The sequence below is a fragment of the Stenotrophomonas sp. RG-453 genome (assembly GCF_033843685.1).
GTDB classification, from domain to species: Bacteria; Pseudomonadota; Gammaproteobacteria; order Xanthomonadales; family Xanthomonadaceae; genus Stenotrophomonas; species Stenotrophomonas bentonitica_A.
This window is the reverse complement of sequence record NZ_JAMYED010000002.1, coordinates 172,656-228,346: the sequence shown is the minus strand read 5'-3', so window position 1 is coordinate 228,346 and position 55,691 is coordinate 172,656. Positions and strand designations below refer to the sequence as shown.

Genomic DNA, 55,691 nt, shown 5'->3' with positions numbered 1-55,691 from the left:
AACTGCTGGTCGAGCGGGCCGGCGTTGCGCAGTGTGTACATCTGCACGGCGATGGGCTTGTGCGGGCTGGCGGCTTCGTATGCCAGGACGGGCAGGGCAGCGAACAGCAGCAGGGCGAGGGTGGCAGTTCTGCGGGCAGGCGTGTTCATCATGAGATGCTCCCGGGGTTCAACCGATGGCGGTCCAGGCACGGGTCCTGGCCGAGGTGATGACGCGGTCGACGATCAGCGCCGAGCGCACGCCGTCTTCGAAGGTGGGCAGGCCCTGCGGCTGTTCGCCTTCAATGGCGAGATAGGTATCGGCGACGAACGCCTCGAAGCACTGGGCGTAGCCCTGCGCGTGCCCCGCTGGCAGCACGGACAGCCGGCGTTGCTCGGCACTGCCGGCGCTGGGGCCGCGCACGAAGGTTTCCTCGCGCTGGTCGGGCTGGCCGATCCAAAGCCGCTCGGCGTCTTCCTGATTGAAGGCCACGCTGGCCCTGGCACCATCGATCTCGAACCAGAGGCGGTTGTGGCGTCCGGCCGATACCTGGCTGACCGTCAACGATGCCAGCGTACCGGCGCTGGTGCGGAACATCGCCGCCGCCACGTCCTCGCTGGTGACCGCCTGCATCGCGCCACCGGCTGCCGCGGTGGTGAAGCTCTGCCCGGTGTCGGTGCTGCGTTCGGCGATCACCGTGTCGAATGCCGCGCTGACCTCGGTGAAGCGCTCGCCGCTGACCCATTCCACCAGGTCGCACCAGTGCGAGCCGATGTCGGCGAACACGCGCGACGCGCCGCCCAGCGCCGGGTCCACGCGCCAGTTGTTGCTGGCCGGGTCCAGCAGCCAGTCCTGCAGGTAGCTGCCGTGAATCAGGTGCAGGGGCCCCAGTTCGCCATGGGCGATGCGTGCGCGCGCCTCGCGGACCACCGGGTGGTAGCGATAGACGAAGGGCACCGTGGCGACCAGCGCGTTGGCCGCAGCCAACGCCGCCAGCGCCCGGGCGTCTTCCAGCGTCGTGGCCAGCGGCTTCTCGCAGACCACGTGCTTGCCGGCTTCCAGTGCGGCCTGTGCCATGGGTCGGTGCAGATGGTTGGGCGTGCAGACGTGCACCACCTGCACCTGTGGATCGGCGACCACGTCCTCGATGTCCCGATAGGCACGCGGGACACCCCACGCCTGCGCCACGTCGCGTGCGCGCTGCGGAGACGATGCGGCCACGCCACGGATGTCGGCACCCGCCAGCAGCGCCGCGCGCCGGTGCACGGCACCGATCATTCCCGTGCCGACGATGGCGATTCCAGGTTTTGGCATCAGGTGGGTCCTCAGGGCGTGGAAGGTGCGGCCGCGACCACTGGCCGGTCGCGGAACAGCAACAGGAAGGCGATCAGCACGACCAGCGCGACGCCTGCCGGGAACAGCCAGATCTGTTGCCAATCTGGACCGGCTGCAGTGGTGAAGTGCTCCACCACCGCGCCGGACAGGAACGTACCGATCAGCATGCCCACGCCATACGTGGCCAGCGTGATGAATCCCTGCGCGCTGCTGCGCGCGGCCGGGCCGGCATGCGCATCGGTGTAGATCTGGCCGGTGACGAAGAAGAAGTCGTAGCAGATGCCGTGCAGCACGATGCCGATCACCAGCAGCGAGAAGCCACCAACCGCATCACCAAAGGCGAACATGACGTAACGCACGACCCATGCGGCCATGCCCACCGCCAGCATCGTCTTCACCCCCAGCCGCACGAACAGGAACGGCATGGCCAGCATCAGCAGGACTTCGGAGACCTGTCCCAGCGACTGCAGGCCCGCCGCGCCGCGCACGCCCAGGTCGTTGAGATACGGGTTGGTGAAGTTGTAGTAGAACGCCAGCGGGATGCAGATGGCGATCGATGCCAGGAAGAACACGAGGTAGGAGCGTGACTTCAGCAGGCGCAGCGAATCCAGCCCCAGGATCTGTCCCAGCCCGGCGTCGCGCTGCTGTGCCAGCGCGGGGTGTGCGGCAGGGTGAACGCATACAGGCCCAGCGCCAGCGACGCCATCGCCGCCATCCGGAACGTCAGCTCGAGCCGATGCGCCTGTTCCCAGCCCAGCCAGCCGATCAGCACGCCCGCCACGATCCAGCCGACGCTGCCGGCCACCCGCACGAGCGGAAACTGCTTTTCCGGCGACTGCATGTGCCGCATCGCCACACTGTTGGCCAGCGCCAGCGTTGGCATGAACAGCAGCATGTACCCCATGACATAGAAGGAGAAGGTGCTGAAGTCCGTCGCCGTGGACGCCAGCCACATCAGCGCCGCGCCAGCGAGGTGGAGTACCGCGAGGATGCGCTGCGCCGCGAAGTACCGATCCGCGATCAGGCCGACCAGGAAGGGCGCGACGATGGCGCCGATCGATTGGCTGAGAAACGCCGTCGCGACCTGGCTCGCGCTGGCCTGCAACGGCCCCTGCACCAGGTAGGTCCCCAGGGTGACGAACCATGCCCCCCAGATGAAGAACTGCAGAAACATCATCGCGCCCAAGCGCGACATGGTGTGCGTCATGGCTTGCCCTCCCGGGGCGGTATCGGCTCAGATTCCCAGCATGCGGCGCAGTGATGCGGCGTCTGTGCCGCTGTCGGCAAAGTCATCGAAGGCGCGTTCGGTCACGCGGATGATGTGGTCGCGGATGAAGGCGGCTCCTTCCCGTGCACCGTCTTCCGGGTGCTTCAGGCAGCACTCCCATTCCAGCACCGCCCAGCCGGGAAAGTCGTACTGCGCGAATTTCGAGAAGATCGCCTTGAAGTCGATCTGGCCATCGCCGAGTGATCGGAACCGCCCCGGACGATCGATCCAGTCCTGGTAGCCGCCATACACGCCACTGCTGGCACTGGGGTGATATTCCGCGTCCTTGACGTGGAAGATGCCGATGCGATCGTGGTAACGGTCGATGAAGCCGAGGTAGTCCATCTGCTGCAGCAGCAGGTGGCTGGGGTCGTACAGGATCTTTGCGCGGGGGTGCTGGTCGACCACGTCGAGGAAGCGCTCGAAGGTCGCGCCGTCATGCAGATCCTCGCCCGGGTGGATTTCGAAGCATAGATCCACGCCGCAGGCGTCGAATGCATCCAGGATGGGGCGCCAGCGGCGGCCGAGTTCGGCGAAGGCTTCCTCCACCAGACCGGGTGGGCGCTGCGGCCAGGGATAGAAGTAAGGCCAGGCCAGTGCGCCGGAGAACGTTGCATGCGCGGTCAGCCCCAGTCGCTGGCTGGCCTTGGCGGCCAGCAGCAGCTGCTCTACCGCCCAAGCCTGGCGGGCGACAGGGTCGCCGCGTGTGTCCGGCGGCGCGAATCCGTCGAACAGGCTGTCATAGGCGGGATGGACGGCGACCAGCTGCCCCTGCAGGTGGGTGGACAGCTCGGTGATCTGCAGGCCATGCCCGTCCAGCATGCCGATGACATCGTCGCAGTACGCTTGGCTGCGCGCAGCTTCGGCCAGATCGAACAGCCCGGGCGCGCTGGTCGGCACTTGTACGCCAGAATAGCCCAGCCCCGCGGCCCATCCGGCCAGCGTGTCCAGCCGATCGAAGGGAGGTGTGTCGCCGATGAACTGCGCCAGGAACAGCGCTGGACCCTTGAGCGTTTTCAAGAGGATTCGCCCTCGATGCAATCGATTGCATTATCCTAGCAGGGGCATTCGAAAGTCCTGTTGTGCACTGCACAGCGGAAGGAAGAGGTAGCGCCATGGCCACCATCTACGACATTGCAAAGCACGTCGGCGTCTCGGCCGGCACGGTGTCGCGGGCGCTGTCCCGGCCGGACAAAGTGCTGCCGGCTACACGCGCGCGCATCGAGCAGGCCGCTGCAGCGCTGGGCTACGTGCCCAACACGGTGGCCCGTACACTCAAGACCCAGCGCAGCGGCAAGATCCTGGTCACCGTGCCGGATATCGCCAACCCGTTCTTTGCCCAGATCCTGCAGGGCGCGGAGGACGCGGCGCAGGCGGTTGGCTACGCTGTCCTGCTGGGCGATACCCAGAACCTGCCCGAGCGCGAAGAGCGCTACGCGCAGATGCTCCGGCGCAACGAGGCCGACGGCCTGATCGTGCTGGGGCACCGCCTGCCGCCGACGGCGCGCGAGATCGTCCAGCAGCGGGGCGCTGCCGCGCCGGTGGTCAACGGATGCGAATTCGACCCCGCGCTGGGCATTCCCAGCGTCCACATCGACAACGCGGCTGCCGCGCGCGCGGTGATGGAGCACCTGTACGGGCTGGGGCACGAGCGGATCGCCGTGGTGGGCGGGCCGCCGGACAATCCCCTGCATCAGCAACGGCTGGAGGGGGTCCGGGCCGCCGGCAAGGCGCGTGGCCGCCTGCGTCAGTTGAGCGTGGTGCCGGGCGACTTCACCGTCGAATCCGGACATGCGGCCGGGATGTCGCTGTTGGCGCGCGCGCCCGTGCCGACGGCGGTGTTCTGTTTCAGCGACCAGATGGCGCTGGGCGTATTGGCGGCCTGCCGGGATCTGGGCATCCGGGTACCGGGTGATCTGTCCGTCGTCGGCTTCGACGATCTGGCATCGTCGCGTTACCTCACGCCTCCGCTGACGACCATCCGGCAACCGATGCGGGAGATCGGTGCCCGTGCAGTCAACCTGCTGCTTGCGATCATCGAACGTGTCGATGTGCCGCTTCAGCAGACGCTGGATTTCAGTTTGATGGTGCGGGGCTCGACGGCACCACCCACACCACATCCACTACCATGGGCCACCCGTCTGGATGCCCCCGCATGTCCATTGTGATTCCCACGCTGCCCAAGCCACCCACCGCCCGCATCGCGGCCTGGCTGCTGATGCTGCTGGGCATGTGGCTGACCTTGAAGCTGGGCCTGGTGGTGACCCTGCTGTCGGGCCTGCTGGTGTTCCACCTGACCCACCTGCTGGCCTCCACCGTCGAGGGCAGGCTGCCGCCCGGACGTGCGCGCGCCTATTCGGTGATCGTGCTGTCGGCGCTGATCATCGGCGCGCTGACCCTGGCCGCGATCGGCATCGCCTCGTTCTTCCGCAATGAAACCGGTGGCCCCGATGCGCTGCTGATGCGCCTGATGGACATCCTCAACACCTCCCGCCACCAGGTGCCGGACCTGTTGCAGCCGTACATCCCGGAAGATCTGCAGGCCTTGCGCACGGCCATGAACGACTGGGCCGCCACCCACCGCCAGCAGCTCGGCATCGCCGGCACCTCGGCCGTGCAGATCAGCGTGCGGATCCTGATCGGCATGGTGCTGGGTGCGATGATCGCGCTGTACGACGAGCTGCCGCTGCCGAAGCTGGGGCCGCTGGCGCGCGAGCTGATCGGCCGCACCAGCCGCATGGCCACGGCCTTCCGGCAGGTGGTGTTCGCGCAGGTGAAGATCTCCCTGCTCAACACGCTGTTCACCGCCATCTTCCTGCTCGGGGTGCTGCCGCTGTTCGGGGTGCATGTGCCGCTGTCCAAGACACTGGTGCTGATCACCTTCCTGGCCGGCCTGCTGCCGGTGGTGGGCAACATCATCTCCAACACGGTCATCACCATCGTCGCGCGGTCGGTCTCGTTCTACGTGGCCGTGGTCGCGCTGCTGTACCTGGTGGTCATCCACAAGCTGGAGTACTTCCTCAACGCACGCATCGTCGGTGGCGAGATCCAGGCACGCGCGTGGGAACTGCTGCTGGCGATGCTGGTGATGGAAGCGGCGTTCGGTCTGCCAGGGCTGGTCGCCGCGCCGGTGTTCTATGCCTACATCAAGCGCGAACTGCTGGACCAGCGCTGGATCTGAGGGCCGGGCCGCGCTAGAGCTTCAGGTTCAACGAGACATACGCCGAGCGCCCGGGGGCCGGTGAGAACATCGGCTGGTCGTCGCCGCCCCAGAAGAAGTTGTCATACCACGCATACGCGTAGTCGCGGCCGGTCAGGTTCTTCACCTGCACGTCCACGCTGACCCGCTCGGAAAGCCGATACGACGCACTGGCATCGAGCACCGCGAAGGCGCCGAACCTGCCCTGCGTGTTGCGCTCTTCAATGTAGTAGTCGCCCTGCATCCGGCCCTGCAGGCCGAAGGTCCAGCGCTCGTTGCCGCGGTAGTCCACGCCGATGTTGCTGATGTAGCGCGGCGTGGCGATCACCTCGTTGCCGGCCAGGGCGGTGCCATCGGTGGTGAACGCGCGCACCACCTTGGCCTGCTGGATCGCATGCGAGCCCCACAGCGTCCAGTGGTCGCCCAGGCGAGAGGTGAACTGCAGGTCGACCCCTTCGCGACGGGTCTGGCCCAGGCCGACCGAGGTGCCGGTGGCCGGCATGTTCGCTACTTCGTCCGTCGCGTCCTGGCGCCACACCGCGATGCGCGCGTCGGTGCCGACGGCCGGGGTGAACTTGATGCCCAGCTCCTTGCCGGTGTTGATCGAGGGCCGGAAGGTCTCCTGGCCGGCGGTGAGGTAAGCCGGTGCGGTGGAACCGGTCAGCACCTGGAAGGTCCTGCCCCAGTTGGCATAGATGTTGAGGACCGGGGTGATTGCGTAGACCACGCTCAGCTTGGGCTGGCCGATGGTGCCGTAGCGCTGCAGCGGCGCGGTGATGCCACCGGGCAGGTGGGTGCTGCCGGAGAAGCGGTCCACACGGTAGGCCGGCACGATCTTCAGCGCGGAGGTGGGCTGATACACGGCCTGCGCGTAGGCACCGAGGTTGTCCAGGGTGTAGCGGTCGTCGTTCTGGATCCGCGCCGGGGTGGAGAAGTCGGTCGGAATGGCGTGGCTGTAGCGCAGCCGGCGGTACGTATTGTCCTGATGCTCGGCGTTGAATCCACCCTCGACCGTCAGCGCAGGCGTGGCGGCCCAGGTCAGCGTGCTGAGCAGGCCGGTCTGTTTCTCATCCCACTGACGACGCTGGCGCGGCGCGTTGCCGGGCACGTACGCGGTGAAGGTCACCTGCCGGTCGTCCTCGTAACGGTTGTAGTACAGCTTGTTGCTGACATGCACGGCATCGCTGAGCTGCAGATCCAGATGGGTGCTGAGATGGCGCATGTCGCGGTCGTCGACGTCGTTGGCATTCTTGAGCGCGGATCCGCGACGATCGGCTGCCAACTCTGCGGCGGTCATGAAGCCGGGCTCGTCGGCTTCGTGGTGGTACACGCGCGCGATCAGACCGAGATTGAACAGGTCATCGTCGCCGCTGAAGAACCACTTGCCGCCCAGCGAGTATTTCTTCGATCGGTCATGATCGCGGTAGCCGTCGGACGCCTGCGACGCCAGAAAATAGTTCTGCGCGACACCGTTGGCGTCGCGACCGATCGCCACCTGCGCTTCGCGGGTGTTGTAGCTGCCATAGGTGAGCCGCGCATCGGTATACGTGCCGCCCTGGCGGGTGCCGAGGTTGATGTTGCCCCCGATGTTGTGCAGGCCATAGCGCGGGTCGTTGGTACCGCGCACGACTTCGATGTAGTCGATGTCCAGCGGGAACACCATGTCGATGAAGCGCTGGTTGCCACTGTTGACGTTGCTGGGAATGCCATCGATCAGGATCTTGATCCCGTTGAGGTAGCCCTCGCCATTGAATGCACGGAAGGTCGCCTTGCCGGACTCTGCGCCCTGGCGGGTTTCGGTCAGCTGCATGCCCGGCATCTGGCCGAGCAGTTCCCAGCTGTTGGACACGTTCTTCTCATGGACCTGGTCGCCGCCCATCACATCCACCGAGGTCAGCACCCGGTGGGCGGCCAGGGGACGGTTCGCGCCTTCCCGCACGTGCACGCTGCCGAGGGTGATCGCAGCATCGGCGGATTGGGCGCGCGCTTCGCCGGCGCACAGGGCCGCCAGTACGGCGGACACCATTGCCTTGGTTCTCATCTCTTCGTGCCTCAGGAGCAGGTAGGACAGGGCGTGGACCAGCAGACACCGGACGTCTGCTGCTCTGACCTGCTAAAGAAATAATATAACATTGCAATCAAGCGTCGTTCCATCCCGTAGGCCGCTCGCGCGCCTGTGGCTTGAAGCCCCTTCCGATCGGGTCTATAACGCGCACGAAGGGCGCCGGCCGGGCCGCCCATGGTGATCGGTGTCCCCATGATCCAGCCCAATGCCCGTTCAACGCCGCGCGCCGCAATGGCCAGCGAGCCGTCCGCGTCGCAACAGATCGATGCCCGCATCCAGTCGCTGGAGGATTGGCGCGGCGAGGCGCTGTCCCGGATCCGCGCCTTGGTCCACCAGGTCGATCCGGACGTGGTGGAGACATGGAAGTGGCGGGGTGTACCCGTGTGGGAGCACCACGGCATCCTGTGTACCGGGGAGACCTACAAGGCGGCCGTGAAGTTGACCTTCGCCAAGGGCGCGTCGCTTCCCGATCCCAACGGGCTGTTCAATGCGAGTCTGGAAGGCAACACCCGCCGCGCCATCGATCTGCACGAAGGCGATACGATCAACGCCACCGCGTTCAAGGCGTTGATCCGCGCGGCGATGGCGCTGAACCGGGCGGCCAGAACCGCTGCTCCGGCGCCACGCCGGAACGCCCCCCGGCGCTCAGCCTGAATCGTCACGACCTCCTGCACTGGAACCGGCGGGCCGAATCGGGAACGATGGGGGGCTGACTCCCCCATCGATATTCCAGGATGTGCCTGTGCTGAGTGTGATCGGCTGTTTGCTTGCGTTGTATCTGGTGTGGCGCCTGATCTGGCCGTTGCGGCTGCCGCGCCCGGTCCGGATCGCGCTGGGCCTGTTGGTGGTGGCGCTGGCGCTGCACCACCGGATCGTGGCGCAGTTTGCCGGGACCATGGCGTCGCCGGAAATTCCCACGGCGATGATCGCCGTGCTCGCCACCGGCTTCACCACGCTGCTGCTGAGCGCGGTATTCGTGCTGCTGCTGGACGCGCTGCTGCTGATCGCGTGGCTGGTGCGTGCGCGGCGCGTGCTGCCGACGCTGCGTGCGACATGGCTGCGTCCGACGGCCGGCGCATTGGCGCTGCTGCTGTCTGCCTACGGCATCTGGCAGGGCATGGCCGTGCCCAAGCCGCGTCAGATCGAGGTTGCCATCGACGGCCTGCCGGCTGCGTTCGACGGTTATCGCGTGCTGCAGCTCACCGATATCCACGCCAGCCGCCTGCTCACGGGTGCCTGGGTGGAGAAGGTGGTCGCCGAAAGCAATGCGCTCCATCCGGATCTGGTGGTGATCACCGGCGATCTGATCGACGGCAGCGTTAGCGCCCGTGCCAACGACTTCGCGCCCCTGGCCAGGCTGCACGCGCCGGATGGCGTCATCGCGATCACTGGCAACCACGAGTATTACGCGCAGTACGCCGAGTGGATGCAGGCCTTCCGCGGGCAGGGCATGCAGGTGCTGGAGAACACCCATACCCGGGTGCAGCGCGACGGGGCGACGTTGACCATCGCCGGCGTGACCGATCCCGTGGCGGCACGCTATGGCCTGCCCATGCCGGACCTCGGCGCTGCCCTGGCCGGGGCGGACCCGCAGGCACCGGTGATCCTGCTTGACCACCGTCCGGTCGAAGCCCGCGCCAACGCCGGGCACGGCGTGGCCCTGCAGCTGTCCGGGCACACGCATGGCGGGCATATTCTGGGTATGGACCAGCTGGTCAAGCGTGCCAACGGTGGCTATGTCTCCGGGCGCTACCAGGTGGACGCGATGACGCTGTACGTCAGCAACGGTGCCGGGCTGTGGCCGGGCTTCGCCGCGCGGATCGGCGTGCCCTCGGAGATCACCCTGATCACGCTGCGGGCGCGCTGATGGCGTCCGGATGTGCGATGCCCGGGGTGGTGTTGCCGGACACCGAAGCCTGGACCGTCCGCGACCCGGTGGGCCGGGACTACCCGATCTGGGTGTCCCTGCCGGCCGGGTATGCGCGGGACACGCACCTGCGCTACCCGGTGCTGTATGTCACCGACGCGCTGTACAGCTTCCCGCTCGCGCGCAGCGTGCGCAACATGGTCGGGCAGGGCGGTGCGCACCTGGCGCCCTTCATCCTGGTCGGGCTGCCGCCGCAGCAGGGGCTGAGCTCGCAGCAGAGCCGCTCGCGTGACTACACCCCGACCCAACCCAGCCGCAGCCCGGGCGACGATTACACCGATGGCATCACCTACGGCGGCGCTGCGCACTACCGCGATTTCCTGGCCGACCATGTGCTGCCACAGGTCGAGGCGCGCTACCGCACCGACGCGGCGCAGCGTGCGTTTGCCGGCCATTCCTACGGTGGGCTGTTCGGTGCGTACGTGCTGCTGACCCGCCCGGCGATGTTCCAGCGCTACATCCTTTCCAGCCCATCGCTCTGGTTCGACCAGCACGTGATCAACCGGGTCGAGGCGGACTACGCCGATGCCCATGCCGATCTGAACGCGCGCGTGCTGCTGTCTATCGGCGCACACGAAACCCCGGCGTCGGACGCACCGTTTGCTGCGCGCAACGACATGGTCGCGCATACGCGAGCGTTTGCCGAGTGTCTGCGCGGGCGCGGTTATCCAGGCCTCTGGCTCGAGACACGCGTGGTTGCCGATGAGGATCACCTGACGGTCTACCCGGCGATGCTCACCCGCGCGCTGCTGGCCCTGTTCCCCAGCCGGAGCACCGCCCTGGCCGTGTGAAATTTTCGCCAGCGGGCGTGCACGCCTCGGTCACCGCGCAGCGCGGAGGCTGGGCGCACATGCCACGCCCACCCGGAGACCCCATGACCACACTGACCCTGCCCGAACTGGCCAAGAAGATGGCCGGCATCGATTTCGCCATGCTGCAGACCCACACCGCCAGCGGCGAGATCGCCGGCCGGCCGATGAGCAACAACGGTGACGTGGACTACGACGGCGACAGTTACTTCTTCGCCTTCGACAGTGCCGACATGGTGGGCGAGATCGAACGCGACCCGAAGGTCGCGCTGTCCTTCACCGGCAGCAAGTCACTGCTGGGCAAGCCGCCGCTGTTCGTGGCCGTGGAAGGCCATGCCACCCTGAGCCGCGACCGCGCGACCCTGCAGGCACATTGGGTCCCGGACCTGGAACGCTGGTTCGAACAGGGCGTGGATACCCCGGGCATCGTGCTGATCCAGGTCAAGGCGACCCGTATCCACTACTGGTCCGGCGAAGACGACGGTGAGATCCGGCCGTAAGCGATGCCGGCCGCCCCCGTCAGGATCGGATGCGCAGGCTGGTCCATTCCCGGCAGGTACGCGGCGTTGACCGGCGAGGGCGAGAGCATGCTGGCGCGCTATGCAACGCGTTTTTCGGCGGTGGAGATCAACTCCTCGTTCTACCGGCCACACCAGCAGCGGACCTATGAACGCTGGGCGGCGAGCGTGCCGGCTGGCTTTCGTTTTTCGGTGAAGCTGCCCAAGGCGGTGTCGCATGACGCAGCGCTGCGCGGTTGCGGCCCGGCGCTGGATCGGTTCCTCGAAGAGACCGCCGGCCTGGGCCGCAGGCTGGGCGGATTGCTGCTGCAGCTGCCGCCCAGCCATGCATTCGATGCACGGGTGGCGGCGGGTTTCTTCGGCCTGCTGCGCCGTCGCACGGATACGCCGGTGGTCTGCGAACCGCGGCATGCTAGCTGGTTCACGCCACAGGCCGAGGCGTTGCTGGGGCGGCACTCGGTAGCGCGCGTCGCGGCCGACCCTGCGCGGGTTACGGGGGCGGCCCACCCCGGGGGTGACGCCGCGTGGCGCTATTGGCGTTGGCATGGCGCACCGCGGATGTATTACAGCGAGTACGACGAGGCGGCGCTCCAGTCCCTGGCGCGTGATGTCGCGGCGCATGCCGGCAGCACGCGCTGGGTGATCTTCGACAATACCGCCCATGGGTTCGCCATCGCCAACGCGGCACGGCTGCAGGACATCCTTGGCGGCGCATCCCACCCGGGGGCCGCCGATGCCTGAAGGTCCTTCCATCGTCATCCTGCGCGAGGCGGCGGCGAAGTTCCGTGGGAAGACCGTGCGCCTGGCGACCGGCAACAGCTCGCTCGACCTGACCCGCATGGAAGGCCGTCGCGTGGTCACCCTGCGCAGCTGGGGCAAGCATTTCCTGATCGAGTTCCGAGGCTTCAGCCTGCGCGTGCACATGCTGATGTTCGGCAGCTATCGCATCGATGAGCGCAAGCCTTCCCCGCCGCGGGTATCGCTGCAGTTCGACAACGGCGAGCTCAACATCTATGCCTCGTCGGTGAAGTACATCGAAGGCGCGCTGGAGGACACCTACGACTGGCGCGGCGACGTGATGGACCCCTCGTGGGATCCCAGGCTGGCGCGCAGGAAACTGAAGGAACACCCGGACACCTTGATCTGCGACGCGCTGCTGGACCAGGACATCTTTGCCGGCGTGGGCAACATCATCAAGAACGAGGTGCTGTTCCGCACGCGCGTGCATCCTGAATCCACGGTCGGCGCGCTGCCGTCGCGCAAGCTGGGCGAGGTCATCAAACAGGCGCGGCAGTACAGCTTCGATTTCCTGGACTGGAAGCGGCAGTTCGTCCTGCGCCAGCACTGGTTGGTGCATACCAAGCGCACCTGCCCCCACTGCGGTGGCCCACTCAGCAAGACCTACCCGGGGACGACCCGGCGGCGGACGTTCTTCTGCCCGGTCTGCCAGCTGCGCTACGGTACGGCGCCGGTCGTACGCAAGGCCGTCCGCAAGGCCGCAGGCAAGGCAGTCCGCAAGGTCGCAAAGGGCACCCCTGGAAAGGCCCCAAGGCGTTCAGCCAGGGCCACGCGCATGGCGTAGGATGGGCTGTCACACGCACGTACGCGCGTCCTGCGCGATCGACGTCCGATCGCCCTCGCTCCTTCCTCCGAGTCCTTCATGCCGCCCCGGGATGAAGACTCCCGTGTCCCACGGAGCGCTCATGCCGGGCTATACCACCCGCATCCTCACCATTCCGGTCGGCGGTCACGACTTCCGTATCCGTGCGCTCACCGATCTGCAGCAGTTCTCCGATCCTACCGGCCGCGCCGCGCGTGCCGGCATCCACTCCTCGCTGTGGAGCCTGTTCGGCCAGATCTGGCCGGCCGGCCGCGCGCTGGCCGATACCATGAGCCACTTCGACGTGGCCGGTAAGCGCATCCTGGAACTGGGCTGCGGGCTGGGCCTGTCCAGCCTGGTGCTGGCACATCGGGGCGCGGATGTCGTCGCGACGGATCACCATCCGTTGGCCGAATCCTTCCTGGCCTACAACGCAGGGCTCAACAACCTGCCGGCGGTGACCTACCGCGACCTGCCCTGGGAAGTTCCGGATGGCTCGCTGGGCCGCTTCGACCTGATCATCGGCAGCGACATCCTTTACGAACGCGGCCACGCCCACCAGATCGCCGCGATGATGCTGCGGCATGCCAAGCCCGATGCCGAACTGCTAATCACCGATCCCGGGCGCGGCAACGTCGGCGCGTTTTCGCGCGGCATGGCCCTGCAGGGCTTCGATGTGACCGAAGAACTGGGCCTGTTCGAGGATGAGGGCGATGCGCCAGGCCATGGGCGGCTGCTGAGTTATCGGCGCGGCGCCGTCCGCCCGGCGGCCCTCGCCTGAGCGCGGGCCGGGCGCGTTGCGGCGACGGCGTTCCTCCGTGACACGACGTGCAGATCCGCTGGCGTAGGCTGTCGCCGTCCAGATGCGGCCCAGGCGGCCGGGAGAGCCCCGATGCGATGTCGTCCCCTGTCCAGCCGCGATGGCCTGCCTGTCAGCAGGGCGCACGCTTGAGTACGGCCAGCGCCGCGCCGGATGCGCGACCACAGACCCGCTCGATGATCATCGCCGGGCTGTCCACCGTGGTGGAGTGGTACGACTTCACGCTCTATCTGTATCTGGCCACGGTGTTGTCGAGGGTGTTCTTCGGCGGCGGCGAGAACGCGCTGCTGGCCACGCTGGCCGGGTTCGCGGTGTCGTATCTGATGCGCCCCCTGGGCGCGCTGGTGTTCGGCCATCTCGGCGATCGCTTCGGCCGGCGCTACATGCTGTTGGCCTCGATGCTGCTGATGACGCTGGCCATGCTTGCTACCGCGCTGCTGCCCACCTTCGAGAGCATCGGCGCCACCGCCGGTGTGCTGTTGTTGCTGTTGCGCTGCCTGATGGCTTTTTCGGTCGGCGGCGAATACACCGGCGTGGTGGCGTACCTGCTGGAAACCGCGCCCGTGCGGCGGCGCGGCCTGGTCACCTCGCTGGCGTCGGCCGCGAGCGAGGTGGGGGCCCTGTTGGCAGTGGCGCTGTCGGCGCTGACGGTGGCGCTGCTGAGCACGGCCCAGCTGGATGGCTGGGGCTGGCGCATTCCCTTCTTTGTCGGCGCGGCGCTGGCCGGCGCGATCCTGCTGGCGCGCTCGACCATGCATGAGTCGCCCGAGTTCGAGCGGCAGCAGGCCGAAGGCACCGTGCCGGAGTCGCCGATCCGCGACACCTGGCGGCACCACAAGGCCGCGATCGCCCGCACCTTCGCGATCTCCGCACTGGGCTCGATCACCTATTACGTCGGCATTACCTATGTGCCCGCATTCCTCGGTTCGGTTGGGCAGGTGAGTGAATCCGAAGCGCTGTGGCTCTCCACGATCGCGGCGGTGGCGGTGATCGTGGTGACGCCGCTGGCCGGCGCGTTGTCGGACCAGGTCGGTCGTCGGCCGGTGTTGATCGCGCTGGCCGCCCTGTCGGCGTTGCTGCCGTTGACGATGTTCTCGGTGATGGCCGGTGGCAGCACGCTGGCGATCGGGCTGGCCGCGGTGGTGTTGGCGTGCCTGGCCGGTGGCGTGAGTGCGGTGGCGGCACCGGCGACGGCCGAGCAGTTTCCCGGCGAGGGGCGGCTCAGCGGGCTGGCATTGGGCGTCACCATGGCGACGGCCTTCTTTGGTGGCGCCACGCCGTTGCTGGCCGAAGTGCTGGTGCGCCACACCGGCTGGTCATCGGCCCCCGGCGCGATGATCGCCGGGGTCGCCGTGCTGGTGCTGCCGGTGATGTGGACGCTGCGCGAGACGCGGCCCCGGTAGCGCCGGCCGCTGGCCGGCTGCACACAGGGTGCCGAGAAGGTAGTGCCGGCCGCTGGCCGGCTCCACGCAATGTCGGGTCTTGGAGGAGCCGGCCAGCGGCCGGCACTACCTGGACACGGTGCGCCGCCACCAAAAAAACGGGCCGCCCGAAGGCGACCCGTTCGTTCAACACAGCGATGTCGTCAGGCCTCAGTATTTCCAGCGCAGGCTCAACGCGACGAAACGCGGCTCGCCGTAGTTGTTGTAATCCAGGTTGGCCCAGTAGGTCTTGTCCAGCGCGTTGCGCACGCTCAGGGTCGCGGTCCAGCTGTCGCTGAGGCGGTAGTTGGCGTTGAACTGCACCAGCGCGTACGCCGGCTGGTTCACCGTCACCGTGCCGCCGAGCGGATAAGGAACGTTGTAGCCCTGCACCTTGCTCTGCCACTGCACGCCCGCACCCACGCTCAGGCGTTCGAGCGCGCCGCGCAGCCGCACCTGGGTGTTGAGCTGCAGCAGGTCCTCGGCCGGGTTGGCGTACAGCAGATCAGTGGCGGCACGGGTCACCTTGACGTGGGTGAAGCCGGCATTGACCGTCCAGCCCGGCAGGATTTCGCCGTTGACGTCCAGTTCCCAGCCGCGTGCCTTGGTGCCGTTGATGCCGATGTAGGCCGAGCTGCCATCGCTGAGCGAGCGCTCCGGCACGCTCGTGTCCAGCACCGCGTAGTTGTCCTGCTTGGCCTCGAACACAGCCGCATTGGCGGTCAGGCGACCGTCGAACCACTGCGACTTGATGCCCGCTTCCAGGTTCGAGCCCTCCACCGGCGCCAGCAGGTTTTCGTTGCGGTCCTTGAAGTTCTGCGGGTTGAAGATCTCGGTGTAGCTGGCATACGCCGCGACCTGCGGGGTGATGTCGTAGACCAGCCCCACATAGGGCGTGACTTCGTCCGTCACCTTGTAGGCGCCGCTGGTGCCGGTGTAGGCCCCGGTCGTGCCGTAGGCGCGGGTCAGGGTCTCCCAGCGGCTCAGCCGCGCGCCGGCGATCAGTGCCAGCGGGTCGGCCAGGCGCAGGCGGGTGGCCACGTAGAAACCGCTCTGCGTGGTCTTGGCGACCCGGCGTGCACCGGTACGCGAATAGGTCACTTCGGAGATGTCGCCATCCCAGGTGCGGATGTCCGGGATGTAGTAGCAGCGCTCGGTGCCGCACCGCGCCCAGTCGGTCGGGTAGCGCAGGGCGATGGTGTTGGTGGTGCCTTCCAGGTCCGCCCACTGGCCGCCCACGGTCAGGTCGTGTTCGCGGCCGAACAGCGAGAACGTGCCGCTCAGGTAGGCATCGACGTTGCGCCGGGTGTCTTCCGAATCACCGGCGGCAGTGCGCAGGAAGATGCCCGCGCCGGTGGCCGGATCGGGGTAGCCGCTGCCGTAGACGCGCACGTTCTGCACGTTGCCCCGGGTGTAGGCGGTGTTGATCTTCAGCAGCCAGTTCTCGCCGAAACGCTGCTCCAGGTTGGCGAACGCCGTGCTCGTCTCGCGCTGCCAGTAGCTCCACTTCGGGGCGACGTTGGTCGAGCGCGGCAGGTGCGCGAAGTCGCCCTGGCTGTTGAAGAACGGCACGGTGCCCCAGGTCGAGCCGACCGGGTTGTTGTCCTGGGTCTGGTAGCCCACGGTCACGGTGGTGCTGTCGGTCAGGTCACCTTCCAGCACGGCCATGCCGGCCATCTTGTTCTCGTGGTAGCGGTCGTAATACAGATCGCGGTCGGTGTAGGCGGCGACCACTCGGCTGCGGAAACGGCCATCGGCGGTCAGCGGCGCGGTCACGTCGGCCTCCATGCGCTGGTAGTCCCAGCTGCCGGCGCTCACTGCGAAGGAGGCATCGAATTCCTTGCCCGGGCGCTTGCGCAGCAGGTTGACCGTCGCCGATGGCACGCCGGCGCCGCTCAGCAGGCCGTTGGCACCGCGGATCACTTCGACGCGATCGTAGAAGGCGGTGTCGTACTCCTGGTTGGTCGAACCGCTGTAGGTGGGGATGCCATCGACCTGGAAATCAGTGATGGGAAAGCCGCGGGCGTAATAGAGCGGACGCTGGGTGTCGTAGAAGGAGACACTCACGCCGGTGACGTTGCGCATCACGTCGTTGATGCTGAACAGCGATTCGTCCTGCAGGCGCTGGAGCCCGATCGAGGTCGCTGACTGCGGGGTTTCCTGCAGGCTGATCGGCAGGCGGGTGGTGCTGGATGGCATCGCGCGCGCACCGACCACGCTGACCTTGTCCAGGGTCTTCGCATCGGCAGTGCTGCTGGCGTCTGCCAGCGCATCGGCGAAGGCCTGCGGGGCGGTCAGCGAAAGGGCGGAGAGCAGGGCCAGGGCCAGCGGGGCACGGCGGGAGCGGAGCGGGTGGGCGCGGAGCGACATGGGGGTCTCTGGACGGTAGTAGGGAAGGAAGGCAACAGGCAGGCAACGCCGGCGCGCAGGCGCCAGGCACGGTAGGTCCATCCTGGGAAAGCAGGCTGTCGGGCAGCTGCGGGGAGACGGCAGTCCGTTGAGACCGTCCCGTTTCCGTAGCGACACCCCTGCGATGCGCAAATGTAAATCGTTCTCAGTCGCTTTACAATTCTTGAACAATCGGCCGCGTCGGCGTAGAGCGGTCGCGCGGCGGCGCTGGCCCCCAAAAACGCAACCGGCCACCGCGAGGGTGGCCGGAGGGAAACCGTGGCGGAGGCCCGAAGGCCTCGCCGGTGCAGGCTTACAGCGCCTGCAGTTCTTCGTTGGCGTTGCGCTTGGCCTCGGCCGGCTTGGCGGCCGGCGGCGGGGTCAGCATCACCGCCGGGCTGGTCTCGACCGGCACCTCCAGGTACGGCAGCTTCAAGGTTTCGCTGGTCAGGCGGCGGATCTCATTGGTCAGCGCCGGGCTGTCATTGAGCTTGCGGCCATACGACGGCACGATTTCCTTCAGGCGCGCTTCCCAGCCCGCCGCCATCTGCTCGGGGAAGGCTTTCTTGAGCAGGTCCAGCATGATCGGCGGCGAGGTCGAGGCACCCGGCGAGGCGCCGAGCAGGGCGGCCAGGGTGTGGTCCTGGTCGGTCACGATCTCGGTGCCGAACTGCAGGATCGAGCCCTTTTCCGGGTCCTTCTTGATGATCTGCACGCGCTGGCCGGCGGTGACCAGCGTCCAGTCCTCGCGCTTGGCGTTGGGGTAGTACTTGACCAGCTCGGCCTGGCGGTCGTCATCGTTCAGGCGTGCCTGACCCATCAGGTACTTCACCAGGTCCAGGTTCTCCAGGCCCACGCCCATCATCCCGGCCACGTTGTTGTGGTTCACCGAGGAATACAGGTCGAACCACGAGCCGTGCTTGAGGAACTTGGTGCTGTACAGCGCGAACGGCCCGAACAGCACGACCGGCTTGCCATCCAGCTTGCGTGCGTCCAGATGCGGGACCGACATCGGCGGCGAGCCGGTTTCGGCCATGCCGTAGGCCTTGACCGAATGGCGGCCGGCCACCTGCGGCGACTGGAAGGCCAGGAACTGGCCACCGACCGGGAAGCCGGCGTAGTTCTTCGATTCCGGGATGCCCGACAGCTGCAGCAGCTTGAGCGCGGCGCCACCGGCACCGATGAACACGAAGCGCGACTTGACGGTGGATTCGTTGTCGGACTTCAGGTCCTTGACGGTCACGTTCCAGCTCTTGTCGTCGTTCTGGCGCAGGGCACGCACTTCATGGTTGAGGTGCAGGCTGAAGTTCGGGCTGCGCTGCAGGCCAGCGGTCAGCTGGCGGGTGATCACGCCGAAGTTGACGTCGGTACCCAGCGGCATCCAGGTCGCGGCGACCTTCTGCTTCGGGTCGCGGCCTTCCATCAGCAGCGGGGCCCACTGCTTGATCTGCGCGGCGTCCTCGGAATACTGCATGCCGTAGAACAGCGGGTTCTTGACCAGTGCCTGCTGGCGCTTGTGCAGGTAGGCGATGTTCTCATCGCCCCAGACGAAGCTCATGTGCGGGGTCGGGTTGATGAAATCGCTGGGCTGGCTCAGGCGCCCTTCGCGCACCTGGTGGGACCAGAACTGGCGTGAGATCTCGAACTGCTCGGCGATGCCGACCGCGCGCTTGGTCTCGATGCTGCCGTCGGGTAGTTCCGGGGTGTAGTTCAGTTCGGCGAATGCGGAGTGGCCGGTGCCGGCGTTGTTCCAACCGTCCGAACTTTCCAGGGCAACCCCGTCCAGGCGCTCATAGACCTGGATGTTCCAGTCCGGTTGCAGCTCCTGCAGGAACGTGGCGAGCGTGATGCTCATGATGCCGCCGCCGACCAGGACGACGTCGACCGGCTTGTCGTTGCCGGCGGCCGGGACCGAGCGCTGATGCAGCGGCCAGTACAGGAACAGGGCCGCTGCCAACAGCAACAGCACGAGCAGGCCGAGGACGACCTTCGCTAGTTTTTTCATGGGGATCTCAGGTAGGGAGACATGGGAAGGATGCCGCCGCTGCCGGGAACGCCCGTGAAGACGGGCGTCACAGCGGTACCTTGATCGCAATTTTAGCCCGTTCCGGTACGGATTTGGTGCAACGCAGCATCCGGTGGCTGTGCCGGACCGGCTCAGTCGCTGGCGAGAGTGAAGTACTCCAGGAGGAAATAGCTGGCTTGATAGGCCAGTGCTATCAGAGCCAATACCAGATGCGCACGCCGCTGGCGCAGGGCGAAGCCCAGCCCGGCGATCCCCAGCATCACCACGGTATGCACCCAGTAAGTGTCCCCCAGCATCTGCCAGCGGCTGTGGCCCTTGATGGCGGTATCCACCAGATCCAGCAGCGTGACCAGTGCCAACATCCCGAAGAAGCCGCCGCGGCGCTGCAGCAGGTAGTTCTCATAGCTGCCGAACTCGCGCACGTCGTCCGGAAACAGCAGCACGCAGAGCAGGTACCACGACGCGCAGTAGGCGATCACGAACAGATACAGCTCGAAGGTCCACTGCCGGACCTCGCCCAGCCGGAACTCCCACCACCAGAAGGTCACCACCGAAATCAGTGCCCAGACCACCCAGCACAGGTGGATCAGCGAGCAGCCGCGTCGTTTGGGGTGCTCGATGATGCCCGCCAGCCCGCGCAGCAGGGTGGTGATGCTCAGGCCGAGGATGATGCTGAGCACCACGCGGATGTGCAGGTAGACCGGATCGGTGTCCATCGACGTGCCCGCGGCTGGGATGCGCCGATGCTGCATCGGGGCGGGTCATCGAATCGTGTAGGGCGGCGTGCGGCCCCGGCACGACAGCCGACCAGCGGTCGGCGCTACCGGTCGGGGTTATCGCTTCTTGCGCACCAGCGTCGCCGAGGCCGCCAGCACTGCCTGGGTCAGCAGCGCCATGGTCTGTACATCGCCCTTCCAGTGCTGCCAGTACAGCGGCACGTCTTCCCACGCGCGCTGCTTCATGTGCACCAGGCGCCCGGCATCCAGGTGGCGTTTGACCAGCGGCAGCGGGTTCATGGTCCAGCCCAGCCCGCCCAGGTTCGCCTGCACGAACGCGCGGGTGGAGGGAATCCACCAGGTCGGTGCGGTCAGCGGCAGGTCGTTGCCCGCCAGGCGCCGGGCGAAGCGGGCCTGCATGTCGTCCTTGCGGTTGAACACCAGCACCGGCGCCTGGGCCAGCGACTGCGCATTGACCCCCTTGGCGAAGTACTGCTCATGGAAGGCCGGGGTGCAGGTGGCAGCGTAGCGGATGCTGCCCAGCGCGTGGATCTGGCAGCCCTGCACCGGCTCGTCCAGGGTGGTCACCGCGCCCAGCACGGCCCCCTGGCGCAGCAGGGCCACGGTGTGGTCCTGGTCTTCCGAGCGCAGGTCCAGGGTGGTGCCGGTCTGCCGCGCGAACTGCAGGGCGGCTTCGGGGAACCAGGTCTCCAGGCTGTCATGGTTCACCGCCACGGGGATGCTGGCGTGCGGCAGGTCCTCATCGGCGATGCCCATGCGGTGCAGCGCATCGTGCTCGAGCAGGGCGGTCTGTTCGGCCAGCTGCACCAGCACCTGGCCCTCGGTGGTGGCGACCGCTGGGGAAGAACGTTTGACCAGCAGGCGGCCGACCCGGTCCTCCAGCGCCTTGACCCGCTGGGAGACGGCCGAGGCGGTGACATTGAGCGACTGCGCGGCCCGTTCGAAGCTGCCTTCCCGGATCACCGCCGCCAGGGCGCGGAGCTGGGCATGGTCGATGCGCATGATCTTAAGTTCCGCTAAAGATGGTTAAGTAAGTTTAGCTCTACTTTTTCATGTTGCGGCGCGACAATATGCGCCATCCGGTGCTGTACGCCTTGGCGAGGCACCACCCCCCAGCACGACACAGGTGGTATCCCATGTTTTCGATCATTTCCGGCGGCGCCGGGCTGAGCGCGTGGCTCAGTGGTGCCGCAACCGGCATCGGCCTGTTTGCGGTGGTCGGCGCGCAGAGCGCGTTCATCCTGCGCCAGGGCATCCTGCGCAAGCACATCATTCCGGTGGTGGCGACGTGTGCCGCCATCGATGGCATCTTCATCTTCGCCAGCGTAGCCGGCCTGCGCACGCTGACCCAGGCGCTGCCGTGGCTCACCACTGTGGTGCTGTGGGGCGGCGTCGCCTTCCTGGCCTGGTACGCCTGGCAGTCGGCGCGGCGCGCGCTGGCCGGCGGTGGCGGCATGCACGTGGACGAGGGCGACAGCACCTCGCGCCGCGCGGTGCTGATCTCGGCGGTCGGTTTCTCGCTGATCAATCCGCATTTCTGGCTGGACATGATGGTGATCGGCGGTATCGCCGAGAACTTCGGCAATGCGCGCATGGCCTTCGCCGCCGGCGTTTTCACCGCCAGCTGCCTGTGGCTGACCGCCCAGGGCCTGGGGGCACGCCTGCTGGCGCCACTGTTCACCAAGCCCAAGACCTGGCGCATCCTCGACGGCACCATCGCGGTGATTCTGTCGATCCTGGCGCTCAGCCTCGCGTTCCGCGGCATGCATTGAACTCTCTCCTCGATGCAGGTCCTGGAAATGGCACCGTTCGCGGTGCCATTTTTTTTTGCACCAACAGGAATATCCCTCTGGTTGGCGGCTCGATCTTCCGCCTAGAATCGCGATCCCGGACATGAGGTCCGATGCAGCAGGGGGAAAGGATGAAGCACGTACAAAGGTTGGGATTGCTGGTATTGCTGGCCATTACGGGCCAGGCCGGCGCGGTGGATCTGGAGCGCTACCTGCGCCGGGATGCCTTCACCGATATCAAGATTTCGCCGAACGGCGACTATTACGCGGCCACCGTGCCGATGGAAGATCGCACCGCCCTGGCGATTCTGCGCAGGAACGGCGGCGAGGTGGTGGGCTCGTTCGTGCCGCCCAGGAACAATCACGCCAATCATTTCGACTGGGTCAGCGCAGAACGTGTGCTGATCGGCCTGGCCGAGAAGCAGGGCTCGCTGGACCAGCCGCGCATGACTGGCGAGCTGTATGCCATGAACGCCAACGGCGGGCGCGGCGAGCTGCTGGTCGGCTACCGCGCGCAGGACAACGGCCCGGGTACCCGCATCCAGCAGAAAAAAGTGGAGGCCGTGGCCGCGTTCCTCGCCGATGATCTGCCCGCGGACGAGCGCAACGTGCTGGTCACGATCTGGCCATTCAACGATGACCCGTTCACCCGTGCCGACCGGATGGATGTCACCACCGGCCGTCGCCAGACCGTGGCGCGCTCGCCCGTACGCCGCGCCGATTTCGTCACCGACAACCAGGGCCAGGTGCGTTTCGCCCATGGCGCGGGAACCGACAACGTCAACAAGCTGTACTACCGGGAAGGGTCGGGCACGACCTGGAAGCTCGTCAACGATGAAGCCCTGAACGGGCGGATCGAAACGGCGATCGGGTTCTCCGAAGACGGTCGGCTGGCGTATTTCAACACCGAGATGCCGCAGGGCCCCGACGCCATCGTGTCCTGGGATCCGGTGACCGAAGAGCGCAGGCTCGTGCTGCGTGATCCCGTGGTGGACGTGCACAAATACATCTACCGGCCCGGCACCTCGATCCCGGTGGGCGCGCTGTACCTGGGTGACACGCCACGCACCCGCTTCTTCGACGAACAGGGCCCCGATGCGCGGTTGTATCGCAGCCTGGAAGCGGCGTTCGGGGGCGATGCGGTCTTCGTCACGTCCAGTACCCGCGACGGCCGGCAGCTGATGGTAGAGGCGTGGTCCGGGCGCAACCCGGGCGATTTCTACATCTTCGACAACGTGGCCAAGAAAGCGGACCACGTCATCAGCCGCAGCAACTGGATCGACCCGGCCGCCACCGCAGAGGTACGCCCGGTGGCCCTGAAGGCACGTGACGGGCTGCCGCTGCACGGCTACCTGACCGTGCCCGCCAAGGCCGCTGCCAAGTCGCTTCCGATGGTGGTGATACCGCATGGCGGGCCTTACGGTCCGTTCGATACCGGCGGGTACGACGCGGAAAGCCAGATGCTTGCCGACGCCGGGTACGCTGTCCTGCAGGTCAACTTCCGCGGCTCGGGCAATTACGGGCGCGCCCATCGGTCCGCGGGTGCCCGCCAGTGGGGCGGCACCATGCAGGACGATCTGACCGATGCAACCCGCTGGGCGATCCGGGAGGGCATTGCCGACGCCTCGCGGATCTGCATCTATGGCGCCAGCTATGGCGGTTATGCGGCGATGATGGGGGCGGCGAAGGAGCCGGCGCTGTACCGGTGCGCCGCCGGGTATGTAGGTGTCTACGACCTGCCGATCATGTTCACCAGTGGCGATATCCAGCGCCGCGGCTCGGGCGAGACCTACCTCAAGGAATGGATCGGCGAGCGCGCCCAATTGGCGGCGGTATCGCCGGTGAACCTGGCCGACCGCATCAAGGTGCCGGTGTTCCTCGCCGCCGGTGGCGAAGACGAGCGCGCCCCGATCCAGCACACCAGGCGGATGGAAGCGGCGCTGAGAAAGGCCGGCGTGCCCGTGGAGGCGTTGTACTACCCGACCGAAGGCCACGGTTTCTACACCGACCCGCACCGCCGCGAGTACTACACCAAGCTGCTGGCGTTCCTGTCCAACAGCCTGGGCGGGGAGACTGCTTCGGCGTCGACGCCAGCCCAGCCCTGAGCAAGACGCGGCATCAAGCCTGCTGCAACGACAACGGCACCGCGAGGCGCCGTTGTCGTCTGCGCATCAGGCCAAGGCTCACTTCACCCCGTGCATCATCTTCTTCAGCAGCGGCGAACAGGCCAGGGCAACCGCCGCGCACCCCAGGCCGATCCACATCAGCAGCCAGAACAGGTGTTCGTAGCTGGCGGCGGCGCTGGCGATGTTCATGGTTTCGCCTTCCGGCACCTCGATCGCGGCGAGCTTGCCGAACAGCGCGGCCAGCGTTTCCGAAAACGCGGTGGCCAGGAACCACGTGCCCATCATCAGGCTGACCACCCGCGGCGCGGCCAGCTGAGTAACGGCGGACAGACCGACCGGTGACAGGCACATTTCGCCGATCTCCAGGATCAGGTAGGCCAGTACCAGCCACCACACGCTGGCCATCTGCCCGGTCGCGCCGACGTGCTGGGCGGCCAGCGCCAGGGGCACGAACGACAGTGCGGCGAAGATCAGCCCGATCGAGGATTTGACCGGCTTGGACGGGTCCATGCGGCGACGGTCCAGCCACGCCCACAGCATGGCGAACAGCGGGGCGAGCACCACCAGGAACAGGCCGCCGAGGTAGGTCAGCGAGCCGGCCGTCTGCGGGATCACCAGGCAGTCGCGGATCAGCATCACCAGCATCGCGGCCACAATGGCGATGAACAGGTTGCGCGGCGCGGACGAAGCCGGGTTTCGCTCCGACAGGCGCGCGGCCACCACGAAGCCCAGCGGTGCCAACAGCAGCGAGGCGATCGACCACGGCAGCGGCGTGCCGCCCTGGATCACCAGCGACGGCACCAGGTCCTTGGTGAGCAGGCGGTCGGTGAAGGTCACCCAGGAGCCATAGGTCTGCTCGTACAGGGTGAAGAACACCAGCGCCATGAAGATCAGCGCCATCAGCGCGATCATCTGCTGGCGCTGCACCGGCGTGCAGCGGGTGCCGGTGAACCAGGCGAACCAGACCAGCACGCCACCGAGCACCACGATCATCAACATCAGCGCCAGGCTGAGTTCACCACCGAGCGCGAACGCACCATTGGCGGCGGCCCACATCAGCGCGGCCACCGGAATCACGCCCAGCACGGCCACGGCATAGATCAGCCATTCGCGGCGGATGCCGAGCACGCGTTGGCGCAGCGCGGGCAGATCGGACGGTTCGGCGTGGCCCTGCAGATACTTCTGGCCCCACAGGAACATGCCCAGTCCGATCACCATGCCGATGCCGGCCGCACCGAAGCCGTACTTCCAGCCATAGGCTTCGCCGAGGAAGCCGCACACCAGCGAGGCGAACAGCGCGCCCAGATTGATGCCGGCGTAGAACAGCGAAAAGCCCGAGTCGCGGCGCGGATCGTTTTCCGGGTACAGCTTGCCGACGATGGTGGAGATGTTCGGCTTGAGGAAGCCCACGCCCATGATGATCAGGGCCAGCGACAGATAGGTGATGCCCAGCGCGGCATCATCGCGGACCACCGCGCCATCGACGCGGACCGCTGCGTGACCTTCGAAGGCCATGCCCAGGTGGCCGAGCACCAGCAGCACGCCGCCGAACACCACCGCCTTGCGCATGCCCAGCCAGCGGTCGGCGAGCAGGCCGCCGAAGACCGGGATGCAGTAGACCAGGCCGCCGTAGGCACCGAGCAGATCCAGGCCGGCCTTGTCGCCGAACAGGTGGTATTTGGTGAGGTACAGCAGCAACAGCGCCTTCATCCCGTAGAACGAGAACCGCTCCCACATCTCGGTGAAGAAGCAGATGTAGACGCCCTTGGGATGGCCAAGGAAGTCGTCGGTCGCGGTGGAGGTCGAGGCGGCGGGCAGGACGGCTGCAGTCATCGAGGGCTGGGGCAGGGCGGACAAGGGGGCGAGTATAGGCCCGGGGCGAAGGGTCAGCCGTGCCGTGTCTGGCCGCTCCGCCGTCGTGCTGCCGGCCATGCGCGCTTACAGATAGCGAAGCCAGGCCAGATCCCGCCGCCGCGCCTTGAACCGCGCGAATGCCCGTGTCGGCCAATACAGCGCCACTGCCAGCACCGCGGTGATCACCCACAGGCTCGCCACGTGATCGACCGCGAAGTACCCGCCGTGGGTCTGGCCCCAGCGGGCTTCGGCCAGCACGTACAGCAGCTTCAGCACATACAGGTGCAGCAGGTAGAAGAACATCGGTGCCGCGCCGATGTCGGCCAATGGCGCCAGCGCCCGTGCCACGCGCGGCTGCTCGTACAGGCGCAGCAACAGCAGGCCGATGCCCAGGGTCAGCAGCAGGAACAGCAGCGAGGGCGGGTACTTGGTGACGTTGAAGACGCTCATCAGCGTGCTGCCCAGGGTGGCGAAGGACTGCCACGGGCTGTCGCCGTAGAGGTTCACCGCCCGCAGGATGACGAACGCCAGCAGCGCACCGGCGCCGGCCATCCACAGGCGACGCTGGCGCAGGAGGGCATCGCCGCCGCGCGCGAACCACGGGCCGATCACCCAGCCCAGTGCAATGACGCCGATCCACGGCAGCACCGGGTAGGAGGTGCGCAGGCGCAGCCCGTCGGTCACGGTGATCCAGTCGCGCTGGTGCAGCACCTTCCACAGCACGGCCAGCACCCCGTCGCCCTGCACGCGGACGCCATCGAGCAGGTTGTGCCCGGCGATGACGGCCAGCGCCAGCACCGCCAGTGCGCCGCGTGGCAGCCACAACAGCCCGGCCAGCGCGATCATGCTGATGCCGATCGCCCAGATCACCTGCAGGTACATCACGCTGGGCGGGAACTGCAGCGTCCACGCGAAGTTGACCACCAGCAGCTCCAGCACTACCAGGAACAGGCCGCGCTTGAGCAGGAAAGCCGACGCGGCCCGGCGCCCATCCGGCTTGCCACTGGCGTACAACCAGGCCGACAGGCCGGTCAGCAGCACGAACACCGGGGCACACAGATGCGCCAGCAGCCGGCTGACGAACAGCGCCGGCTCGACCTGGTCCACCACCATGGGGTCGCCGACCTGCTGGTGCATGTAGAAGGTTTCGCGCACGTGGTCGAGCAGCATCAGCACGATGACGGTGCCGCGCAGCTGGTCGATGGAGGTCAGGCGGGAGGCGGGGGAATGCGTCACAGCGGCGCCGATCACTTGGTGCGATAGGATATAACATAACTAAAGTGGACGGGCCCGGCCTGGGACATTGCCGAGTCCGGCGTGTGGCCACTCCGGTGGCACGCGCAGGTCAACAGGCGCCTCGATCGTGCGGTGAAGCGTTGCCGGCCAGCGGCCGGCACTACTGGACTTGCCCGTACATGAACGCTAGCGTGGCAGGGATTTTTTGCCAGCAGGGGCTTCCATGAACAACGACGCTGCGCCACGCCAGCTCACTTTCCGTGCGGTGGTGCTTGCCATCGTGCTGGCGGTGATTCTGTCGGCCGCCAACGCCTACCTGGGTCTGTTCGCAGGCCTGACCATCGCCACCGCCATTCCCGCCGCGGTCATTTCCATGGGGGTGCTGCGCCTGCTCGGCGGTGGCACGATCCTGGAAAACAACATCGTACAGACCGGTGCTTCGGCCGGTTCGTCGATCGCCGCCGGTGTGATCTTTACCATCCCCGCGCTGGTGATCATGGGGTACTGGCCGGACTTCAAGTACTGGTGGGTGCTGGGCATCGCCGGTCTGGGTGGCCTGCTGGGCGTGCTGTTCTCGGTGCCGCTGCGGCGTTCGATGATCGTGGAAGATCCGCTTCCGTTCCCGGAAGGCAAGGCCGCCGCCGAAGTGCTCAAGGCCGGTGAAAACCCGGGCCCGGGCCTGAAGATCCTGGCCGTGTCGGCGGTGATCGGCGCCTTCGTGAAGCTGGCCGCCGAAAGCGGCCTGCGCCTGATCCCGGATGCCTGGGCCACCTCGGCCTACGTCGGTACCTCGAAGATCACCGCCTTCATCGGCACCAACCTGTCCCCGGCGCTGCTGGGCGTGGGCTACATCGTCGGCCTGAATGTCGGCATCGTGGTGGTGTCCGGCTCGATCCTGACCTGGCATATCGCCATTCCGCTGTACCAGGCGTTCTTCATGAACACCGATCCGGCGCTGGCGGCCTCGATCGCCACGGCCAGTTCGACGGAAGCGGCCTTCGCCATCTGGGGCGCGAAGATGCGTTACCTGGGCGTGGGCGCGATGCTGATCGGCGGCGTCTGGACCCTGATCTCGCTGCGCAAGTCGCTGCTCAACGGCGTCAAGAGTGGCTTTGCCGCGGCCCGCAAGAGCGGTGGCCCGGCGCTGGCGCACACCGAACGCGACCTGCCGATGAAGTGGATGCTGGTGGCCCTGGTGGTGTTCACCCTGCCGCTGCTGGCGCTCTACCAGGCCATCGTGGGCCAGTGGCACGTGTCGATCCCGATGACCCTGATCATGATCGTGGCCGGCTTCCTGTTCGTCTCGGTCTCGGCCTACCTGGCCGGCCTGATCGGCTCGTCCAACAACCCGGTCTCGGGCATCACCATCTCCACCATCCTGTTCGCCTCGGCGGTACTGGTGCTGCTGCTCGGCAAGGATGGCCTGACCCCGGTCGGCATCGGCGGTGCGCCGCTGGGCGCGGTGGCCGCGATCATGATCGGCGCGGTGGTGTGCTGCGCGGCCGCGGTCGGCGGTGACAACCTGCAGGACCTCAAGGCCGGCTACATCGTCGGCGCCACCCCGTGGAAGCAGCAGCTGATGCTGGGCATCGGTGCGTTCTCGTGCGCGCTGATCATGGCCCCCGTGCTGAACCTGCTGGCCACCGCCTACGGCATCGGCGTGAAGTCCGAGCTGCATCCCAACGCGCTGGCCGCGCCGCAGGCCAACCTCATGGCCTCGGTGGCCAAGGGCCTGTTCGGCGGCGAGCTGCCGTGGACCTTCATCGGCATCGGCGCCGCGGTTGGCGCGGCGATCATCGCCTTCGACAGCTGGCTGAAGTCGCGCAATGCCCGCTTCCGCGTGCCGGTGCTGGCCGCGGCGATCGGCATCTACCTGCCGCTGGAACTGATGGTCCCGATCTTCCTGGGTGGGCTGATCGCCTACCTGGTGGAGCGCTTCCACAAGATCCGTGGCGATGATGAAGAAGGCCGTGACCGTGTGCACAAGCCGGGCGTGCTGTTCGCCGCCGGCCTGATCACCGGTGAAGCCCTGATGGGCATCGCCATCGCGATCCCGATCGTGGTCAGCAGCCGCGCCGATGTGCTGGCGCTGCCGTTCCACCTGCCGGGCGCGCAGTGGATCGGTCTGGCCGTACTGTTCCTGGTCGGCTGGTTGATCTACCGCACCGGCAAACGCGCGGTGGGTTCGGTCTAACCAGCGACCCCGGTGTGCGTCACGACAAACCCCGCTCCGGCGGGGTTTGTCGTTTCTGGAGCGCCCAGGGCACGGCATGACCGATGGCCTTTGCATGTGCGGCCCTTGCGGCCCTAACATCGGCGTTTTGCCGTTCCGCGGAGACCCCGATGAAACTTGGTTACGCCCTGCTGCCGTTGTGCCTGCTGACCGCGATGCCCTCGCTGGCGGCCACGCGTGGCCTGGATGTGCGCGACATGATCGCGCTGGATCGGGTCTCCAGCCCGCTGCTCACCGCCGATGGCGGCAACGTCATCTTCGCCAAGCGCGTGGTCGGCACCGACAGCAAGGCCAGCACCGGCCTGTACATCCGCAACCTGCGCACGCGCGACCTGGCCCCGCCCAAGCCGCTGACCCCGGCCGGCTGGAACGTCAATTCCGCCGCGCTGTCGGCCGATGGCCAGACCGTGTATTTCCTGAGCGCCAAGAGCGGCAGCCAGCAGCTCTACGCGCAGCCGGCCACCGGCGGCACGCCGCGCCAGCTGACCGATTTCCCGGTCGATGTGGACAGCTTCCACGTCTCCCCGCAGGGCGACCGCGTGGCCTTCAGCAGCGGCGTGTTCCAGGACTGCGGTTCGGACCTGGCCTGCACCAGCAAGAAGCTGGACGCGCACAAGGCGCGCAAGAACACCGGCGAGGTGTCCGACAACCTCTTCGTGCGCCATTGGGACACCTGGGCCGACGGCCGCCGCAACACGCTGTTCGTGGCGCCGCTGCCGGCCGCCAAGGCCGCGGCGGTGAAGGGCGCCTCGGCGATCAGCGCAACGCTGGCCGGCGATGCACCGTCCAAGCCGTTCGGTGGCAATGACGACTTCACCTGGTCGCCGGATGGCAAGAGCGTGGTCGCCGCGATCCGCGTGGCCGGCAAGCAGGAGCCGTGGTCGACCAACTTCGACCTGTACCGTCTGGATGCCGAGGGCAAGCAGGCGCCGGTCAACCTGACCGCGTCCAACCCGGCCTGGGATGCCGGCCCGGTGTTCAGTGCCGACGGCAAGACCCTGTACTACCGTGCCATGAAGCGCCCGGGCTTCGAAGCGGACCGCTTCGGCCTGATGGCAATGGACGTGGCGACCGGCAAGACCCGCGAGATCGCCCCCAAGTGGGATCGTTCGGCCGGCGAGATCGTGCTGTCCGGTGACGGCAACCTGATCTACACCAGCGCCGACGACATGGGCGAGCACCGCCTGTTCGCCGTGGACATCGCCACCGGCAAAGCCGAAGTGGTGGTGGACGGCGGCAGCATCGGCTCGCCGGTGATCGCTGGCACCACGCTGGCGTATACGAAGAACAGCCTGAAGAGCGGCGACCAGATCGTCGTGGCCGCCTTCGATGGCGCCAACCCGCGCGAGATCACCCCCAGCGCCGGCGAGATGCTGCCCGATGTCGCCTTCGGCGATTACGAGCAGTTCCAGTTCAAGGGCTGGAACAACGAGACCGTGCATGGTTACGTGGTCAAGCCGTACAACTACCAGGAAGGCAAGCGCTACCCGGTCGCGTTCCTGATCCACGGCGGCCCGCAGGGCAGCTTCGGCAATGGCTGGAGCTATCGCTGGAACCCGCAGACCTACGCCGGCCAGGGCTACGCAGTGGTCATGATCGACTTCCACGGCTCCACCGGTTACGGCCAGGCCTTCACCGACGCGATCAGCCAGCACTGGGGCGACCGCCCGCTGGAAGATCTGCAGAAGGGCTGGGCCGCGGCACAGAAGCAGTACCCGTTCCTCAACGGCGACAAGGCATGCGCGCTGGGCGCCAGCTACGGCGGCTTCATGGTCAACTGGATCGCCGGCAACTGGAACGAGCCGTGGAAGTGCCTGGTCAACCATGACGGCGTGTTCGATCAGCGCATGATGGGCTACGCCACCGAAGAACTGTGGTTCACCGAGTGGGAGCAGGGCGGCACGCCGTATGAGAAGGCCGCCAACTACGAGAAGTTCAACCCGGTCAACCACGTCTCGGACTGGAAGAAGCCGATCCTGATCGTGCACGGCCAGCTCGACTACCGCATTCCGGTGGAGCAGGGCCTGGCGGCGTTCACCGCCGCGCAGCGCCAGGGCATCGAGTCCAAGTTCCTGTACTTCCCGGACGAGAACCACTGGGTGCTCAAGCCGCAGAACAGCGTGCAGTGGCATGACACCGTCAACGGCTGGCTGAAGCAGCACATCGGCGAGTAAACCGGTTCGAAGCGCCGCCCCCAGGGGCGGCGCTTGTTCATGGCACCGGGTCTCGTTGGCCGTGGTGTCACCGGTGATCGGTGGTGTTGTAACCGACCAACGGTCGGCTCTACCCGTGATTGTTTCCCGAAACGTGCCGAATCGCACGCCCATCGTCCAGGCACTCCACACCCGTGAAAGCACCCGCCCTGATCCAGAACGACATCGTCGTCTTCGGCCTGATCGCCGCCACCCTCGGCGCCGTGTTCTGGACCGCCTCGCGCGAGCAGGGGCCGTGGAAGCGTTTCTACACCTACGTGCCAGCCCTGTTGCTGTGCTACCTGATTCCCGGGGTGTACAACACCGTCGGCCTGATCGATGGCCAGAACACCCATCTCTACAACCCGGTCGCCCGCGACATCCTGCTGCCCGCCGCGCTGGTACTGCTCACCCTGGCCGTGGATATCAAGGGCATCCTGCGGCTGGGACCGAAACTGATCGTGATGTACCTGGGCGCCTCGCTGAGCATCATGGTCGGCGCGGTGGTCGCGTTCCAGCTGATGAAGTGGCTGCACCCGGCAACCGTGGCCGGCGATACCTGGGCCGGCATGGCCGCGCTGGCCGGCAGCTGGATCGGCGGCGGTGCCAACATGCTGGCGATGCGCGAAGTGTTCGATGTCAACGCGACCACCTTCGGGCAGTTCGCGGTGGTCGATGTCGGTGTCGGCTACGTGTGGATGGCGGTGCTGATCTTCATGGCCGGGCGTTCGGCCAGGATCGATGCGCGCAGTGGTGCCGATACCTCGGGCATCGATGCGCTCAAGCTGCGCATCCAGGCGTTCCAGGCGCAGCACGAGCGCGTGGCCAGCCTGACCGACCTGATGCTGATCGTCGCCGTTGCCTTCGGCGTGGTGGGGCTGTCGCATGCGATCGCCGGTCCGGTCTCGGCGTGGTTCAAGGGCCATGTCGCCTGGGCCTCGCAGTTCAGCCTGGACGCGCCCTTCGTTTGGGTGGTGGTGATCTCCACCACCTGCGGCCTGGCGCTGAGCTTCACCCGTGCGCGCAACCTGGAAGGCGCCGGTGCCTCCAAGCTGGGTTCGCTGCTGCTGTACTTCCTGATCGCCTGCATCGGCATGCAGATGGATCTGCTGGCGTTGCTGGACCGCCCCTGGCTGTTCCTGCTTGGCCTGATCTGGATCGCGGTGCACATCGTGCTGCTGTGGGCGCTGGCGCGCGCGCTGAAGGTGCCGTTCTTCTACTTTGCGATCGGCTCGCAATCCAACATCGGCGGGCCGGCCTCGGCGCCCGTGGTCGCGGCGGCGTTCCACCCCTCGCTGGCGCCGGTCGGCGTGCTGCTGGGCACGATGGGCTACGCGACGGGCACGTACCTGGCGTATATCGTGGGCATCACCCTGCGCGCGATGGCGGGGTAGAGCCGACCGTTGGTCGGCTGCTGTCACGTCGCGTCACAGCGCACGACAGCCGACCAACGGTCGGCTCTACGGCAGAAGCAACCTGCGCTAAAGCAACCAGGCGATGCATCAGGTGTCCAGGAGGTTGCCGGCCAGCGGCCGGCACTACCGGGAATTCGGGCCGCCCCGCGTTACCGCACGTGCGGATTTACGCGGTAAGAAGGCCGCGTTCGAGTAACCACGCTCTGGCGTCTTCCGCATCCTGCTCGAACCACGCCTTCGTAGACCCCAACCGATACGTATACCCCCACGCATCCATGTCGGCCATCAGGCGCGCGCTGCCTACCCCCGGCAGTTGCCCGGCCAGCACGATCTGCAGGTAGCAGGTGGCGTCTTCTTCGGGTACCGAATCGGTGGCATCGGTGTGCACCAGCGCACGACGCTCCGGCGGCAGCACGATCAGGTGGCAGGCTTCGTGCAGCATCGAGTGCACGGGCGTGTCATCGCGGACATAGACATCGCTGCCGATGATGCCGGCTTCAGGTTCGCCCCAATAGCTGCCCGGAATCGGCGCGCCATCGGCCACACGATGCAGGCGCAGATCGTGGGCGGCGAGCAGGGTGTGGGCGTCGTCGAAACGGATATCGCCGAGGCGGGTGACCTGCGGTTCGGCGGTGGGGGCAGCGTCGTTCATGGGTTACCGCTCAACCGCCCCTTCCGGGGCGGAAGGGGCGATGTCGATCAGGGCTGCTGCGGGCCTTCCGGCAAGGCGACGGAAATATCGAGCACATCGTGCTCGCCGTCCTTGACCAGATCGACCTTGACCGCATCAGCGTCGATGTTGACGTACTTCTTGATCACTTCCAGCAGCTCGCGCTGCAGCAGGGGCAGGTAGTCCGGGCCGCCGCGGTGGCTGCGTTCCTGCGCGATGATGATCTGCAGGCGGTTCTTGGCCGTTTCGGCAGTGGTCTTCTTTCGGTTCAGGAAATCGAACAGTCCCATGCTTACCCTCCGAACAGCTTGCTGAAGAAGCCTTTCTTCTCCACGGTGGTGAAGCGCATCGGACGCTCTTCGCCAAGGATGCGGCCAACCGCATCTTCGTATGCCTGGCCCGCCGCCGATTCGGGGTCCAGAATGACCGGCTCACCCTTGTTGGATGCATTGAGCACGTCGCCCGACTCGGGCACCACGCCAATGGCCTTCAGGCCCAGCACTTCTTCGACGTCGGTGATGCTGAGCATCTCCCCGCTTTCCACCCGCACCGGGCTGTAGCGCGTGAGCAGCAGGAAGGCCGGCACGTTCTTGCCGGATTCGGCCTTGTGGGTCTTCGAGTCGAGCAGGCCGATGATGCGGTCCGAGTCGCGCACCGAAGACACTTCCGGGTTCACCACCACGACCGCACGGTCGGCGTAGTACATCGCCAGGAACGCGCCCTTCTCGATGCCGGCCGGGGAGTCGCAGATGATGTATTCGAAGCCGTCGGCGACCAGGTCGTCGAGCACCTTGCGCACGCCTTCCTGGGTCAGCGCGTCCTTGTCGCGGGTCTGCGAGGCAGCCAGCACGTACAGGTTGTCGAAGCGCTTGTCCTTGATCAGGGCCTGCTTGAGGGTCGCTTCGCCGTGCACGACATTGACGAAGTCGTACACCACGCGGCGCTCGCAGCCCATGATCAGGTCGAGGTTGCGCAGGCCGACGTCGAAGTCGATCACGGCCACCTTCTTGCCACGACGTGCCAGCCCGCAGGCCAGGCTGGCGCTGCTGGTGGTCTTGCCGACGCCGCCCTTGCCGGAGGTGACTACGATGATTTCAGCCAAAGGATTTCTCCTGATTCTTCTGTTTGGGGGCTGCGTCAGTCCAGCGCAGCGATCTTGATCTGGTCCTGTTCCAGCCACACCTGCACGGCCTTGCCGCGCAGGGAGTCCGGAACATCGTCCAGTACCTTGTAATGGCCGGCGATGGCGACCAGTTCAGCGTGGAATTCACGGCAGAAAATACGCGCCGTGGTGTTGCCCTGGGCACCTGCCAGGGCACGGCCCCGCAGCGTACCGTAGATGTGGATGCTGCCATCGGCGATCACTTCGGCGCCGGCGCCGACGGTGGCCATGACGGTCAGGTCGCAGTTCTCCGCGTACAGCTGCTGGCCCGAGCGGACATTGACGGTCTGCATGCGGCCCGGCTTGGGCGCGCCACCGGTGGCCACGGCATTCGGGGCAGGCGCCGCGGGTACGGCGGCAGCGGCACGCGAACGGCGCGGCGGCTCGGCGACCGGCGCGCGGGCAGGCGCGGGGGCCGGCTCGGCTTCGGCACGCTCGTACTGGGCGCGGAACTTGGCCAGCAGCGGCAGGCCGAGCTGCTGGGAGAGCAGGTCGGTTTCGGTGGTGCCATAGGCCAGCGCGACCGGCAGCACGCCGGCCTTGCGCAGGCCATCCAGCAGTGCCTTGGCGGTGGCCACGTCGGGTATTTTGCTGAGTCCGCCGAAATCCAGGATCACCGCGGCACGCCCGAACAGCTTCGGCGCACGCGCGACACGTTCCTGCATTTCCCGGGTAAGGCGTTCGACATCGAGGGTGCGGATGCGCAGATTGGCGATGCCGACCTGGCCGATCTTCAGTTCGCCGGCCTGTTCAAAATCCATGTTCGCTGCCACCGATCAGGTCCCCGTCTGCTGCTGCGCGCGCAGCGGCTCGCGGCGATGGCCCACCCAGGGCACATCCGGCAGCTGGTCGCCGTAGGTGTCGTGCACCCACTGGTAACTGCACAGGTCCTTGAGCAGCATGCTGGCACGCACATCCACGTGGGCCATGTTGTTCTGCCCGACTTCGCGGAAGCCGAAGCTGCCGTGGAAGAGCAGGGCGGCATCGGCGCCGTGGTCCAGGAAGACTTCGCAGGTGAGCTGCGGATAGCGCAGCTCGGCGTAGCTCTGGGCATCAGCATAGAACGCACGGCCGACACCGCCGCCGCGACGGCGGCTGGCGACCACGATGCGGTCGATGTAGAAGAATTTGGTATCCAGCTGCTGCTTGAACCAGGCGAAGTTGCTGCTGTCGTGCTGGCTGTCGCTGCCGAAGCCGATCAGGAAACCGGCCAGGTTGCCGTCGCGCTCGGCGACGCGGAAATACTCAGCGCTTTCATAGAACAGACGCAGGCGGGCGGCATCCAACGGCAGGATGGCCAGGCCGGCATTGTTGTTCAGGGCCAGGACGGAATCGAGCTCGTGCTCGCGCACGTCGCGGATGACAATCGACATTGTGACTCCGTGGGGTAACGCGGTTGGCCCATCGAGGGGCCCCTCGGTCCGATTATTGCATGGGTGGCTTCCCCCCGCGAGCCGACAGGCATGACTTCTGTGGGAGTGCAGGGGAACAGGTTCAGCCTACTATGCGTCCATGTTGGGATACCTCAGCCACACCCGAGTACTGCGACTGGCCGGCCTGTTCACCTGGGTCATGGTCGGACTTCCTCTGGTTTACTCGCAGTACGAAGCGCTGCTGCGCCGCGGCGGTGGCGTCGATGCGTGGGCGCTGTGGCTGTTCGCCGCGTATCTGGCCTTCGGTGCCGGCTACTTCTGGCTGACCCGCGGGCTGCGCAACGGCGGCCACTCGCGCTGGTACGACCGGGTCATGCTGGTGCTGCTCACCGCCTCGGCGCTGGGCGTGAGCTACCTGAGCGGTTCGGGCCTGGGCAGCATCCTGATGATGGTCGCTGCCGGGGTCATTCCCTGGATGCTGCCGGTGCGCGGCGGGGTGATCTGGCTGCTGTTGAGCCAGCTGGCGGTCCTGCCGGTCTACTACCTGATCCTGAATTTCTCGCTGTTCGAGGCGGTGATGCAGTCGCTGCTGTATGGCGGCTTCTCCATGTTCATCTTCGTGACCAGCCTGGTGGCCCGGCAGCAGACCGATGCCCGCGAGGAACAGCGCCGGCTCAATACCGAGCTGCGCGCCACCCGCGTGCTGCTGGCCGAAAGCGCCCGGGTCAATGAACGCACCCGCATCTCCCGCGAGCTGCACGACCTGCTGGGCCACCACCTCACCGCCCTCAGCCTCAACCTGGAGGTGGCCGGCCACATCACCGAGGGCCAGGCCCAGGAGCATGTGCACCAGGCCCACACCCTGGCCAAGCTGCTGCTGACCGACGTGCGCGAGGCGGTGAGCCAGCTGCGCGACAGCGGCGCGATCGACCTGGCCGCGGCCCTGCGCCCGCTGACCGAGCAGGTCCCCTCGCTGGACATCCACCTGGATATCGACGAGCCGCTGAGCGTGGAAGACCCCGAGCGGGCCCACGTACTGCTGCGCTGCACCCAGGAAATCATCACCAATGCGGTGCGCCACGCCGGCGCGCGCAACCTGTGGATCAAGGTCCGGCGCGAGCCACCGGGCATCGTGGTGCTGGAAGCGCATGATGACGGGGTGGGGGCCGACGGCATCGTGGTCGGCAACGGGTTGCGCGGGATGCGCGAGCGCCTGCAACAATGCGGTGGTGAGCTGCAGATCGAAACCCGCCGGGGCCAGGGCTTCCGCCTTCGTGCCTCGGTACCCGGCGTGCCAGTATTGATGCTGAGCGCTGTCATTGAAGGAGTGCGTTGATGATTCGCGTCTGCCTGGTCGACGACCAAACCCTGGTGCGGCAGGGGATCCGCTCGCTGCTGGCGCTCGATGACGGCATCGAGGTGGTCGCCGAGGCCGCCGATGGCCGCCAGGCAGTCGAGGTGGTCCCGCAGGTCCGCCCGGACGTGGTCCTGATGGACATGCGCATGCCGGTGATGTCCGGCCTGGAGGCGCTGCAGATGCTGTCGCGGCTGAACCAGCTGCCGCCGACCATCATCCTGACCACCTTCGATGACGACCAGCTGGTGCTGGCCGGGCTCAAGGCCGGCGCCAAGGGCTATCTGCTCAAGGATGTGACCCTGGACCAGCTGGTGGGGGCGATCCGGACCGTGGCCGATGGCGGCTCGCTGGTCCAGCCGGCGGTCACCCAGCGGCTGCTGTCCGGGCTGGAGCACATGCGCAACGAGTTCGTGAGCCTGGACCGGCCCGACCCGCTGACCGACCGCGAGACCGAGATCCTGCGGCTGATGGCCAGCGGCTTCTCCAACAAGGAGATCGCCAATTCATTGGGTGTGGCCGAGGGCACCATCAAGAACCACGTGTCCAACATCCTCTCCAAGCTGGGCGTGCGCGATCGCACCCGGGCCGTGCTCAAGGCTTTCGAACTGCAGCTGGTCTGAGCCGGGCGGACCGGCGGAGGCCATCGTGCAGCCGCCGGTCCCGACGTATTTTCCGAATTTCGTGAAACCCTTGCGGCGCAAGCGATGCGGGGGTGTTTTCGGGCCTGACGGCCGAATCCGGCGAAGAAATATTGTCCATCCGCTACGTGCTGACACGCGCGATGCGTTATCTTTCCGCTCCTTGTCTATGCAAAACCGCTGCCGACATGGAAACCGGTGTGCCAACCCTGATCAACAACACCGGCGAAGCCTGCTAGGATTGGCGCTTCGCTTCAATCAACCCGGCCGTGGGATCGGCCCCGGAGACTCCTGAATGACCCGTATTATCGAGTTCCTGATCGCCTTGGGGATCGTGGCTGGCCTGTTCGTCATCATTGGCGTATGTCTGCCGGGCGAGCGCCATATTTCCGAAAGCATCGAGACCAACCGCAAGATGACGATCGTGTTCGACACGGTCAACAGCCTGCGCCGCTTCAAGGACTGGAACCCGCTCTTGCTGCGCGATCCCGCCGTTGAACTGAAGCACTCCGGCCCCGCTGCCGGCGTCGGCGCACGCCTGGACTACACCTCCAAGGAAGGTTCCTTGGGCCAGGGTAGCTGGGTGATCACCGAGTCCGAGCAGAACAAGCACGTTGCCATCGCCATCGAGGACGAGAGCAAGGGCCACGACAAGGTGACCAACTTCACCCTCGAGCCGACCGGCAAGGGTGGCCGCAACGTCAAGATCACGCAGGACTACAACGTCAAGTACGGTTTCAACCTGTTCGGTCGTTACGCTGGCCTGTACGTCAGCCGTCACGCCGGCGACGACCTGAAGCTGGGTCTGTCGCGCATGGCCAACATGCTGGCCACCGTGCCGAACGTGGACTACCGCACCGCCGAAGCCCCGCTGACCGATCTGGCCATCGTGGACGTCCCGGCCGAGGACCTGCTGGTCGTCACCGCCGGCAACGTGGACCGCGGCCAGGAAACCATCACCAAGTCCATCAAGGACAACCAGGAGTGGATCAAGCGCGTCATGGAGGCCAACAACCTCGAAGCCGCCGGTCCGTTCCGCATCATCACCACCGATTTCGGCGCCGAGAAGTACGCCTTCGACGTGGCCCAGCCGGTCAAGAAGAAGGGTGCTGAAGGCGCGACTGCCGAAGCCCTGACGGTGAAGATCGACGGTGGTGCCCCGGTCAAGTACGTGCATGTCGCTCCGCACCGTTCGGCCCACGCGGCCTACACCGGCCACATGGCTGGCCTGGACATCGCCCGCAACGCCCTGCGTGCGTGGTCGGTGACCGGCGGCAACGAAGTGATCGATCGTCCGTACGAGTCCTGGAAGGACGGCGTGGACAAGTCGTTCACTCCGGAAGGCACGTACGACATCTACTGGGCCGTCAAGTAAACCGACGGTTGCCGTGATGTAACGCACGACCTGAAACGCGCCGCTTCCTGCGGCGCGTTTTTTTTGGCTCCGGCCACGGGGCACTGTCTGAAGGACGCAAGCATGCTCAACCTGGAACGACGCACGCGCAAACCCTCCCTGCTGGCCGGCCTGGGCGGCCTGCTGGCGGCCACCGCGGTCGGGCTGTCGGCCTATGCCTCGCATGGCATCGCCGATCCGCTGGCGCAGTCGCACGTGACCACGGCGGCGCTGTACGCGTTCGGGCACGGCGTGGCGCTGGCGGTGCTGGGCCCCACGCAGCAGAACACGCTGGGCCGCCTGGCGCTGTATGTCCTGCTGATCGGCACGCTGCTGTTCTCCGGCAGCCTGGTGGCAGGCGCGCTGTGGAAGCTCAGCACGCAGCTCGCCCCGGTCGGTGGCACCGCGCTGATGGTGGGCTGGCTGGCCTACGGCCTGAATGCGCTGAGGCGCTGACATGCCCCGGTACCGCCGCGGCTTCGATGTTGATGAAGCGCATGACTGGTTGAGTCGGCGCGACCGGCGGCTGGGCACCTGGATGAAGCGGCTCGGCCCCATCCAGGCGCAGCCCGGCTGGGCGAAGACCTTCGACCCGGTCGATGCGCTCGCGCGCGCGATCCTGTTCCAGCAGCTCAGCGGCAAGGCGGCCTCGACCATCGTCGGGCGCGTGGAGACCGCCATCGGCAGTCCCCGTCTGCATGCCGATACGCTGTCGCGCATCGAGGATGCGGGGCTGCGGGTGTGCGGGGTATCGGGGAACAAGGCACTGGCGCTGCGCGACCTTGCGCGGCGCGAGGCGGCCGGCGAGATTCCCGACCTGCGCCGGATGTCGGTGATGGACCACGACGCCATCATCGATGCGCTGGTGCCGATTCGCGGCATCGGCCGCTGGACGGTGGAGATGATGCTGATGTTCCGGCTCGGCCGCCCGGACATCCTGCCGGTGGACGACCTGGGGGTCCGCAAGGGCGCCCAGCGCGTGGACAAGGCCGAGCGGATGCCCAGCCCGAAAGAGCTGCTCGCCCGCGGCGAGAAATGGGGGCCGTTCCGGACCTACGCCAGCCTGTACCTGTGGCGGATCGCCGATTTCACGGTGGATCCGAAGGCGACGACCGATCGGTCGCAGGGGTGAGGCTACGCGGCCGGCGGCTTCGGCGCCCCGGTCAGGGTGTGGCGTTGCGCCAGCACCAGTGCCACGGTTCGTAGACGATCCCGTGCGGGTTGTCGCGCGGGTAGCTCAGCTGGAACCCGAAGCGCCCGGCATGCTCGCCCAGCCACGCGAACGCGGCAGTCGACTCGAACGATTCTTCCGCCGGCGGTTCGCCCGGTGTGCCGATATCCAACGCGTAGCCGCTGTGGTGTTCGCTGTACCCGGGCGCGGCGTTGACCGTGAGGATGTCCTCCACGCTCAGCCCACGGCCGCGCTTGCGCGCGAAAATGCCGAGCTGGTAATCGTGGCTGCGGTAACCGGAGATCGCGTCCAGTGCGATGCCATCGGCGGACGCCTGCTGGCGCAGGCGTTGCCAGCCCCGGGCGGCCTCACGGCGCAGCCAGAGGGGGCGACGGTAGCGGTCGAACCCGGCCAGGTGCAGCTGCGCCGGTTCGGCCTCCAGCGCCAGACCGGTCGCGGCCTCGTAGGCATCGGCATCAATCCCGAGGGTTTCGAGGCGATGCTGCAGTCCACTCAGGGGAAGCACCGCATCCGGCGCGCCGCCACGGCGGTGCTCCAGCAGCTGGCGGTCCAGCGCATCCAGTGCCTCCTCGATGCCCGGCTCGCGCATCAGGCGCGGCACCAGGGGAAGCACGCCGTGGGCGGTAGCGACGGCGAGGTAGCGCCCATCGCGCTTGCGCCGCAGTACCCACTGCGCGCGCGCCAGGGCGCGCGCGTCGGCAGAGCCGCGTGCACGCAGCAGGCCGCCGGGCCACAGTTCGATCTCGGCGGTGTTGATCAGCAGGGCGGGAGATCGGCGCATGCTGCCAGCTTAGTGCGCGCGCGGCGGTCCGGCCAGCGCCTGCAGCGCATCGAGCAGTGCACGTGGGCGCTCCGGGCTGACCAGCACGGCGCTGCCATCGCGCAGCGGCAGGTGCAGCACACGGCTGCTGTCGGTGATCAGGCAGAACGCCTTGCTGCGGTCGGCCATCCGGTAATGACCGGACTGGAACCCGGGCATGCCGTAGCCGTTGGTCTTGATCGTGGGCTTGTAGCGGCCATGCTCGGCGAAATCGACGATGCGCGCCTCATCCAGGCGCATGGCGCTCACCGGCACGCGCTTGCGGTAGAAGGTCGACTGCACCTCCAGCGTGTCCTGGTGCAGCACGATGCTGCGGCGGGTGTACGCCCAGGTCAGCGCCGCGGCCAGCACCGCCAGGAACGGCAGGGTGATGAACAGTTCGGTGTGCGAGCGTTCCGGTGCATCCAGCGCGGTGCCCACCATCACGCCAGCGACCAGCAGCAGCGGAACCCACAACCACAGCAACCGCCAGGCCGGCGATGGGGCGACGTCGAAGCGGTGAAGTGCACTCACCTCATGCCTCCTTCTTGAAGATCAGCACCGACGTCGTGAACGGAGGTGCCGACACCAGGCTGATCGCGTTGACCAGCTCCCAGCCCAGTTGGCCCTGCTTGGTCAGTTCCTGCTGGATCTGCTCGGCGTTGACGATTCCCATCAGGTTCGGCTTCACTTCAATGGTCAGGTAGTTACAGCGCTTGCTCATGACTTGCTCTCCTTGTCGGTGGTGGGTCTGGGAAGGCGTCCGGCCTTGCGCAGTGCATCGCGCAGCACGTATTCGATCTGCGCGTTGAGGCTGCGCAGCTCGTCGTCGGCCCAGCGCTGCGCCGCCGCCAGGACGTCGGCATTGATACGCAACGGGTACGCTTTCTTTTCGGTCATGCGGGGTCCTTTATCCACACCCCGTGCCGTCCCCTCGGCGCCGGGCTGCGTTGGTAAGTGCCGACCCTGGGTCGGCACGTGGGTGCATCAATACAGCGAACCGGCGTTGACCACCGGCTGGGTGCCACGGTCCGAACACAGCACGGTCAGCAGGTTGCTCACCATGTGCGCCTTGCGCTCTTCATCGAGCTGCACCACGCCGTTCTTCTGCAGTTCGGCCAGGGCCATCTCAACCATGCCGACCGCACCGGCCACGATCCGCGTGCGCGCAGCAATGACCGCGTTGGCCTGCTGGCGCTGCAGCATCGCCTGTGCGATTTCCGGTGCGTAGGCGAGGTGGCTGATGCGCGCATCGATCACCTGCACGCCGGCATCGGCCAGGCGCTCGGCCAGTTCGTCCTTGAGGTGCTGGGAGATCTCGGCGGCATGGCTGCGCAGCGACAACTGGCCCTCCTCGTGCTGGTCATACGGGTAGCTGGTGGCCATCGCACGCAGCGCCGATTCGGACTGGATGTGCACGAAGCTTTCGTAGTCGTCCACGTTGTAGACGGCCTCGGAGGCGTCCACCACCTGCCACACGATCACCGCGGCAATCTCGATCGGGCTGCCGTCCAGCTCGTTGACCTTCAGCTTGCCGCTTTCGAAGTTGCGCACGCGCTGGCTCACCTTGACCTTGGTGAAGAACGGGTTGTTCCAGCGCAGGCCGTTCTCCTTCACGGTGCCGACGTACTTGCCGAACAGGCTGACCACCACCGCCTGGTTGGGCTGCACGGTATACAGCCCGACCAGGCTGACCAGGGCGGTGGTGGCCAGCAGCAGGCTGCCGATGATCAGTGCCGGGTTGCGGTTTCCCTTATCCACCCCGACCACGAACATCCACACGGCTACCGCGGTCAGGGCCAGCACCAGCAGCAGGAAGGGCAGGCCGGACAGCGAGCGGATCGACTTCTCTTTCATGGCAGGGCGTCCTTGGGTAGTTGATAGGACGATATCAAATTGATATCAGTCCGCAAGTGCCGGGCCAGCCGGCCATGGGGCGGCCGCAGCGGCTAGAATGCCCTCCCGTCTCTGTTGCCCGGAACACCGCCATGTCCACGCTCGGTACGCCGCTGTCTCCTTCCGCCACCCGTGTGCTGCTGCTGGGGTCCGGTGAACTTGGCAAGGAGGTCGCCATCGAACTGCAGCGGCTGGGGGTGGAAGTGATCGCCGCCGACCGTTATGCCGATGCCCCGGCGATGCAGGTGGCGCATCGCTCGCACGTGATCGACATGCTCGACGCGATGGCGCTGCGCGCGCTGATCGCGCAGGAGAAGCCGCACCTGGTGGTGCCGGAGATCGAGGCGATCCACACCGAGACACTGGTGCAACTGGAACAGGAGCAGGGCCTGCGGGTCGTGCCGACCGCGCGTGCCGCGCGCCTGACCATGGACCGCGAGGGCATCCGCCGTCTGGCCGCCGAGACGCTGGGCCTGCCGACCTCGCCGTACCGCTTCGTGGATACCGACGCCGAGTACCGTGCCGCCGTGGCGGCGATCGGGCTGCCGTGCGTGGTCAAGCCGGTGATGTCCTCCTCGGGCAAGGGCCAGAGCACGCTGCGCAGCGAGGCGGACATCGCCCCGGCCTGGGAGTACGCGCAGACCGGCGGCCGTGCCGGGGCCGGGCGCTGCATCGTGGAAGGGTTCATCGACTTCGAGTACGAGATCACGCTGCTGACCGTGCGCCATGCCGGTGGCACGTCGTTCTGTGCCCCGATCGGCCATTGGCAGAAGGACGGGGATTACCGCGAGAGCTGGCAGCCGCAGCCGATGTCGCCGCGTGCCCTGGCACGGGCCGAGGAGATCTCGCAGGCGATCACCGATGAGCTGGGCGGCTGGGGTCTGTTCGGGGTCGAGTTGTTCGTGAAGGGCGACGAGGTGTGGTTCAGCGAGGTGTCGCCGCGTCCGCATGACACCGGTCTGGTGACGTTGGCTTCGCAGGAGCTCAGTGAGTTCGCGCTGCATGCGCGCGCGATCCTGGGGCTGCCGATTCCGGTGATCCGCCAGAGCGGTCCGTCAGCCTCGTGCGCGCTGTTGGCACACGGCGAGGGTGTCCCGTTCTTCAGCAACGTGGCCGCGGCGCTGGTGCATCCGGATTCGGCACTGCGGTTGTTCGGCAAGCCGAGCGTGCATGGGCATCGCCGGGTCGGGGTGACGCTGGCGCGGGGGGCGGACATCGATGAGGCGCGGAAGATCGCGCGTGAGGCCGCCGAGGCGATCGGGATCGAGTTGCGGTCGTGAGGCAGAGCGCCTTGGGTGCTGCCGGTGTGAGGCGATCGGGCTGCCCGATCACCTCCTCGTGGAAGGTCGGTTGCGCGGTTCGACCAGCGGAGCAAACGAAAAACGGCGAGCCTTGGCTCGCCGTTTTTTGTTAAGAGCGACGCGGGCCTTACTTCAGGTCGACCCACACCAGGTGGTGGTCGCTGCCGTCGGCGATTTTTGCTTCCGGGCTGTCATTGGCGGGCCAGAACACGCCGCTGCCGAGGTAGCTGAAGCCAACCGAGGGCAGGACGTAATCCAGGCGCATGGTGCCGGATTTGGGGCCGAAGTCGCCGGTGGCGTGGAAGGGGGCGCCCTTGCGGACGATGCCTTTTTCGGCGTAGGCCAGGCTGGTCTGCTCTGCGCCGACGCTGCGTGGGGTGGGGTAGCGCAGGACACGCGGGTTTTCGATCAGTTCGACGATGGCTTCGTGGCGGCCGTCGCCGTCGATCGGGTCGTTGTTGAGGTCGCCGAGGATGACGAAGCGCGCATCCTGCGGAAGGCCGCCACAGTGGCCACGGTCATCGCACAGCCAGGACGTGTCGCGGTCCTTGAGGTAGTCGTGCCACAGGCGCAGTTCGTCGTGGTTGCGGGCGGCGTTGCGCTTTTCCGGGCCGTCGAAGACCGGCGGGGTGGGGTGCGAGACCAGGGCGTGCACGGTGCCGTTCGGGGTGTTCACCGGCACGTCCCAATGCGACTTGGAGGACAGGCGCAGCTGCGACCAGACGTGGTCGTTGTAGAAGGATTTACCGGTGCGCGGATCGATCGGGCGCAGCGCGCCGGGCATGGTGCTCCACTTCAGCAGCTGGAAGCTGCGGACCTTGGCCGCGTCGATCGGGTAGCGCGACAGCACCAGCATGCCGTACTGGCCCGGGTGCAGGCCGTAGCCCCAGGCATCGTTGCCACGGGCGCGGCCTTCGCCGCCGATCTCGCCGTTGTTGTCCAGGTCCAGGCCGCTCTGCACGCCGGTGTTGACCGGGGCGAGGTAGCGGTAAGCGTAGTGCAGCGGCTCGCCGCCGCCGGGCTGGGCGGTTTCCAGGTAGCGCTGCTGGAACAGGTCGGCGGCGCGGTGGGCGTCGTCGTAGTCGAACTCGTTGAGCAGCACCAGATCCGGACGGACCTGCTGCAGGACGGCGGCGATCTTGCGCGCGTGTTCGCTGTCGCCTTCGAGCTCGGCGATCAGGCCGCCGGTCTCGTCGCTGTACAGGGAGGTGTTGTAGGTGGCGATTCGCAGCGGTGCGGAAGCAGTCTCCGGCATGGCGGCGATCTTGGCAGGGGTCTGTGCGCAGGCGCCGCAGAGCAGGGCCAGGGCAAGGATCAGGGGATGGGCTTTCATCCGCCTATTTTGCACCTGGCGCGGTGTCAGTGTTGCGTCAGCGGCCGTCCCGTTCGTCATCGAAGGCGTGCCAGCGGCGCCCATCGTAGGCCTCCAGCGGGCGGAACCGTCGCTTGTAGTCCATTTTGCGGTGGTCGCGGATCCAGTAACCCAGGTACAGGTGCGGCAGCTGCTCGCGCTGGGCCCAGGCGATCTGCTGCAGGATCGCGAAGGTGCCCAGGCCGCGATGGGCCTGGTCCGGGTCGAAGAAGGTATAGACCGCCGAGAGCCCCTGCGGGGTCACATCGGTCACGGCGACCGCGAGCAGGGGGCCGCGGTGGCCGTCCGCGGCCGGGCCGCGGATCTCGATGAACCGGCCCTGCGACCAGCGCCCGATCAGGAACTGGTCGAACTCGTGCGGGCCGTGCTCGTCCATGCCGCCCTGCGCGTGGCGGTGGGTGAGGTAGCGGTGGTACAGCGCGAACTGCTCGTCGGTCTGCTCGGCCGCGACGATGCGCACTTCCAGGTCCGCATTGCGGGCCAGGCAGCGGCGCTGGCTGCGGTCCGGCGCGAAGCGGGCCACGGGGATGCGCACGGCCACGCAGGCGTGGCAATCGGCGCAGTGCGGGCGGTAGACCAGATCGCCGGAGCGGCGGAAGCCCCAGCCCAGCGCCATCGGGTACAGCGTGCCCAGGCGAGGATCGTTGGGGTCGAGCACCAGATCGCGTGCGGCCCGTTCCGGCCAGTAGCCACAGGGGTGGTCGCCGGTCTGGAACAGTCGCAGCTCGTCGTCGCGGTCGCCGTGTATTGCCATGCCTACAGCATAGCCCCGCGCCGTCGCAGCCGCCGCGACTGTCTGCCAAATGAACACGGCCGGCCGGGCTGTCAACGGTGCTGGTGCCCGCGCGTTGTTACCGGTGTGGGTGCCACGCACCGCACGCAGTTTCCCTCACGAACCGGAGTTACCCATGCGCAACCGCAAATCCCTCCTGCTGCTGGCCCTGCTGCTGTCCACCGGTGCTGCCGGCCTGGCGGTCGCTGCCGATACGCCCGCCGCCGGCGACAAGCCCGCCCGTGCCAAGCTGGACACCAATGGCGATGGCTTCATCGACCGCGCCGAAGCGGCGAAGGCCCCGCGTCTGGCCGCGCAGTTCGATACCCTGGATACCAACAAGGACGGCAAGCTCTCCCGCGAGGAACTGCCGCGCTGGCACGGCAAGCGCCACGGGCGTGGCCCGGGTGGCCGCGGCGACTGGATGGCCAAGCTGGACACCAACAAGGATGGCCGCATCAGCCGTGAGGAGGCCAAGGCCGATCCGCGCCTGGCCGCGCGCTTTGATGAGAGGGACGTCAACAAGGATGGCTACCTGGACAAGGCCGACCGCGAGCTGCGCATGAAGCAGCATCGTGATGCCTGGTTCGCCGCGGCCGACACCAACAAGGACGGCCAGCTGAGCAAGGCCGAGTTCGATGCGGCCAAGGGCCCGTTCGGTGGCCCGCGTGGCGATCATCGCGATGGCAAGCACCGCGACGGCAAGCTGCCGATGGCGCCGAAGGCACCGGCGGCGAAGTAAGCCGTCCGCTGAAGCTGCAGGACGAAAGCGCCGGTCATCGACCGGCGCTTTTCTGTGTCAGATCCGGCCGTTCCTGTACATCGCCCAGACGATGGTGCCGACCACGAACAGGTTCATCACCCACAGCGCCTTGCGGCCGTACAGCGACTCGTATTTCCAGTTCGGGCCGGTGCGTCCATGGCGCGCCGCATCGCGCGCGATCATCGGGGCCATGATCCGCTGCAGCGGAACGAGACACTGATAGTTGATCAGGCCAAGCCCGATCGCCAACGCCACCACGGGCCAATACCAGGCCAGCGGCAGGAAGCTCAGGGCGAAGACGGCGACGCACGTCAGCATGGCAGTGAACGTGCTGTAGTGCACGAACCCACGGATGGCGGCTCGCTCACTCTCGTTCTCGGCGTAGGAGAGCAGGTAACGGCCCCCCAGGTAGCTGCCCAGTACGCCCCCGACCACGCTGCCGGCGATCGCACCCCAGGCGAAATCCGGCGGCAGCACGTGGCTCTGGCTGGCCGCCGCACTCAGTGAACCCAGGGCGGCACCGCCGGAAACACTGGCACCGCCCAGCCCGAGCTTGCTGGTGCCCAGCCCGGTGCCGAGCAGGATCGCGGCACTGGCCGTACCGGGCGCGGCGACCAGCACCATCGAGACCACTGTCGTGGCGAACGCCGCGCTCGGCGCGCTGCTGCGCGCGAACTCGCTGAAGCGGCGCATCATCTCGTCGCGCACGGTGGCGCGAGCGCGCGAGAGGCGCTTGCGCACGGCGGCATCGCTGAGGCCGAGCAGATCGGCGACCTGCTGCGAGCTCTGGCCTTCGCGGTAATACAGCAGCAGGGTCTCGCGGCTGTCTTCGGGCAGCGCCGAGATGATCTCTTCGGCCGCCAGTTCCTCTTCCACCCGCTGCAGGTGCTCCGGGGCGCTCGGGCTGGGGTCGGCAGCCATGTTGATGGCGATTTCGGCGGCTTCGCCGGAGAGCGGACGGCCGCGGTTGGCGCGCAGCCAGTCGCGGGCCAGGTTGCGGGTGATCTGGCGCAGCCATGGCAGGAAGCTGGCATGGCTGTGCAACTGGTTGAGCTGCTGCCAGGCCTTGATGAAGGCCTCCTGCGCGATGTCCTCACTGGCGTGCACGTCGCGGGTGATCGCCAGCGCGATCGCGGTGACCGTGTTCTGGCAGGCCAGCACGATGCGGCCGTAGGACTGCTGGCAGCCACCGGCGGCGGCGGGCAGCTCGCGTTCGAGCGTGGTGGTCAGCGGATGCGGCGTCATGGTGTCCTCCCCCGGGGATGGTCCCATCATGACGCGTGCCGGGCCGGGATGTGACCGGAGAGTGCCGGCCGCTGGCCGGCTCTGCAGGCTTCAAACCCCACGAGGAGCCGGCCAGCGGCCGGCACTGTTATTCGGTGGGCTGGATCCGGACCCGCACTTCCTCTTCTTCCGGTGGGGTGGCCGCCGGTGCGGTCGGCGTCGAGGCCGGCTGGGTCACCGGTGCCGGGGCGGGCGCCACCACCGGCGCGCCGCGGTGGCGCATGACCACCACCATCGCCACGGCAGCGATCACCAGCAGCAGGCCGATGCGGATGCGCCAGGCCCAGTTGCGCGGGGCATCGGCCTGGGCGACTTCGTCGCGGAACGCGAACTGCGCGGTCGGGTGGTCGCGGCGGGTGGTTTCCAGCAGGCGCGCATCGCGCAGGATCTCGCGCGCGCGCGGCTGGTCGTCGGCATGCACCACCCACAGGGTCGGATGGGTCGTGGCCTTTTCCTTGTCCAGATAGCTGAACTGGCTGCCGCGCTTGCTGTGGTACGAGCGTCCGTTGGTGATGCGCACTTCGATGCCGGCGTCGCGCAGCAGCTGGGCCACGCCTTCGACGGTTTCCACGCGCTGGCTGTTGAAGATCTGTCTCATGTCAGTCCTTGGCCGGTACGGCGGCGGCCGCGGCACTGTCCTCGACCACCCGGATCAGGCCTTCCTGCGCGGTGCTGGCGACCAGGATGCCGTTGCGGGTGAAGAACTGGCCACGCGCCAGTCCGCGCGAATCCTGCGCGCTGGGGCTGTCGAGCGAGTACAGCAGCCAATCGTCGGCGCGGAACGGGCGGTGGAACCAGATCGCGTGGTCCAGCGAGGCCATCTGCACGTGCGGCTGGTAGTAGCTGATGCCGTGCGGGAAGGTCGCGGTGCCCAGCAGATGGAAATCCGAGGCGTAGGCGAGCAGCGCCTGGTGCAGCTCAGGGGCATCGCCAACGGTTTCGTTCAGGCGCAGCCACACCTGGTGGTACGGCGGACGCTTGGGCGGATTGAGTTCATCGCGCGGGTACACGTGGCGGAACTCGAACGGGCCGCCCCGCGAGAGCCAGCGCTGCACCTTGATCGGCAGGCGATCCAGGACCGCCTGCGGCAGCGGCTGGTTCGGCTCGATGTCTTCGGGCTGCGGCACTTCCGGCATCTTGTGCTGGTGCTCGGCGCCGGTCTCGGCCTGCTGGAACGAGGCCGCGCAGAAGAAGATCACCTTGCCGTGCTGGATCGCGGTGACCCGGCGCACGGAGAAGCTGCCGCCATCGCGGGTGCGGTCCACGTCATAGACGATGGGATGGTCGATGTTGCCCGCGCGCAGGAAGTAGGCGTGCAGCGAATGCACGTGGCGGCCGTTCTCGACGGTCTTCTGGGCGGCCGACAGCGCCTGGCCCAGCACCTGGCCGCCAAAGACGTACTTGGTGCCGATATCGCGGCTCTGGCCGCGGAACAGATTGTCTTCCAGGCGTTCGAGCGAGAGCAGGTCGATCAGCTCGGAAACGACGGGTTCGTGCGTGGCGGACAAGGGAAGCAACCTGGGGTGGGCGAACGCAAATTATAGGGTAGTGCCGGCCCATGGCCGGCAACCACGCACCACTTCGATCATTCATTGCCTGGTTGCCGGCCAGCGGCCGGCACTACCGGTGTACATGGCGTCGAGAAGCGCCGGCCAGTGGCCGGCACTACCGGTGTGCGCGGGTGCGTCAGCCGTGGTGGGTCATCCCTTGCCCAGCCTGGCCACCAGCCCCTGCAGCGCCTGCTGGGCGTCCGGGGCGTACCAGGCCTCGACGAAGCGGTCGAGCTGGATCAGATCGGCGTGCAGGGCCTCGTGCAGGTCGGCGCGGGCGATGGTGCGGGTCAGCAGCATCGGCTGCCGCGGCAGCTTGAGCAGGGCCTGCAGCCAGGCCACGGCGCGGGCCACGACCAGGTCGGCATCGACCACCTCATCGACCAGCCCGATCTCCAGCGCACGCTCGGCCGGCACCATCTCGCCGCCGACCAGCAGGGTGGTGGCCCGGTGATGCCCGACCACGCGGCGCATCAGGCGCTGGATCCCTTCCGGCGCAACCAGCCCGACCTGGACCTCGTTCAGGCCGATCACGGTGGGATGGGCGGCATCGGGGCTGCGCGCGATGATCCGGTAGTCGCAGCACAGGGCGAGCACGCAGCCACCGGCCGGGGCGTGCCCGGTCAGGGCGGCCACTACCGGTACGCGGCATTCGGCCAGCGTGCGCACTGCGCCGAAGAAGGCCTGCCAGCTGTCCAGCAGCTTGTGCTTGTCCTCGCCGTGGCTGAGCAGGTGCGGCACGTCCATGCCAGCGCTGAAGATGCGCTCGCTGCCCGAGAGCACGATGCCGTGCACGTCATCGGCCATGGCCTGGTTGATCGCCTGGATCAGGTGCCGGCACAGCTCGGTGTCCAACGCATTGACCGGGGGACGCGCCAGCCGCAGTTCGCGGATGGGGCCATGGTTGATCACCTCGATGAGCGTCGTCATGCTGCAGTCTCGTTGCGGACAGGGAACGAAGCCGATGATAACCAAACCATTCGTGTGCGTATTGTTGGGGGTGTGTGCGTTCGCAGCATCGGCGGTGGCCATGGCGGGGGAGCCCGCCTGCGTGTCGCTGCGCGATGGTTGGCTTCGCCTGCCTCCGGGCGCGATGCCGATGGCGGCCGGCTACGGCCAGATCCACAATGACTGTCGCGCCCCGGTGGTGGTGGTCGCTGCCGGCAGCAAAGCGTTCGGCGATGTGTCGCTGCACGAAACCACGCTGGTGGACGGGGTCAGCCGCATGCGCGCGGTGGAGCGCCTGCCCATCGCGGCGGGCGCGACGGTCGAGCTGAAACCCGGTGGCCTGCACCTGATGTTGATGCAGCCGGAGGTGGCGCTGAAAGCGGGGGCGCAGCTGCCGTTGCGGCTGAGCCTGGAAGACGGGCGCAAGGTGGATGGAACGTTGCAGGTGCGCAGCGCGGTACCGTAAACCTTCATGGGGCGTAGAACGGTAGTGCCGGCCGATGGCCGGCACTACCTTTCAGTTCGGCGCGGCGAAACCTGTCAGCTTGACGCGGCGGAACCCATCAGCTCGACGCGGTGCGGATCGCCTCGGGCAACGGCGCGCTCTTGCCGGTCTGCGTGTCCATCCAGACCACCACCACGTTGCCGTCCGAATACAGCGTGCTGTCGTTCTTCTCGTCCACGATGCGGTGGCCGATGGTCACGCTGCTGTTGCCGAGGCGCTCGACGAACAGCTCCACCACGATGTCGTTGGGCCACACGATCGGCAGGCGGTAGTTGACGTTGGTCGCCGCCACTACCGGTGCGATGCGGTCGGTCATCGAAACGCCCTCCACCCCCAGCATCCAGCGCACACGCGCTTCTTCCAGGTAGGAGATGTATTTGGCGTTGTTCACGTGGCCCATGCTGTCCATGTCGCGCCAGCGGACGCTGATCGGCACGCGGGCGAGGATCTTGTGCTCGTTGCTCATGCGGTCTTCTTCTTGCTCTTGCTGGGGGCTTTGGTTACTGCGGTCTTGCGCGCAGCCTTCTTCGGTTCCGGCTTGGCCTTGCGCGGCGGGCGGGCGTCGGGCTTGTTGGCCACGGCCGCCGGCTGTTCCGGGCGCGCGCTGGTGGACGGCAGCATCTTCGCCAGGAACTGGCCGGTGTACGAGGTCGGGCAGGCCGCCACGTCTTCCGGCGTACCGGTGACCAGGATGGTGCCACCGCGATGGCCGCCTTCCGGACCCAGATCGACGATCCAGTCGGCGGTCTTGATCACATCCAGGTTGTGCTCGATCACCACCACCGTGTTGCCTTCGTCGCGCAGCTTGTGCAGCACGCCGAGCAGCGCCTCGATATCGTGGAAGTGCAGGCCGGTGGTCGGCTCATCCAGGATGTACAGCGTGCGCCCGGTATCGCGGCGCGACAGTTCCTTGGAGAGCTTCACGCGCTGCGCTTCACCACCGGACAACGTCGTCGCACTCTGGCCCAGCTTGATGTAGCTCAGGCCCACGTCGACCAGCGTTTCCAGCTTGCGCGCAATGCTCGGCACCGGCTCGAACAGCTTCAGCGCATCTTCGACGGTCATCTGCAGCACGTCGTTGATGTTGTAGCCCTTGTAGAGAATCTCCAGCGTTTCGCGGTTGTAGCGCTTGCCATGGCAGACATCGCAGGGCACGTACACGTCCGGCAGGAAGTGCATTTCCACCTTGATCAGGCCATCGCCCTGGCACGCTTCACAGCGGCCGCCGCGCACGTTGAAGCTGAAACGCCCCGGCGAATAGCCGCGCGCACGTGCTTCGGGCACCTGCGCGTACAGCTCGCGCAGCGGCGTGAACAGACCGGTGTAGGTGGCCGGGTTCGAGCGCGGGGTGCGGCCGATCGGCGACTGGTCGATGTCCACCACCTTGTCGAACAGATCCAGCCCGTCCACTTCCTTGTAGGGAGCGATCGGGTGCGAGGAACCATTGATCTCGTTGGCCGCCAGCGAGAACAGGGTGTCGTTGATCAGGGTCGACTTGCCCGAGCCGGACACGCCGGTGATGCAGGTCAGCAGGCCGGACGGAATGTCCAGGTCCACGCCCTTGAGGTTGTTGCCGCTGGCGCCGCGCAGGTGCAGCGTCATCTTCGGGTTGGGCTTGTGCCGGCGCGCGGGGATCTCGATGGCGCGCTTGCCCGACAGGTACTGGCCGGTCAGCGAACGCGGTGCATCCAGGATGTCCTGCAGGGTGCCCTGGCCGACGATCTCGCCGCCATGCACGCCCGCGCCCGGACCGATATCCAGCACGTAGTCGGCCAGGCGGATCGCGTCTTCGTCATGCTCGACCACGATCACCGTATTACCCAGGTCGCGCAGGCGGGTGAGGGTGCCGAGCAGGCGTTCGTTGTCGCGCTGGTGCAGGCCGATGGACGGCTCATCCAGCACGTACATGACGCCGACCAAGCCGGCACCGATCTGCGAGGCCAGCCGGATGCGCTGGGCTTCGCCACCGGAGAGGGTGTCGGCCTTGCGCTCCAGGGTGAGGTAATCCAGCCCGACATCGACCAGGAAGCCGAGGCGTTCACCGATCTCCTTGACGATCTTGCCCGCGATCTCGCCGCGCCAGCCGGGCAGGGTCATGCCGCTGAAGAACTTCAGCGCGTCGTCGATCGGCATCACCACCAGTTCGGGCAGTGCACGGTCGGCCACGAACACGTTGCGCGCAGCCTTGTTCAGGCGCTGGCCGTTGCACTCGGGGCAGTTGCGTTCGCTGATGTACTTGGCCAGCTCTTCGCGCACCGCGGCCGATTCGGTTTCTTTGTAGCGGCGCTCGAGGTTGGGAATGATGCCCTCGAAGCGATGCTTGCGCTGGGTGCGGCCACCGGCTTCGGTGAAGTAGGTGAAGGTGATGGTTTCATCGCCGCTGCCGTACAGCACGGCCTGGCGCACATCCTCGGGCAGGCTCTGCCAGGGGGCGTCGGTGTCGAACTTGTAGTGCTTGGCCAGCGAGGCGATCAGCTGGAAGTAATACGCATTGCGGCGGTCCCAGCCGCGCACGGCACCGGCCGAGAGCGACAGCTCCGGGTGCACCACCACGCGCGAGGGATCGAAGAATTCGGCCATGCCCAAGCCATCGCAGCCCGGGCAGGCGCCGACCGGCGAGTTGAACGAGAACAGGCGCGGTTCCAGCTCCGGCAGCGAGTAATCGCAGACCGGGCAGCTGTACTTGGACGAGAACAGATGCGCAGGCGCATCCTCCACATCCAGCGACTGCACCGAGACCATGCCGTCGCCCAGCTTCAGCGCGGTTTCAAAGCTCTCGGCCAGGCGCTGCTTGATGTCCTCGCGCGGGCGGAAGCGGTCGATCACCGCTTCGATGGTGTGCTTCTGGCGCAGCGCCAGCGGCGGCACCGCATCGATTTCATGCAGCTGGCCATCCACGCGCACGCGCACATACCCCTGCGCGCGCAGCTGGTCGAAGAACTGGGCGTGCTCGCCCTTGCGCTCGCGGATCACCGGGGCCAGCAGCATGTAGCGCTGCTCGGCGTCAAGGGTGAGCACGTGGTCGACCATCTGGCTGACCGTCTGCGCCTCCAGCGGGTAGCCGTGGTCCGGGCAGCGCGGGCTGCCGACGCGTGCGTACAGCAGGCGCAGGTAGTCGTAGATCTCGGTGATCGTGCCGACGGTCGAGCGCGGGTTGTGCGAGGTCGACTTCTGCTCGATCGAGATCGCCGGGGACAGGCCCTCGATGTGGTCCAGGTCCGGCTTTTCCATCACGCTGAGGAACTGGCGGGCATAGGCCGACAGCGACTCGACGTAACGGCGCTGGCCTTCGGCGTAAATGGTGTCGAACGCCAACGAGGACTTGCCCGAGCCGGACAGGCCGGTGATGACAATGAGCTTGTCGCGGGGCAGGTCGAGATCGATGTTCTTGAGATTGTGCGTCCGCGCGCCGCGGATGCGGATGAAATCCATCGCCATGGGGGATCCGTTGTGGGGCTTCGGCTCAGCGAGCCGGCAAGCGGGTGGGGCAATCGGAAACGGCAATCGGTCAGCCTACCGAGCTTGGGATTTGGGGGCAATCGCGGACTTTGCCACCCCCATGTCTCATTCCCTGAGACCCCGCCAGCCGGTTTCCTGAACCGTATTCAGCCAAATCCGGGTCAGAGCAGGGGGTGGGTTGACCCGAAGTGGTTGAAGTCATTAAAATTCCGCTCCTGTCCGCCCTCGATGGCGGCAGTCCATAGACCACAATAACTACAGAGGAAGTCTGGTCATGTACGCAGTACTGGTAACCGGCGGTAAGCAATACCGCGTGGCGC

Annotated in this window: 52 protein-coding genes and 1 pseudogene (2 of these 53 cut by a window edge); 24 read left to right on the top strand and 29 right to left on the bottom strand. The window is 66.9% G+C overall.

The genetic code is table 11. The annotated features are described in order from the left end of the window. From NJD74_RS03590 to NJD74_RS03575, 4 genes and pseudogenes are all read right to left on the bottom strand, one after another. Positions 1 to 149: the 5' portion of a sugar phosphate isomerase/epimerase gene (locus NJD74_RS03590; RefSeq protein WP_319623678.1), read on the bottom strand. The gene continues 733 nt to the left of window position 1, outside the view; the window shows 149 of its 882 coding nt (coding positions 1-149); the start codon lies at positions 147 to 149; its stop codon lies off the left edge, out of view. Between the two features lie 19 nt (positions 150 to 168). Beyond that, positions 169 to 1,293, bottom strand: coding sequence for a Gfo/Idh/MocA family oxidoreductase (locus NJD74_RS03585; protein ID WP_319623677.1), 1,125 nt, complete (start codon positions 1,291 to 1,293; stop codon positions 169 to 171). An 11-nt stretch (positions 1,294 to 1,304) separates the two neighbouring features. After that, positions 1,305 to 2,521 (bottom strand): annotated as a pseudogene (locus NJD74_RS03580) (nucleoside permease). 27 nt (positions 2,522 to 2,548) lie between these two features. After that, on the bottom strand, positions 2,549 to 3,601 hold the full coding sequence (locus tag NJD74_RS03575; RefSeq protein WP_070473473.1) for a sugar phosphate isomerase/epimerase family protein: 1,053 nt from the start codon (positions 3,599 to 3,601) through the stop codon (positions 2,549 to 2,551). A gap of 95 nt (positions 3,602 to 3,696) precedes the next feature. Here NJD74_RS03575 and NJD74_RS03570 point away from each other — a divergent pair, with 95 nt between their 5' ends. Then, positions 3,697 to 4,749: a LacI family DNA-binding transcriptional regulator gene (locus tag NJD74_RS03570; protein ID WP_102789083.1), complete on the top strand. Its 1,053-nt coding sequence runs from the start codon at positions 3,697 to 3,699 to the stop codon at positions 4,747 to 4,749. Beyond that, the gene (locus NJD74_RS03565; RefSeq protein WP_319623676.1) at positions 4,737 to 5,762 is read left to right on the top strand and encodes a hypothetical protein; all 1,026 of its coding nucleotides are present in this window, start codon (positions 4,737 to 4,739) and stop codon (positions 5,760 to 5,762) included. Before NJD74_RS03570 ends, NJD74_RS03565 begins: the two co-directional genes overlap by 13 nt. A 13-nt stretch (positions 5,763 to 5,775) precedes the next feature. Here the strand turns inward: NJD74_RS03565 and NJD74_RS03560 are convergent, their stop codons facing one another. Then, the gene (locus NJD74_RS03560) at positions 5,776 to 7,821 is read right to left on the bottom strand and encodes a TonB-dependent receptor (RefSeq protein WP_319623675.1); all 2,046 of its coding nucleotides are present in this window, start codon (positions 7,819 to 7,821) and stop codon (positions 5,776 to 5,778) included. Between the two features lie 216 nt (positions 7,822 to 8,037). Between NJD74_RS03560 and NJD74_RS03555 the strand changes: the two genes are divergently transcribed. The 8 genes from NJD74_RS03555 to NJD74_RS03520 all read left to right on the top strand — a co-directional run bounded on the left by NJD74_RS03555 (position 8,038) and on the right by NJD74_RS03520 (position 14,922). Beyond that, the gene (locus NJD74_RS03555; RefSeq protein ID WP_319623674.1) at positions 8,038 to 8,499 is read left to right on the top strand and encodes a DUF1801 domain-containing protein; all 462 of its coding nucleotides are present in this window, start codon (positions 8,038 to 8,040) and stop codon (positions 8,497 to 8,499) included. 88 nt (positions 8,500 to 8,587) lie between these two features. Beyond that, positions 8,588 to 9,712: a metallophosphoesterase gene (locus NJD74_RS03550; RefSeq protein ID WP_070473466.1), complete on the top strand. Its 1,125-nt coding sequence runs from the start codon at positions 8,588 to 8,590 to the stop codon at positions 9,710 to 9,712. Further along, complete coding sequence (locus NJD74_RS03545) at positions 9,712 to 10,563, top strand: alpha/beta hydrolase-fold protein (RefSeq protein WP_319623673.1); 852 nt, start codon at positions 9,712 to 9,714, stop codon at positions 10,561 to 10,563. Before NJD74_RS03550 ends, NJD74_RS03545 begins: the two co-directional genes overlap by 1 nt. Positions 10,564 to 10,646: 83 nt before the next feature. Beyond that, positions 10,647 to 11,081, top strand: coding sequence for a pyridoxamine 5'-phosphate oxidase family protein (locus tag NJD74_RS03540; protein ID WP_070473462.1), 435 nt, complete (start codon positions 10,647 to 10,649; stop codon positions 11,079 to 11,081). A gap of 3 nt (positions 11,082 to 11,084) precedes the next feature. Continuing rightward, the gene (locus NJD74_RS03535) at positions 11,085 to 11,840 is read left to right on the top strand and encodes a DUF72 domain-containing protein (protein ID WP_070473460.1); all 756 of its coding nucleotides are present in this window, start codon (positions 11,085 to 11,087) and stop codon (positions 11,838 to 11,840) included. Next, complete coding sequence (locus NJD74_RS03530) at positions 11,833 to 12,681, top strand: DNA-formamidopyrimidine glycosylase family protein (RefSeq protein ID WP_070473458.1); 849 nt, start codon at positions 11,833 to 11,835, stop codon at positions 12,679 to 12,681. The genes NJD74_RS03535 and NJD74_RS03530 overlap by 8 nt, the downstream gene beginning before the upstream one ends. A gap of 121 nt (positions 12,682 to 12,802) precedes the next feature. After that, the gene (locus tag NJD74_RS03525; RefSeq protein WP_070473456.1) at positions 12,803 to 13,480 is read left to right on the top strand and encodes a methyltransferase domain-containing protein; all 678 of its coding nucleotides are present in this window, start codon (positions 12,803 to 12,805) and stop codon (positions 13,478 to 13,480) included. A 215-nt stretch (positions 13,481 to 13,695) separates the two neighbouring features. Beyond that, positions 13,696 to 14,922: an MFS transporter gene (locus NJD74_RS03520; RefSeq protein WP_070473454.1), complete on the top strand. Its 1,227-nt coding sequence runs from the start codon at positions 13,696 to 13,698 to the stop codon at positions 14,920 to 14,922. Between the two features lie 189 nt (positions 14,923 to 15,111). Here the strand turns inward: NJD74_RS03520 and NJD74_RS03515 are convergent, their stop codons facing one another. From NJD74_RS03515 to NJD74_RS03500, 4 genes are all read right to left on the bottom strand, one after another. Further along, entirely contained in the window at positions 15,112 to 17,310 is a 2,199-nt protein-coding gene (locus NJD74_RS03515; RefSeq protein ID WP_319623672.1) for a TonB-dependent siderophore receptor, read from the bottom strand. Between the two features lie 331 nt (positions 17,311 to 17,641). Further along, entirely contained in the window at positions 17,642 to 19,333 is a 1,692-nt protein-coding gene (gene mqo / locus NJD74_RS03510) for a malate dehydrogenase (quinone) (RefSeq protein ID WP_319623671.1), read from the bottom strand. Between the two features lie 152 nt (positions 19,334 to 19,485). After that, positions 19,486 to 20,070 carry a hypothetical protein gene (locus tag NJD74_RS03505; RefSeq protein ID WP_254427844.1) on the bottom strand — a complete coding sequence of 195 codons (585 nt, stop codon included), beginning with the start codon at positions 20,068 to 20,070 and terminating at the stop codon, positions 19,486 to 19,488. 117 nt (positions 20,071 to 20,187) lie between these two features. Continuing rightward, entirely contained in the window at positions 20,188 to 21,093 is a 906-nt protein-coding gene (locus NJD74_RS03500) for a LysR family transcriptional regulator ArgP (protein ID WP_070473452.1), read from the bottom strand. A 134-nt stretch (positions 21,094 to 21,227) separates the two neighbouring features. Here NJD74_RS03500 and NJD74_RS03495 point away from each other — a divergent pair, with 134 nt between their 5' ends. After that, positions 21,228 to 21,863 (top strand): LysE family transporter, encoded by a 636-nt coding sequence (locus NJD74_RS03495; RefSeq protein ID WP_019184554.1) that lies wholly within the window; start codon positions 21,228 to 21,230, stop codon positions 21,861 to 21,863. 149 nt (positions 21,864 to 22,012) lie between these two features. After that, positions 22,013 to 23,986, top strand: coding sequence for a S9 family peptidase (locus tag NJD74_RS03490; protein ID WP_319623670.1), 1,974 nt, complete (start codon positions 22,013 to 22,015; stop codon positions 23,984 to 23,986). A gap of 78 nt (positions 23,987 to 24,064) precedes the next feature. On the opposite strand, the gene NJD74_RS03485 is transcribed toward NJD74_RS03490, so the two are convergent. After that, the gene (locus NJD74_RS03485; RefSeq protein WP_319623669.1) at positions 24,065 to 25,840 is read right to left on the bottom strand and encodes an oligopeptide:H+ symporter; all 1,776 of its coding nucleotides are present in this window, start codon (positions 25,838 to 25,840) and stop codon (positions 24,065 to 24,067) included. Between the two features lie 105 nt (positions 25,841 to 25,945). Beyond that, complete coding sequence (locus tag NJD74_RS03480) at positions 25,946 to 27,097, bottom strand: heparan-alpha-glucosaminide N-acetyltransferase domain-containing protein (protein ID WP_319623668.1); 1,152 nt, start codon at positions 27,095 to 27,097, stop codon at positions 25,946 to 25,948. 223 nt (positions 27,098 to 27,320) lie between these two features. Here NJD74_RS03480 and NJD74_RS03475 point away from each other — a divergent pair, with 223 nt between their 5' ends. From NJD74_RS03475 to NJD74_RS03465, 3 genes are all read left to right on the top strand, one after another. Further along, the gene (locus NJD74_RS03475; protein ID WP_319623667.1) at positions 27,321 to 29,291 is read left to right on the top strand and encodes an oligopeptide transporter, OPT family; all 1,971 of its coding nucleotides are present in this window, start codon (positions 27,321 to 27,323) and stop codon (positions 29,289 to 29,291) included. A 149-nt stretch (positions 29,292 to 29,440) separates the two neighbouring features. Then, positions 29,441 to 31,504, top strand: coding sequence for a S9 family peptidase (locus NJD74_RS03470; protein ID WP_319623666.1), 2,064 nt, complete (start codon positions 29,441 to 29,443; stop codon positions 31,502 to 31,504). Between the two features lie 173 nt (positions 31,505 to 31,677). Next, positions 31,678 to 32,916 carry a DUF819 family protein gene (locus tag NJD74_RS03465; protein ID WP_175440362.1) on the top strand — a complete coding sequence of 413 codons (1,239 nt, stop codon included), beginning with the start codon at positions 31,678 to 31,680 and terminating at the stop codon, positions 32,914 to 32,916. A gap of 187 nt (positions 32,917 to 33,103) precedes the next feature. Here the strand turns inward: NJD74_RS03465 and NJD74_RS03460 are convergent, their stop codons facing one another. Genes NJD74_RS03460 through NJD74_RS03440 form a run of 5 tightly spaced genes read right to left on the bottom strand, consistent with a single transcriptional unit; the run spans position 33,104 to position 36,142 of the window. After that, positions 33,104 to 33,589 carry a hypothetical protein gene (locus NJD74_RS03460; RefSeq protein WP_070473443.1) on the bottom strand — a complete coding sequence of 162 codons (486 nt, stop codon included), beginning with the start codon at positions 33,587 to 33,589 and terminating at the stop codon, positions 33,104 to 33,106. A 47-nt stretch (positions 33,590 to 33,636) separates the two neighbouring features. Further along, the gene (gene minE, locus NJD74_RS03455; RefSeq protein ID WP_017355894.1) at positions 33,637 to 33,897 is read right to left on the bottom strand and encodes a cell division topological specificity factor MinE; all 261 of its coding nucleotides are present in this window, start codon (positions 33,895 to 33,897) and stop codon (positions 33,637 to 33,639) included. Between the two features lie 2 nt (positions 33,898 to 33,899). Next, positions 33,900 to 34,709 (bottom strand): septum site-determining protein MinD, encoded by an 810-nt coding sequence (gene minD / locus NJD74_RS03450; protein WP_019184543.1) that lies wholly within the window; start codon positions 34,707 to 34,709, stop codon positions 33,900 to 33,902. A 35-nt stretch (positions 34,710 to 34,744) separates the two neighbouring features. Beyond that, positions 34,745 to 35,530, bottom strand: coding sequence for a septum site-determining protein MinC (minC, locus tag NJD74_RS03445; RefSeq protein WP_070473440.1), 786 nt, complete (start codon positions 35,528 to 35,530; stop codon positions 34,745 to 34,747). Positions 35,531 to 35,545: 15 nt separating this feature from the next. Beyond that, a complete protein-coding gene (locus NJD74_RS03440; RefSeq protein ID WP_019184541.1) occupies positions 35,546 to 36,142 on the bottom strand; it encodes a GNAT family N-acetyltransferase in 597 nt (198 codons plus the stop codon). Between the two features lie 139 nt (positions 36,143 to 36,281). Here NJD74_RS03440 and NJD74_RS03435 point away from each other — a divergent pair, with 139 nt between their 5' ends. The 5 genes from NJD74_RS03435 to NJD74_RS03415 all read left to right on the top strand — a co-directional run bounded on the left by NJD74_RS03435 (position 36,282) and on the right by NJD74_RS03415 (position 40,662). Further along, the gene (locus NJD74_RS03435) at positions 36,282 to 37,478 is read left to right on the top strand and encodes a sensor histidine kinase (protein WP_019184540.1); all 1,197 of its coding nucleotides are present in this window, start codon (positions 36,282 to 36,284) and stop codon (positions 37,476 to 37,478) included. Next, positions 37,478 to 38,119 carry a response regulator transcription factor gene (locus NJD74_RS03430; RefSeq protein ID WP_019184539.1) on the top strand — a complete coding sequence of 214 codons (642 nt, stop codon included), beginning with the start codon at positions 37,478 to 37,480 and terminating at the stop codon, positions 38,117 to 38,119. The genes NJD74_RS03435 and NJD74_RS03430 overlap by 1 nt, the downstream gene beginning before the upstream one ends. 313 nt (positions 38,120 to 38,432) lie before the next feature. Then, positions 38,433 to 39,512 (top strand): SRPBCC family protein, encoded by a 1,080-nt coding sequence (locus tag NJD74_RS03425; RefSeq protein ID WP_019184538.1) that lies wholly within the window; start codon positions 38,433 to 38,435, stop codon positions 39,510 to 39,512. Positions 39,513 to 39,614: 102 nt separating this feature from the next. Further along, a complete protein-coding gene (locus NJD74_RS03420) occupies positions 39,615 to 39,986 on the top strand; it encodes a DUF423 domain-containing protein (protein WP_019184537.1) in 372 nt (123 codons plus the stop codon). Position 39,987: 1 nt separating this feature from the next. Continuing rightward, entirely contained in the window at positions 39,988 to 40,662 is a 675-nt protein-coding gene (locus tag NJD74_RS03415) for a DNA-3-methyladenine glycosylase (RefSeq protein WP_319623665.1), read from the top strand. Between the two features lie 31 nt (positions 40,663 to 40,693). Here the strand turns inward: NJD74_RS03415 and NJD74_RS03410 are convergent, their stop codons facing one another. From NJD74_RS03410 to NJD74_RS03390, 5 genes are all read right to left on the bottom strand, one after another. Continuing rightward, positions 40,694 to 41,503 carry a D-alanyl-D-alanine carboxypeptidase family protein gene (locus NJD74_RS03410; RefSeq protein WP_319623664.1) on the bottom strand — a complete coding sequence of 270 codons (810 nt, stop codon included), beginning with the start codon at positions 41,501 to 41,503 and terminating at the stop codon, positions 40,694 to 40,696. 9 nt (positions 41,504 to 41,512) lie between these two features. Then, entirely contained in the window at positions 41,513 to 42,055 is a 543-nt protein-coding gene (locus NJD74_RS03405; RefSeq protein ID WP_019184533.1) for a PH domain-containing protein, read from the bottom strand. A 1-nt stretch (position 42,056) separates the two neighbouring features. Then, complete coding sequence (locus NJD74_RS03400; RefSeq protein WP_319623663.1) at positions 42,057 to 42,245, bottom strand: DUF4177 domain-containing protein; 189 nt, start codon at positions 42,243 to 42,245, stop codon at positions 42,057 to 42,059. Continuing rightward, complete coding sequence (locus tag NJD74_RS03395) at positions 42,242 to 42,421, bottom strand: hypothetical protein (protein ID WP_046272204.1); 180 nt, start codon at positions 42,419 to 42,421, stop codon at positions 42,242 to 42,244. Before NJD74_RS03395 ends, NJD74_RS03400 begins: the two co-directional genes overlap by 4 nt. Positions 42,422 to 42,508: 87 nt before the next feature. Continuing rightward, a complete protein-coding gene (locus NJD74_RS03390) occupies positions 42,509 to 43,378 on the bottom strand; it encodes an SPFH domain-containing protein (RefSeq protein ID WP_070473430.1) in 870 nt (289 codons plus the stop codon). 131 nt (positions 43,379 to 43,509) lie between these two features. On the opposite strand from NJD74_RS03390, the gene purT reads away from it, so the two are divergent. Further along, positions 43,510 to 44,697, top strand: coding sequence for a formate-dependent phosphoribosylglycinamide formyltransferase (gene purT / locus NJD74_RS03385; RefSeq protein WP_046272202.1), 1,188 nt, complete (start codon positions 43,510 to 43,512; stop codon positions 44,695 to 44,697). 148 nt (positions 44,698 to 44,845) lie between these two features. Here purT and NJD74_RS03380 read toward each other — a convergent pair whose 3' ends face one another. Both NJD74_RS03380 and NJD74_RS03375 read right to left on the bottom strand, forming a co-directional pair. Then, the gene (locus NJD74_RS03380; RefSeq protein ID WP_319623662.1) at positions 44,846 to 46,051 is read right to left on the bottom strand and encodes an endonuclease/exonuclease/phosphatase family protein; all 1,206 of its coding nucleotides are present in this window, start codon (positions 46,049 to 46,051) and stop codon (positions 44,846 to 44,848) included. Positions 46,052 to 46,088: 37 nt separating this feature from the next. Beyond that, the gene (locus NJD74_RS03375; protein ID WP_019184527.1) at positions 46,089 to 46,844 is read right to left on the bottom strand and encodes an arginyltransferase; all 756 of its coding nucleotides are present in this window, start codon (positions 46,842 to 46,844) and stop codon (positions 46,089 to 46,091) included. A gap of 154 nt (positions 46,845 to 46,998) precedes the next feature. Here NJD74_RS03375 and NJD74_RS03370 point away from each other — a divergent pair, with 154 nt between their 5' ends. Continuing rightward, complete coding sequence (locus NJD74_RS03370) at positions 46,999 to 47,604, top strand: EF-hand domain-containing protein (protein WP_070473424.1); 606 nt, start codon at positions 46,999 to 47,001, stop codon at positions 47,602 to 47,604. A 57-nt stretch (positions 47,605 to 47,661) separates the two neighbouring features. Here the strand turns inward: NJD74_RS03370 and NJD74_RS03365 are convergent, their stop codons facing one another. From NJD74_RS03365 to NJD74_RS03350, 4 genes are all read right to left on the bottom strand, one after another. Beyond that, on the bottom strand, positions 47,662 to 48,870 hold the full coding sequence (locus NJD74_RS03365) for an RNA polymerase sigma factor (RefSeq protein WP_070473422.1): 1,209 nt from the start codon (positions 48,868 to 48,870) through the stop codon (positions 47,662 to 47,664). Between the two features lie 127 nt (positions 48,871 to 48,997). Further along, the gene (locus NJD74_RS03360) at positions 48,998 to 49,507 is read right to left on the bottom strand and encodes a DUF2007 domain-containing protein (RefSeq protein WP_070473420.1); all 510 of its coding nucleotides are present in this window, start codon (positions 49,505 to 49,507) and stop codon (positions 48,998 to 49,000) included. A gap of 1 nt (position 49,508) precedes the next feature. After that, positions 49,509 to 50,417, bottom strand: coding sequence for an acyl-CoA thioesterase II (gene tesB / locus NJD74_RS03355; protein ID WP_026069994.1), 909 nt, complete (start codon positions 50,415 to 50,417; stop codon positions 49,509 to 49,511). A gap of 192 nt (positions 50,418 to 50,609) precedes the next feature. Further along, positions 50,610 to 51,389, bottom strand: a complete 780-nt coding sequence (locus NJD74_RS03350) for an enoyl-CoA hydratase/isomerase family protein (RefSeq protein WP_070473418.1) — start codon at positions 51,387 to 51,389, stop codon at positions 50,610 to 50,612. Positions 51,390 to 51,423: 34 nt separating this feature from the next. Here NJD74_RS03350 and NJD74_RS03345 point away from each other — a divergent pair, with 34 nt between their 5' ends. Further along, entirely contained in the window at positions 51,424 to 51,873 is a 450-nt protein-coding gene (locus NJD74_RS03345; RefSeq protein WP_102789067.1) for a copper chaperone PCu(A)C, read from the top strand. 97 nt (positions 51,874 to 51,970) lie between these two features. Here NJD74_RS03345 and NJD74_RS03340 read toward each other — a convergent pair whose 3' ends face one another. Both NJD74_RS03340 and uvrA read right to left on the bottom strand, forming a co-directional pair. Further along, positions 51,971 to 52,378 (bottom strand): thioesterase family protein, encoded by a 408-nt coding sequence (locus NJD74_RS03340; RefSeq protein ID WP_088432134.1) that lies wholly within the window; start codon positions 52,376 to 52,378, stop codon positions 51,971 to 51,973. Further along, positions 52,375 to 55,350, bottom strand: coding sequence for an excinuclease ABC subunit UvrA (uvrA, locus tag NJD74_RS03335; RefSeq protein WP_319623661.1), 2,976 nt, complete (start codon positions 55,348 to 55,350; stop codon positions 52,375 to 52,377). The genes NJD74_RS03340 and uvrA overlap by 4 nt, the downstream gene beginning before the upstream one ends. A gap of 295 nt (positions 55,351 to 55,645) precedes the next feature. Between uvrA and rplU the strand changes: the two genes are divergently transcribed. Continuing rightward, positions 55,646 to 55,691: the 5' portion of a 50S ribosomal protein L21 gene (rplU, locus tag NJD74_RS03330; protein ID WP_019184518.1), read on the top strand. The gene runs 272 nt beyond the window's last position; the window shows 46 of its 318 coding nt (coding positions 1-46); it begins with the start codon at positions 55,646 to 55,648; its stop codon lies beyond the right edge, outside the window.

Bases quoted from the DNA above. Each gene is read 5' to 3' on its own strand.
- NJD74_RS03565 (WP_319623676.1), top strand. From the start codon at position 4,737: ATGTCCATTGTGATTCCCACGCTGCCCAAGCCACCCACCGCCCGCATC.
- NJD74_RS03350 (WP_070473418.1), bottom strand. From the start codon at position 51,389: ATGACGACGCTCATCGAGGTGATCAACCATGGCCCCATCCGCGAACTG.
- NJD74_RS03420 (WP_019184537.1), top strand. From the start codon at position 39,615: ATGCTCAACCTGGAACGACGCACGCGCAAACCCTCCCTGCTGGCCGGC.
- NJD74_RS03395 (WP_046272204.1), bottom strand. From the start codon at position 42,421: ATGACCGAAAAGAAAGCGTACCCGTTGCGTATCAATGCCGACGTCCTG.
- NJD74_RS03365 (WP_070473422.1), bottom strand. From the start codon at position 48,870: ATGACGCCGCATCCGCTGACCACCACGCTCGAACGCGAGCTGCCCGCC.
- NJD74_RS03470 (WP_319623666.1), top strand. From the start codon at position 29,441: ATGAAACTTGGTTACGCCCTGCTGCCGTTGTGCCTGCTGACCGCGATG.
- NJD74_RS03410 (WP_319623664.1), bottom strand. From the start codon at position 41,503: ATGCGCCGATCTCCCGCCCTGCTGATCAACACCGCCGAGATCGAACTG.
- minE (WP_017355894.1), bottom strand. From the start codon at position 33,897: ATGGGACTGTTCGATTTCCTGAACCGAAAGAAGACCACTGCCGAAACG.
- NJD74_RS03530 (WP_070473458.1), top strand. From the start codon at position 11,833: ATGCCTGAAGGTCCTTCCATCGTCATCCTGCGCGAGGCGGCGGCGAAG.
- NJD74_RS03490 (WP_319623670.1), top strand. From the start codon at position 22,013: ATGAAGCACGTACAAAGGTTGGGATTGCTGGTATTGCTGGCCATTACG.
- NJD74_RS03535 (WP_070473460.1), top strand. From the start codon at position 11,085: ATGCCGGCCGCCCCCGTCAGGATCGGATGCGCAGGCTGGTCCATTCCC.
- NJD74_RS03380 (WP_319623662.1), bottom strand. From the start codon at position 46,051: ATGAAAGCCCATCCCCTGATCCTTGCCCTGGCCCTGCTCTGCGGCGCC.
- NJD74_RS03345 (WP_102789067.1), top strand. From the start codon at position 51,424: ATGATAACCAAACCATTCGTGTGCGTATTGTTGGGGGTGTGTGCGTTC.
- NJD74_RS03585 (WP_319623677.1), bottom strand. From the start codon at position 1,293: ATGCCAAAACCTGGAATCGCCATCGTCGGCACGGGAATGATCGGTGCC.
- NJD74_RS03520 (WP_070473454.1), top strand. From the start codon at position 13,696: ATGATCATCGCCGGGCTGTCCACCGTGGTGGAGTGGTACGACTTCACG.
- NJD74_RS03375 (WP_019184527.1), bottom strand. From the start codon at position 46,844: ATGGCAATACACGGCGACCGCGACGACGAGCTGCGACTGTTCCAGACC.
- NJD74_RS03435 (WP_019184540.1), top strand. From the start codon at position 36,282: ATGTTGGGATACCTCAGCCACACCCGAGTACTGCGACTGGCCGGCCTG.
- NJD74_RS03495 (WP_019184554.1), top strand. From the start codon at position 21,228: ATGTTTTCGATCATTTCCGGCGGCGCCGGGCTGAGCGCGTGGCTCAGT.
- NJD74_RS03425 (WP_019184538.1), top strand. From the start codon at position 38,433: ATGACCCGTATTATCGAGTTCCTGATCGCCTTGGGGATCGTGGCTGGC.
- purT (WP_046272202.1), top strand. From the start codon at position 43,510: ATGTCCACGCTCGGTACGCCGCTGTCTCCTTCCGCCACCCGTGTGCTG.
- uvrA (WP_319623661.1), bottom strand. From the start codon at position 55,350: ATGGCGATGGATTTCATCCGCATCCGCGGCGCGCGGACGCACAATCTC.
- NJD74_RS03525 (WP_070473456.1), top strand. From the start codon at position 12,803: ATGCCGGGCTATACCACCCGCATCCTCACCATTCCGGTCGGCGGTCAC.
- NJD74_RS03515 (WP_319623672.1), bottom strand. From the start codon at position 17,310: ATGTCGCTCCGCGCCCACCCGCTCCGCTCCCGCCGTGCCCCGCTGGCC.
- NJD74_RS03360 (WP_070473420.1), bottom strand. From the start codon at position 49,507: ATGAGACAGATCTTCAACAGCCAGCGCGTGGAAACCGTCGAAGGCGTG.
- NJD74_RS03540 (WP_070473462.1), top strand. From the start codon at position 10,647: ATGACCACACTGACCCTGCCCGAACTGGCCAAGAAGATGGCCGGCATC.
- NJD74_RS03400 (WP_319623663.1), bottom strand. From the start codon at position 42,245: ATGAGCAAGCGCTGTAACTACCTGACCATTGAAGTGAAGCCGAACCTG.
- NJD74_RS03505 (WP_254427844.1), bottom strand. From the start codon at position 20,070: ATGGACACCGATCCGGTCTACCTGCACATCCGCGTGGTGCTCAGCATC.
- NJD74_RS03460 (WP_070473443.1), bottom strand. From the start codon at position 33,589: ATGAACGACGCTGCCCCCACCGCCGAACCGCAGGTCACCCGCCTCGGC.
- NJD74_RS03440 (WP_019184541.1), bottom strand. From the start codon at position 36,142: ATGTCGATTGTCATCCGCGACGTGCGCGAGCACGAGCTCGATTCCGTC.
- NJD74_RS03415 (WP_319623665.1), top strand. From the start codon at position 39,988: ATGCCCCGGTACCGCCGCGGCTTCGATGTTGATGAAGCGCATGACTGG.
- NJD74_RS03545 (WP_319623673.1), top strand. From the start codon at position 9,712: ATGGCGTCCGGATGTGCGATGCCCGGGGTGGTGTTGCCGGACACCGAA.
- NJD74_RS03475 (WP_319623667.1), top strand. From the start codon at position 27,321: ATGAACAACGACGCTGCGCCACGCCAGCTCACTTTCCGTGCGGTGGTG.
- NJD74_RS03485 (WP_319623669.1), bottom strand. From the start codon at position 25,840: ATGACTGCAGCCGTCCTGCCCGCCGCCTCGACCTCCACCGCGACCGAC.
- NJD74_RS03390 (WP_070473430.1), bottom strand. From the start codon at position 43,378: ATGAAAGAGAAGTCGATCCGCTCGCTGTCCGGCCTGCCCTTCCTGCTG.
- mqo (WP_319623671.1), bottom strand. From the start codon at position 19,333: ATGAAAAAACTAGCGAAGGTCGTCCTCGGCCTGCTCGTGCTGTTGCTG.
- NJD74_RS03430 (WP_019184539.1), top strand. From the start codon at position 37,478: ATGATTCGCGTCTGCCTGGTCGACGACCAAACCCTGGTGCGGCAGGGG.
- NJD74_RS03500 (WP_070473452.1), bottom strand. From the start codon at position 21,093: ATGCGCATCGACCATGCCCAGCTCCGCGCCCTGGCGGCGGTGATCCGG.
- NJD74_RS03340 (WP_088432134.1), bottom strand. From the start codon at position 52,378: ATGAGCAACGAGCACAAGATCCTCGCCCGCGTGCCGATCAGCGTCCGC.
- NJD74_RS03555 (WP_319623674.1), top strand. From the start codon at position 8,038: ATGATCCAGCCCAATGCCCGTTCAACGCCGCGCGCCGCAATGGCCAGC.
- NJD74_RS03570 (WP_102789083.1), top strand. From the start codon at position 3,697: ATGGCCACCATCTACGACATTGCAAAGCACGTCGGCGTCTCGGCCGGC.
- NJD74_RS03370 (WP_070473424.1), top strand. From the start codon at position 46,999: ATGCGCAACCGCAAATCCCTCCTGCTGCTGGCCCTGCTGCTGTCCACC.
- NJD74_RS03560 (WP_319623675.1), bottom strand. From the start codon at position 7,821: ATGAGAACCAAGGCAATGGTGTCCGCCGTACTGGCGGCCCTGTGCGCC.
- minC (WP_070473440.1), bottom strand. From the start codon at position 35,530: ATGGATTTTGAACAGGCCGGCGAACTGAAGATCGGCCAGGTCGGCATC.